The organism is Pseudomonas sp. GW822-FHT02G04 (assembly GCF_058802085.1).
Window position 1 is genome coordinate 337815 of sequence record NZ_JBXANU010000002.1, and the last position, 56270, is coordinate 394084.

Annotated in this window: 52 protein-coding genes and 2 pseudogenes (2 of these 54 cut by a window edge); 31 read left to right on the forward strand and 23 right to left on the reverse strand. The window is 60.4% G+C overall.

What is annotated here, in order from left to right:
* On the reverse strand, window positions 1-177 hold the 5' portion of the coding sequence (locus AC1RO5_RS04075; RefSeq protein WP_019648690.1) for a LysR substrate-binding domain-containing protein. 684 nt of this gene lie to the left of the window's left edge; only the first 177 of its 861 coding nucleotides appear in the window; its start codon is at window positions 175-177; its stop codon lies beyond the left edge, outside the window.
* Between the two features lie 240 nt (window positions 178-417).
* Here AC1RO5_RS04075 and AC1RO5_RS04080 point away from each other — a divergent pair, with 240 nt between their 5' ends.
* From AC1RO5_RS04080 to metC, 9 genes are all read left to right on the forward strand, one after another.
* Window positions 418-1260, forward strand: a complete 843-nt coding sequence (locus AC1RO5_RS04080) for a transporter substrate-binding domain-containing protein (protein WP_493172962.1) — start codon at window positions 418-420, stop codon at window positions 1258-1260.
* Window positions 1261-1325: 65 nt separating this feature from the next.
* The gene (locus tag AC1RO5_RS04085; RefSeq protein ID WP_493172964.1) at window positions 1326-2177 is read left to right on the forward strand and encodes a transporter substrate-binding domain-containing protein; all 852 of its coding nucleotides are present in this window, start codon (window positions 1326-1328) and stop codon (window positions 2175-2177) included.
* Window positions 2174-3598: an FAD-binding oxidoreductase gene (locus AC1RO5_RS04090; RefSeq protein WP_493172966.1), complete on the forward strand. Its 1425-nt coding sequence runs from the start codon at window positions 2174-2176 to the stop codon at window positions 3596-3598. Before AC1RO5_RS04085 ends, AC1RO5_RS04090 begins: the two co-directional genes overlap by 4 nt.
* Complete coding sequence (locus tag AC1RO5_RS04095) at window positions 3595-4806, forward strand: aminotransferase class I/II-fold pyridoxal phosphate-dependent enzyme (RefSeq protein WP_493172968.1); 1212 nt, start codon at window positions 3595-3597, stop codon at window positions 4804-4806. The genes AC1RO5_RS04090 and AC1RO5_RS04095 overlap by 4 nt, the downstream gene beginning before the upstream one ends.
* Window positions 4803-5537, forward strand: coding sequence for an amino acid ABC transporter permease (locus tag AC1RO5_RS04100; protein ID WP_493172970.1), 735 nt, complete (start codon window positions 4803-4805; stop codon window positions 5535-5537). The genes AC1RO5_RS04095 and AC1RO5_RS04100 overlap by 4 nt, the downstream gene beginning before the upstream one ends.
* Window positions 5527-6315 carry an amino acid ABC transporter permease gene (locus tag AC1RO5_RS04105; RefSeq protein WP_493172972.1) on the forward strand — a complete coding sequence of 263 codons (789 nt, stop codon included), beginning with the start codon at window positions 5527-5529 and terminating at the stop codon, window positions 6313-6315. The genes AC1RO5_RS04100 and AC1RO5_RS04105 overlap by 11 nt, the downstream gene beginning before the upstream one ends.
* On the forward strand, window positions 6302-7138 hold the full coding sequence (locus AC1RO5_RS04110; protein ID WP_493172974.1) for an amino acid ABC transporter ATP-binding protein: 837 nt from the start codon (window positions 6302-6304) through the stop codon (window positions 7136-7138). Before AC1RO5_RS04105 ends, AC1RO5_RS04110 begins: the two co-directional genes overlap by 14 nt.
* A gap of 17 nt (window positions 7139-7155) precedes the next feature.
* Window positions 7156-7752, forward strand: coding sequence for a cysteine dioxygenase family protein (locus tag AC1RO5_RS04115; RefSeq protein ID WP_493172976.1), 597 nt, complete (start codon window positions 7156-7158; stop codon window positions 7750-7752).
* Window positions 7753-8013: 261 nt separating this feature from the next.
* Window positions 8014-10773, forward strand: a complete 2760-nt coding sequence (metC, locus tag AC1RO5_RS04120; RefSeq protein ID WP_493172978.1) for a cystathionine beta-lyase — start codon at window positions 8014-8016, stop codon at window positions 10771-10773.
* On the opposite strand, the gene AC1RO5_RS04125 is transcribed toward metC, so the two are convergent.
* Entirely contained in the window at window positions 10770-11960 is a 1191-nt protein-coding gene (locus tag AC1RO5_RS04125) for an MFS transporter (protein ID WP_493172980.1), read from the reverse strand. The genes metC and AC1RO5_RS04125 overlap by 4 nt on opposite strands.
* Before the next feature lie 170 nt (window positions 11961-12130).
* On the opposite strand from AC1RO5_RS04125, the gene AC1RO5_RS04130 reads away from it, so the two are divergent.
* The 5 genes and pseudogenes from AC1RO5_RS04130 (at window position 12131) to AC1RO5_RS04150 (ending at window position 18564) form a co-directional block, all read left to right on the forward strand.
* Window positions 12131-12472, forward strand: a complete 342-nt coding sequence (locus AC1RO5_RS04130; RefSeq protein ID WP_493172982.1) for a hypothetical protein — start codon at window positions 12131-12133, stop codon at window positions 12470-12472.
* 95 nt (window positions 12473-12567) lie between these two features.
* Complete coding sequence (locus AC1RO5_RS04135) at window positions 12568-13824, forward strand: TolC family protein (RefSeq protein WP_413696461.1); 1257 nt, start codon at window positions 12568-12570, stop codon at window positions 13822-13824.
* A pseudogene (locus AC1RO5_RS04140) lies at window positions 13821-15035 on the forward strand (efflux RND transporter periplasmic adaptor subunit); the annotation flags it as partial. The gene AC1RO5_RS04135 and the pseudogene AC1RO5_RS04140, both read left to right, overlap by 4 nt.
* 11 nt (window positions 15036-15046) lie before the next feature.
* Window positions 15047-18205, forward strand: a complete 3159-nt coding sequence (locus AC1RO5_RS04145) for an efflux RND transporter permease subunit (protein ID WP_493172984.1) — start codon at window positions 15047-15049, stop codon at window positions 18203-18205.
* On the forward strand, window positions 18202-18564 hold the full coding sequence (locus AC1RO5_RS04150) for a copper-binding protein (RefSeq protein WP_493172986.1): 363 nt from the start codon (window positions 18202-18204) through the stop codon (window positions 18562-18564). Before AC1RO5_RS04145 ends, AC1RO5_RS04150 begins: the two co-directional genes overlap by 4 nt.
* 52 nt (window positions 18565-18616) lie before the next feature.
* On the opposite strand, the gene AC1RO5_RS04155 is transcribed toward AC1RO5_RS04150, so the two are convergent.
* From AC1RO5_RS04155 to AC1RO5_RS04165, 3 genes are all read right to left on the reverse strand, one after another.
* Window positions 18617-19315 (reverse strand): dienelactone hydrolase family protein, encoded by a 699-nt coding sequence (locus AC1RO5_RS04155; protein ID WP_493172988.1) that lies wholly within the window; start codon window positions 19313-19315, stop codon window positions 18617-18619.
* A gap of 48 nt (window positions 19316-19363) precedes the next feature.
* Complete coding sequence (locus AC1RO5_RS04160) at window positions 19364-19879, reverse strand: HvfX family Cu-binding RiPP maturation protein (protein WP_493172990.1); 516 nt, start codon at window positions 19877-19879, stop codon at window positions 19364-19366.
* A 191-nt stretch (window positions 19880-20070) separates the two neighbouring features.
* Complete coding sequence (locus tag AC1RO5_RS04165) at window positions 20071-20700, reverse strand: ferric reductase-like transmembrane domain-containing protein (RefSeq protein ID WP_493172992.1); 630 nt, start codon at window positions 20698-20700, stop codon at window positions 20071-20073.
* Between the two features lie 228 nt (window positions 20701-20928).
* Here AC1RO5_RS04165 and glsB point away from each other — a divergent pair, with 228 nt between their 5' ends.
* The 3 genes from glsB (at window position 20929) to AC1RO5_RS04180 (ending at window position 23899) form a co-directional block, all read left to right on the forward strand.
* Complete coding sequence (gene glsB / locus AC1RO5_RS04170) at window positions 20929-21837, forward strand: glutaminase B (RefSeq protein ID WP_493172994.1); 909 nt, start codon at window positions 20929-20931, stop codon at window positions 21835-21837.
* An 85-nt stretch (window positions 21838-21922) separates the two neighbouring features.
* The gene (locus tag AC1RO5_RS04175; RefSeq protein WP_493172996.1) at window positions 21923-23425 is read left to right on the forward strand and encodes an aldehyde dehydrogenase family protein; all 1503 of its coding nucleotides are present in this window, start codon (window positions 21923-21925) and stop codon (window positions 23423-23425) included.
* A gap of 123 nt (window positions 23426-23548) precedes the next feature.
* A complete protein-coding gene (locus tag AC1RO5_RS04180) occupies window positions 23549-23899 on the forward strand; it encodes a BON domain-containing protein (protein WP_493172998.1) in 351 nt (116 codons plus the stop codon).
* 118 nt (window positions 23900-24017) lie between these two features.
* Here AC1RO5_RS04180 and AC1RO5_RS04185 read toward each other — a convergent pair whose 3' ends face one another.
* The gene (locus tag AC1RO5_RS04185; RefSeq protein ID WP_493173000.1) at window positions 24018-24677 is read right to left on the reverse strand and encodes a carbonic anhydrase; all 660 of its coding nucleotides are present in this window, start codon (window positions 24675-24677) and stop codon (window positions 24018-24020) included.
* Window positions 24678-24811: 134 nt separating this feature from the next.
* On the reverse strand, window positions 24812-25279 hold the full coding sequence (gene cynS, locus AC1RO5_RS04190; RefSeq protein WP_477811805.1) for a cyanase: 468 nt from the start codon (window positions 25277-25279) through the stop codon (window positions 24812-24814).
* Window positions 25280-25397: 118 nt separating this feature from the next.
* On the opposite strand from cynS, the gene cynR reads away from it, so the two are divergent.
* A complete protein-coding gene (gene cynR, locus AC1RO5_RS04195) occupies window positions 25398-26279 on the forward strand; it encodes a transcriptional regulator CynR (RefSeq protein ID WP_493173002.1) in 882 nt (293 codons plus the stop codon).
* 1 nt (window position 26280) lies between these two features.
* Here cynR and AC1RO5_RS04200 read toward each other — a convergent pair whose 3' ends face one another.
* The 4 genes from AC1RO5_RS04200 to AC1RO5_RS04215 all read right to left on the reverse strand — a co-directional run bounded on the left by AC1RO5_RS04200 (window position 26281) and on the right by AC1RO5_RS04215 (window position 30141).
* Window positions 26281-26583, reverse strand: coding sequence for a hypothetical protein (locus AC1RO5_RS04200; protein ID WP_493173004.1), 303 nt, complete (start codon window positions 26581-26583; stop codon window positions 26281-26283).
* Window positions 26584-26734: 151 nt separating this feature from the next.
* Window positions 26735-27064 (reverse strand): hypothetical protein, encoded by a 330-nt coding sequence (locus AC1RO5_RS04205; protein ID WP_493173005.1) that lies wholly within the window; start codon window positions 27062-27064, stop codon window positions 26735-26737.
* Window positions 27065-27601: 537 nt separating this feature from the next.
* Complete coding sequence (locus tag AC1RO5_RS04210; protein ID WP_493173007.1) at window positions 27602-28129, reverse strand: GNAT family N-acetyltransferase; 528 nt, start codon at window positions 28127-28129, stop codon at window positions 27602-27604.
* Between the two features lie 62 nt (window positions 28130-28191).
* Complete coding sequence (locus tag AC1RO5_RS04215) at window positions 28192-30141, reverse strand: DNA topoisomerase III (protein WP_493173009.1); 1950 nt, start codon at window positions 30139-30141, stop codon at window positions 28192-28194.
* Window positions 30142-30371: 230 nt separating this feature from the next.
* Here AC1RO5_RS04215 and AC1RO5_RS04220 point away from each other — a divergent pair, with 230 nt between their 5' ends.
* The gene (locus AC1RO5_RS04220; protein WP_493173011.1) at window positions 30372-30734 is read left to right on the forward strand and encodes a DUF427 domain-containing protein; all 363 of its coding nucleotides are present in this window, start codon (window positions 30372-30374) and stop codon (window positions 30732-30734) included.
* Between the two features lie 66 nt (window positions 30735-30800).
* On the opposite strand, the pseudogene AC1RO5_RS04225 reads toward AC1RO5_RS04220, so the two are convergent.
* Together AC1RO5_RS04225 and AC1RO5_RS04230 are read right to left on the reverse strand one after the other, a co-directional pair.
* Window positions 30801-32418, reverse strand: a pseudogene (locus AC1RO5_RS04225) (MFS transporter).
* Window positions 32419-32498: 80 nt separating this feature from the next.
* Window positions 32499-34148 (reverse strand): GMC family oxidoreductase, encoded by a 1650-nt coding sequence (locus AC1RO5_RS04230; protein WP_493173013.1) that lies wholly within the window; start codon window positions 34146-34148, stop codon window positions 32499-32501.
* Window positions 34149-34281: 133 nt separating this feature from the next.
* Between AC1RO5_RS04230 and AC1RO5_RS04235 the strand changes: the two genes are divergently transcribed.
* From AC1RO5_RS04235 to AC1RO5_RS04245, 3 genes are all read left to right on the forward strand, one after another.
* Window positions 34282-35166 (forward strand): LysR family transcriptional regulator, encoded by an 885-nt coding sequence (locus AC1RO5_RS04235; protein ID WP_253422244.1) that lies wholly within the window; start codon window positions 34282-34284, stop codon window positions 35164-35166.
* Between the two features lie 92 nt (window positions 35167-35258).
* Window positions 35259-36170 carry a tetratricopeptide repeat protein gene (locus tag AC1RO5_RS04240; protein WP_493173015.1) on the forward strand — a complete coding sequence of 304 codons (912 nt, stop codon included), beginning with the start codon at window positions 35259-35261 and terminating at the stop codon, window positions 36168-36170.
* A gap of 507 nt (window positions 36171-36677) precedes the next feature.
* The gene (locus AC1RO5_RS04245; protein WP_493173017.1) at window positions 36678-37037 is read left to right on the forward strand and encodes a DUF6124 family protein; all 360 of its coding nucleotides are present in this window, start codon (window positions 36678-36680) and stop codon (window positions 37035-37037) included.
* Between the two features lie 159 nt (window positions 37038-37196).
* Here the strand turns inward: AC1RO5_RS04245 and AC1RO5_RS04250 are convergent, their stop codons facing one another.
* From AC1RO5_RS04250 to AC1RO5_RS04260, 3 genes are all read right to left on the reverse strand, one after another.
* A complete protein-coding gene (locus AC1RO5_RS04250) occupies window positions 37197-38294 on the reverse strand; it encodes a DNA alkylation repair protein (RefSeq protein WP_493173019.1) in 1098 nt (365 codons plus the stop codon).
* 145 nt (window positions 38295-38439) lie between these two features.
* Complete coding sequence (locus AC1RO5_RS04255) at window positions 38440-40248, reverse strand: monovalent cation:proton antiporter-2 (CPA2) family protein (RefSeq protein ID WP_493173021.1); 1809 nt, start codon at window positions 40246-40248, stop codon at window positions 38440-38442.
* A 115-nt stretch (window positions 40249-40363) separates the two neighbouring features.
* Window positions 40364-41254, reverse strand: coding sequence for a LysR family transcriptional regulator (locus AC1RO5_RS04260; RefSeq protein ID WP_007895093.1), 891 nt, complete (start codon window positions 41252-41254; stop codon window positions 40364-40366).
* Window positions 41255-41422: 168 nt separating this feature from the next.
* Between AC1RO5_RS04260 and AC1RO5_RS04265 the strand changes: the two genes are divergently transcribed.
* From AC1RO5_RS04265 to AC1RO5_RS04280, 4 genes are all read left to right on the forward strand, one after another.
* The gene (locus tag AC1RO5_RS04265) at window positions 41423-42505 is read left to right on the forward strand and encodes a 4-oxalomesaconate tautomerase (RefSeq protein ID WP_493173023.1); all 1083 of its coding nucleotides are present in this window, start codon (window positions 41423-41425) and stop codon (window positions 42503-42505) included.
* Between the two features lie 47 nt (window positions 42506-42552).
* Entirely contained in the window at window positions 42553-43872 is a 1320-nt protein-coding gene (gene dctA, locus AC1RO5_RS04270) for a C4-dicarboxylate transporter DctA (RefSeq protein ID WP_493173025.1), read from the forward strand.
* A gap of 134 nt (window positions 43873-44006) precedes the next feature.
* Window positions 44007-45311, forward strand: coding sequence for a CitMHS family transporter (locus AC1RO5_RS04275; protein ID WP_493173027.1), 1305 nt, complete (start codon window positions 44007-44009; stop codon window positions 45309-45311).
* 95 nt (window positions 45312-45406) lie between these two features.
* Complete coding sequence (locus AC1RO5_RS04280) at window positions 45407-46660, forward strand: OprD family porin (RefSeq protein ID WP_493173029.1); 1254 nt, start codon at window positions 45407-45409, stop codon at window positions 46658-46660.
* A 19-nt stretch (window positions 46661-46679) separates the two neighbouring features.
* On the opposite strand, the gene AC1RO5_RS04285 is transcribed toward AC1RO5_RS04280, so the two are convergent.
* Window positions 46680-47744, reverse strand: coding sequence for a diguanylate cyclase domain-containing protein (locus tag AC1RO5_RS04285; RefSeq protein WP_493173031.1), 1065 nt, complete (start codon window positions 47742-47744; stop codon window positions 46680-46682).
* Window positions 47745-47909: 165 nt separating this feature from the next.
* Here AC1RO5_RS04285 and AC1RO5_RS04290 point away from each other — a divergent pair, with 165 nt between their 5' ends.
* A complete protein-coding gene (locus AC1RO5_RS04290) occupies window positions 47910-48248 on the forward strand; it encodes an FKBP-type peptidyl-prolyl cis-trans isomerase (protein WP_033064132.1) in 339 nt (112 codons plus the stop codon).
* A gap of 266 nt (window positions 48249-48514) precedes the next feature.
* On the opposite strand, the gene AC1RO5_RS04295 is transcribed toward AC1RO5_RS04290, so the two are convergent.
* Both AC1RO5_RS04295 and AC1RO5_RS04300 read right to left on the reverse strand, forming a co-directional pair.
* A complete protein-coding gene (locus AC1RO5_RS04295; protein ID WP_493173034.1) occupies window positions 48515-48850 on the reverse strand; it encodes a hypothetical protein in 336 nt (111 codons plus the stop codon).
* Window positions 48847-50088 (reverse strand): S-type pyocin domain-containing protein, encoded by a 1242-nt coding sequence (locus tag AC1RO5_RS04300; RefSeq protein WP_493173036.1) that lies wholly within the window; start codon window positions 50086-50088, stop codon window positions 48847-48849. Before AC1RO5_RS04300 ends, AC1RO5_RS04295 begins: the two co-directional genes overlap by 4 nt.
* Window positions 50089-50259: 171 nt before the next feature.
* Here AC1RO5_RS04300 and AC1RO5_RS04305 point away from each other — a divergent pair, with 171 nt between their 5' ends.
* Both AC1RO5_RS04305 and dmeF read left to right on the forward strand, forming a co-directional pair.
* The gene (locus AC1RO5_RS04305) at window positions 50260-50535 is read left to right on the forward strand and encodes a metal/formaldehyde-sensitive transcriptional repressor (protein WP_019648873.1); all 276 of its coding nucleotides are present in this window, start codon (window positions 50260-50262) and stop codon (window positions 50533-50535) included.
* A gap of 11 nt (window positions 50536-50546) precedes the next feature.
* Entirely contained in the window at window positions 50547-51482 is a 936-nt protein-coding gene (dmeF, locus tag AC1RO5_RS04310) for a CDF family Co(II)/Ni(II) efflux transporter DmeF (RefSeq protein WP_493173038.1), read from the forward strand.
* A gap of 8 nt (window positions 51483-51490) precedes the next feature.
* Here the strand turns inward: dmeF and AC1RO5_RS04315 are convergent, their stop codons facing one another.
* Complete coding sequence (locus AC1RO5_RS04315) at window positions 51491-52597, reverse strand: cytochrome P450 (protein ID WP_493173040.1); 1107 nt, start codon at window positions 52595-52597, stop codon at window positions 51491-51493.
* 81 nt (window positions 52598-52678) lie between these two features.
* Here AC1RO5_RS04315 and AC1RO5_RS04320 point away from each other — a divergent pair, with 81 nt between their 5' ends.
* On the forward strand, window positions 52679-53443 hold the full coding sequence (locus AC1RO5_RS04320) for an ArsR/SmtB family transcription factor (RefSeq protein WP_493173042.1): 765 nt from the start codon (window positions 52679-52681) through the stop codon (window positions 53441-53443).
* On the opposite strand, the gene AC1RO5_RS04325 is transcribed toward AC1RO5_RS04320, so the two are convergent.
* Window positions 53440-54048, reverse strand: a complete 609-nt coding sequence (locus AC1RO5_RS04325) for a LysE family translocator (RefSeq protein WP_493173044.1) — start codon at window positions 54046-54048, stop codon at window positions 53440-53442. The two genes, AC1RO5_RS04320 and AC1RO5_RS04325, sit on opposite strands and share 4 nt — an antisense overlap.
* Window positions 54049-54153: 105 nt before the next feature.
* On the opposite strand from AC1RO5_RS04325, the gene AC1RO5_RS04330 reads away from it, so the two are divergent.
* Window positions 54154-55080 (forward strand): LysR substrate-binding domain-containing protein, encoded by a 927-nt coding sequence (locus AC1RO5_RS04330; RefSeq protein WP_493173046.1) that lies wholly within the window; start codon window positions 54154-54156, stop codon window positions 55078-55080.
* Here AC1RO5_RS04330 and AC1RO5_RS04335 read toward each other — a convergent pair.
* Complete coding sequence (locus tag AC1RO5_RS04335; RefSeq protein ID WP_493173048.1) at window positions 55070-55411, reverse strand: hypothetical protein; 342 nt, start codon at window positions 55409-55411, stop codon at window positions 55070-55072. The two genes, AC1RO5_RS04330 and AC1RO5_RS04335, sit on opposite strands and share 11 nt — an antisense overlap.
* A 135-nt stretch (window positions 55412-55546) precedes the next feature.
* On the reverse strand, window positions 55547-56270 hold the 3' portion of the coding sequence (locus tag AC1RO5_RS04340; protein WP_493173050.1) for a branched-chain amino acid aminotransferase. Its footprint extends 296 nt past the window's final position; the window shows 724 of its 1020 coding nt (coding positions 297-1020); its start codon lies beyond the right edge, outside the window; it ends in the stop codon at window positions 55547-55549.

Here is a 56270-nt window from a genome sequence, read left to right on the forward strand (position 1 = left end):
GCGGCCGCGCTTCTCGAACAGATTCACCCCCACTTGTTGTTCCAGGCGTTGCATGTGCTGGGTGACCGACGATTGCGTGCGGGCCAGTTGCGCACCGGCCTCGGCAAAACTGTGGTGATCGACCACGGCAATGAAGGTGCGCAGTAATTCGAGATCGAGGGTAGGTGAGGTCGGCATGGCCATTTCCGGGCTGTTTTTATATCAGGGCTGCAAACATAAACATTACATTTGTTTATGTGTTCTTGGCGATATTTTAGCGTTAATGCGGTAACTACGGGCGTTGTGAGGATTTTCGCTTAGCAGTAATACGGCAAGTTATAACGATATTAGATATTTGAATTTCCGTTACTTCAGGACTGTACCTAGGATGCCGCCTCATCAGGTCGGGGAACGCCGATCATCCATGAGGGGAAATCCATGTTGCTTGAGCGCTCACCTGTAAAACGATGGTTGCCTGTGATGCTGGGCGCCTTGATCTCATTGGCCGCCAGTGCCGGGGCTCAGGCTGATGCCACCCTGGACAAAATCCAGCAACGACATGTGCTGACGGTGGGGGTCGTACTGTCCGGTGGCCCCTTCGGCAGTATCGATCCGGGTACTCAGAAACCGCGGGGCTTGAACGTCGACCTCGCTCAGGAACTGGGCCGGCAGTTGGGCGCCGAGGTGCAACTGGTGCCGGTATTGCCCGCCAACCGCGTGCAGTTTTTGCAGCAGGGCAAAGTTGATGTGCTGATCGCCAACATGGAATGGACCGCCGAGCGCGGTGAGATCCTCGGTTTTGTGCCGACGCCGTTCTACCGTGTCGGCGGTACCGCGGCGCTGCTCAAGGACAGCAAGATCAGCCGTTGGGAAGACCTCAAGGGCCAGCCTGTCTGCACTTCCCAGGGCAGTAGCTACATCAAGCCGCTCACCGAGCTGGGCGTGGAGATCAAGGCGTTCAAGAGCTCGTCGGAGTCCTTGCTCGCGCTGCGTGGCAACAACTGTGTCGCGGCGGTGCATGACGCCACGCTGATCAATCCGTTGATCGCCGACAACGCCGAATGGCAGGGCTATCGCGCGCTGAGTCCGGAGCTCAACCCGGCCCCTTCGGTAATCTGGACCCGACCTGGCGAACGCGATACCCAGGCCCGGCTCGACCCCATCGTCAAGGAACTGCACCGCAGCGGCTGGCTGATCGACGCCCAGACCCGCAACCGCATCACCCCCGCGTCACCGGCCTTGGTGGAGTTGCAGAAACAGTTCCAGTCCAACGGCGCCTGAGCGGTTCACCTCATTGTTTTCAATAGACCGCCGACGGATTCGGCGGTCGTTCAAGGTAGTTGTGCATGAACCGATATTTTTCCGCTAGAAGCCTGGCCACGCTGTGCCTGGCAGGATGCGCAGTGCTCGGCGCCAGCCTCGCTCAGGCCGATGCCACGCTGGACAAGATCGAACAACGCCACGCGATCAGCGTCGGGGTGATGCTCAGTGGTCCGCCGTTCGGCACCCTCGACCCCAAGACCGGCGAACACCTGGGGTACAACGTCGAACTGGCCAGGGGCATCGCCAAGGCGCTGGGTGTCGAGGCCCAGACTGTTTCGGTGCTGGCACCCAACCGGGTGCAGTTCCTGCAGCAGGGCAAGGTCGACATCCTGATCGCCAATATGCAGTTCACCGAAGAACGCGCCGAGATTCTCGATTACGTGCCCACGCCCTATGAAGAAGTCGGTGGCGCCGCGTTGATTCGCAAGGGTGCGGGTATCACCCAGTGGAGCGACTTGAAGGACAAACCGGTGTGCGTGTCCCAGGGCAGCAACTTCATCAAGCCATTACAGGAAACCTACGGCGCGCAGATCAAGGCGTTTCGCAGCCAGTCCGAATCGCTGTTGTCGTTGCGCGGCAATGGCTGCGTGGCGGCGGTGCATGTCAGCCCGACCATGCATACCTTATTGAGCGATGCCGAGTGGGCCGGGTATGAAATTCCGCTGCCGGGTGACTTGATCCCGTCGAACTCGGTGATCTGGATACGCAAGGGCGAGCACGACACCCAGGCGAAGCTGGATGCCATCGTGCGCGACTGGCACCGCAGCGGCTGGCTGATCGAATTGGGCGAACGCACGGGCATGGCACCGTCGCAAGCCTTGCGTGACCGGCACGAGCAATACCGCAACGCGGCACCGCTGGCAGTGCGGTCATGAGTCGACCGTTGTTCGTGGCCTTGCAGCAACTGCTCGGCGCCCGTCATGTGCAGACCAGCGAAGAGGCCGCGCCGTACCTGACCGACAAACAGGGCCGTTACGTGGGGCAGGTGATTGCCGCCGTGCACCCGGCAAGCACCGAAGAAGTTGCGGCGGTGGTGCGCGCGTGCGTGGCCTGCGATACGCCGGTGGTGGTGCAGGGCGGCAACACCGGGCTGATGGGCGGCGCGACTCCGGACGCCAGTGGCCGCGCGGTGTTGTTGCTGCTCGACCGGATGAATCGCGTTCGGGCAGTGGACACCGACAACGACACCCTGACCGTCGAGGCGGGCTGCATTCTGCACACCATTCAGGGCGTCGCCCGCGATGCCGGGCGCCTGTTCCCGCTGAGCCTGGGCGCCGAAGGTAGCTGCACCATTGACGGCAATCTGGGCACCAATGCCGGTGGCACGGCGGTGCTGCGCTATGGCAATACCCGCGAATTGACCCTTGGTCTGGAAGTGGTCACCGCCCAGGGCGACATCTGGAATGGCCTGCGCGGTTTGCGCAAGGACAACACCGGCTACGACTTGCGCGACCTGTTCATCGGCAGCGAAGGCACCCTCGGCATCATCACCGCCGCCACCCTGAAACTGTTCCCGTTGCCCAAGGCCCAGGCCACAGCGCTGTTGGCCTTCGACTCGCTGGCCCAGACGGTGACGTTCCTGTCCCATGCCCGCGCCGGTTTCGGTGCCAGCCTGACCGCGTTCGAACTGCTCAGTGCCGGGTGCCTTGCGTTGCTGCGCGAGCAATTTCCCGAAGGCCCACAACCCTTTTCCGGTGCCCGTCAGCCTTGGTTCGCGTTGTTGGAATTGTCCGATAACCACAGCGAAAGCCATGCCCGCGAAGCGTTTGAACAGGTACTGGGCGAGGCCTACGAGCAGAGCCTGCTGGTCGATGCGCTGATCGCCGAAAGCCTCGCCCAGAGCCAGGCGTTTTGGCTGTTGCGCGAGAACATGAGCGAGGCGCAGAAGCGTGCCGGTCGCAACATGAAGCACGACATCTCGGTGCCGATTTCCCAGGTCGTGGCATTTGTCGCCCATACCGATGCGCTGTTGCAGCGCCATTTCCCTGGTGTGCGGCATTACACCTTCGGCCATCTGGGCGACGGTAACCTGCATTACAACGTCGCCCATCCGCACAACTCAACGGTCGAGGCGCACATGGCCCATTACGCAGCACTCAGCCAACTGGTGCACGACAGCGCCCACGCTCACGGCGGCTCCATTAGCGCCGAGCACGGTGTCGGCCAGCGCAAACGGGACATGCTAGGGCGCTACAAAAGCCCGGTGGAACTCGACCTGATGCGCCGGATCAAGCAAGCGCTGGACCCGAACAATCTGCTGAACCCCGGCAAGGTTTTGAAGGGGAGTCAGTCATGACGCTTCGTCTGTCCAAACGCGTGCAGCGCGTCTCGCTGTCGGCCAATGCCGCCGCCAAATCCCAAGCCACGGCCCTGCGTGATGCCGGTGGCGACATCCTCGACCTGACCACCGGCGAGCCGGATTTTGACACCCCGGAGCACATCAAGCAGGCCGCTTATGCCGCTATCGCCGCCGGTGCCACCAAGTACACGCCGACACCGGGCGTGAAGGCCTTGCGCATCGCGGTGCAACGCAAACTCCAGGAGGAAAACCAGCTGGACTATCCGCTGGAATCGATCGTGATTGCCAACGGTGCCAAACAGATCATCTTCAATGCCTTTGCCGCCACCCTCGACGACGGCGATCAGGTGCTGGTGCCAACGCCGTACTGGCCGTCGTTCCCGGACAGCGTGCGCTTCAACGGCGGCGAGCCGGTGTTTATCGAATGCGGGCTGGCGCAGGGCTGCAAACTGACGGCCGAACAATTGGAGCAACGGATTGGCGAACGGACTCGCTGGCTGATCCTCAACGGCCCCGGCAACCCCAGCGGCGCGGTGTACAGCGCGGCCGAGCTGCGCGCCCTGGCCGAGGTGCTGCGGCGCCATCCCCACATGCTGATTCTGCTGGATGAGCTCTACGAACATATCCGTTTCGACGGTTTGCCTGCCCAGAGCCTGCTCAACGTTGCGCCGGATTTGCAGGCGCGCTGCCTGCTGGTGGGCGGGGTGTCCAAGACCTACGCCATGACCGGTTGGCGCATCGGTTTCGGCGCCGGACCGCAAGCGCTGACCCAGGCCATGACCGTGGTGCAATCGCAATCCACCTCGGGTGCTTCCTCGGTCGGACAAGCCACCGCATTGGCGGCATTCGAAGGTGGACTGGATTTCTTGCGGTCGCAAGTCGCGGCCTATCAACAACGCCGGGATTCACTGGTTAGCGCCTTACGCGAAGTGGACGGTCTTGAAGTGCTCGAACCTCAAGGTGGTTTCTTCGTGTTTGTGCGCTGCGCCGGGTTGTTGGGGCGCTATCGCCCGGACGGTCAACGTCTGCAGAGCGATGCCGACGTCGTCGCGTATTTGCTGGAAGAGGGCGTGGCCGGCGTGGCGGGCAGTGCTTATGGCTTGTCGCCGTGGTTGCGCCTGTCCATTGCCACGGCGACCGACACCGTAGTCGAAGCCGGACGCCGCATCGCTCAAGCCTGCAGGCAATTGCGGGGCGAACCATGAGTCATTTGTTGGAACTATTCGTCCACTGGGCCGCCGGGTTCGGCCTGAACTACGGCTTTTTGCTGGACGCTTATCAGCGCGGAACCCTGGAGCAGGGCGCGCTGACCACGGTGTTGCTGTGCCTCTTTACTATCGTCGGCAGCCTGCTGGCGGGCGTCGGTTTGGCGGCGATGTTGACCTCGGGCAAACCCTGGCTGGCAAAACCTGCACGGGTGTTTGTCGAAGTCACCCGCAACACGCCGACCCTGGTGCAGCTGTATTGCGCGTTCCTGGTGCTGAATATGCTGCTGACTCAGGCCGTCGGCGCGGCCAACCCGCTGACGCCGTTCGCCTGGGTAGTGATCGTGATTTCGCTGCACAAAGGCGCGTTCCATGCCGAAGCCTTGCGCGCCGGGATCGAAGCAGTGCCGGCGGTGACGATGGAGGCGGCCAGTTCGCTGGCATTCAGCAGCCGGCAGTTGTTGTGGAATGTGCAACTGCCGCTGGCCTTGCGGTTTGCCTTGCCGTCGCTGATCAACAACTTGATCGACCTGGTGAAAATGACCGCCGTCGCCTCCGCCATTGCCGTCGGCGATATCACCTACGCGGCGATCATGATCTGGACCCAGAGCGATAACGTGCTGGAGCTGATGATTCTGATCCTGACGTTTTTCGGCCTGCTGAGTTTTACCGTCAATTGTGTGGGGCGCCTGCTCGAAGCGCGCCTGAGGATGCCCGGCTATGGCCATTGAATCGTCCGTCACCGCGCCGTTGGCCTGGCCGCGTCGGCATGGCGGCAAGTTGCTGCTGTTGGTGGGTAGCGTGCTCTGGTTGGTGTATTTCGTGCCGCACAGTCCGGTACTCAAGGCTTTGTTGCAATGGTCGCCGGCCTTGGTCGCCGGGTTTGGCCAGAACATTCTGATCAGTCTGGTGGCGATCGGGCTGGGCTCGTTGCTGGGATTGTTGGTCGGTGCCCTGGCATTGTCGCCGTTGTGGCTGCTGCGCTTGCCGGCGCGGATCTGGGTGCAGATTTTTCGCAATGCGCCGTGGCTGGTGCTGATCTATTTCACCACCTATGTGTTCCCGTTCGAGATCCACATCGGCAGCACTTATGTCTCGTTCCCGGATTGGGTCAAGGTCACGATTGGCCTGGCGTTGCCGGCGAGCGCCAACGTTGCGGAGATCTTCCGTGGCGCCGTCGCCTCGATCCCCAGTACCCAATGGGAAGCGGCGCGATCCCTGGCCTTCACTCGCGGGCAGATTTTTCGTTCGATCATCCTGCCGCAGTGCTTCAAGCGCATGTTGCCGCCGTGGATGAACCTCTACGCGGTGATCACCATGGGCACCGCACTGGCGTCGCTGGTGGGCGTGCATGACGTGATCGACACCGCGCAAATCGCCAGCAACACGGTGAACCTCACCGGCTTCACCGTGGTGATTTACCTGAGCCTGCTGGTCCTGTTTTTTGCTTACTGCTACCCGATTTCCCGACTCACCCAACGCCTGGAGCGACGTTATGCCTTCTACTGAAACCGTCGCCGAGCCTCTGGTCAGCCTGCGCGACCTGCACCTGTCGTTTGGCAGTAACCCGGTGCTCAAGGGCATCGACCTCGACGTGCACCGCGGCCAGGCCGTGTCGATCATCGGCCCGTCCGGCTCCGGCAAGTCGACGATCCTGCGCTGCATCACCGGTTTGTTGCAGCCCCAACGCGGCACCATCCGCGTCGGCAGCACCGAGGTTCACACCCTGGCCCAGGAAACCCAGCGCATCGAGTTACGCAAGCGTGTGGGGTTTGTGTTCCAGCAGTACAACCTGTTCCCGCATTTGTCGGTGCTGGAGAACCTGGTGATCGCCCCGCGCAAAGTGCTGGGGCGCAATCGCGCCGAGGCCGAAAAAGACGCTCGCGCCTTGCTGGCCAAAGTGCGCATGGAGCACAAGGCCGATGCTTATCCGGGGCAACTCTCCGGCGGTCAGCAACAGCGGGTGGCGATTGCCCGGGCGTTGGCCATGCGCCCGGAACTGATTCTGTTCGATGAGGTGACTTCTGCCCTCGACCCGGAAACCGTTGGCGAGGTGCTGACGGTGATTCGCGAGCTGACCGAAGAGGGCATGACCTGCGTGCTGGTAACCCACGAAATGCGCTTCGCCGAAGAGATCAGCGACATCGTCTACTTCACCGAAAACGGCGTGATCGTCGAACACGGCAGTGCCGTGCAGATTTTCCAGCACCCCACCAGCGAGCGGACCCAGGAGTTTTTGCGTCACGCCCTGGGCGATCCGGGACGCCGTCCCCGTGTCGCCAACGATCCGTATCTGTTGAGTAACCTGAGCCGCTACAGCCTGTCCGTCTAATACCGAGGAGTCTGTTCATGAGTACCGATAACCGTGCCGCCGTCATCGAGGATTTCCTCAAGAAAATCCGCGTCATCCATCAGCGTGGCGTCGACCGCGCCGCATTGACTGAGATCGTCGCCTTGCTCGAAACCCTTGCCGAGCGCCGCGATCTGTTCAATTTCGACGTGTTCCCGGCGCCAGTGCCGGGGCAGGGCAGCACCGCGTTTCGCTACCGTCTGAACGACGATGGCGACACGCCGACGCTGTACCTCAACTCATTGTTGCCGGGCAAAAGCACCATCCCTCACAACCACGAAACCTGGGCGATCATCAGCGCCATCGAAGGCCAGGAAATCAACTACGTCTACACCCGTGATGACGAGGGCCGCGAGCCCGGGTTCACCACGTTGCACCTGGCAAAGGAAGTGATCGTGCAACCCGGCACGTCGATCTCGTTTCTCGGTGAAGACCTGCATGGCATCCGTGTCGAAGGCGAGCAACCAACCCTGCATTTCCACCTGTATGGCTTGCCGCTGGAATCGCTCAACGGCCGCTACGGGGTCGAGGCCGACGGGCGCATTCTCAATTACAACGCCTCGCAAATGGCGCCGTCGATCAAGGCCTACGCATGATTGATCTTGCCGGGAAATCGCGGCCAACGAGCGCTCTCCGGCCCTGATACCAGGCATTTAAGCGATAGGCCGAGCAATGAATAACCTGTGGCGAGGGAGCTTGCTCCCGCTGGGCCGCGAAGCGGCCCCAAACAAAGGACTGCTACGCAGTCCGACGGGAGCAAGCTCCCTCGCCACAGGTTCAGTGCCACGCATAACTGACCGGATTTGGTCGCAGGCCCTTCAACAATATTCATTTTTTATTTTTCACACGGGACTCTCATGAGCCAGACCGTAACCCCAGGGCAACTGCAACAATGGCTGTTCGACGGGCAGGAAATTGCCCTGTTTGATATGCGTGAGCATGGCCAATATGGCGAGGCTCACCTGTTTCACGGGGTGAACCTGCCCTACAGTCGCCTGGAACTTGAGGTCCGACGCCTGGCGCCGAACCCTCAAGTGCGGCTGGTGATCTATGACCAGAACGGCGGGGACATCGCGGCGCGTTCTGCTCGGCGTTTGCAGGCGCTGGGGTACAGCCGCGTGCATATTCTCGACGGCGGTGCCGATGCCTGGCAGGCGGCAGGCCTGCAACTGTTCGCGGGTGTACATGTGCCGTCCAAAGCCTTTGGCGAGTTGGTGGAAGAGGCAAGTGATACGCCGCATGTCACCGCCAGGCAGTTAGCCGAATGGCAAGCCCGGGGCGAGCCGCTGGTGGTGCTGGACGGTCGGCCGTTCGACGAATACCGCAAGATGACCATCCCCGGTTCTGTCTGCTGCCCGAATGGCGAACTGGGCTATCGCATACAGGATCTGGTGCCGGACGACAGCACGCCGATCGTGGTCAATTGCGCCGGTCGAACCCGCAGCATTATCGGCGCCCAGACCTTGATCAATCTGGGGTTGAAGAACCCGGTCTACGCCTTGGAAAACGGTACGCAGGGCTGGTACCTGGAAGATTTTCAGCTGGAGCATGGCAGCACCCGCCGCTATGCCGATGAGGTGTCATCGAAGACCTTACCGCAACAACGCCTCGCCGCGGCACAACTGGCCGCACGGGCCGGGGTAAAAACCGTTGCGGCGGCGCAGGTCGAGCAGTGGGCAGGGGAGGCCGCACGCAGTTTGTTTCTGTGCGATGTGCGCACTGCCGAGGAGTTTGTCGCCGGCAGTCTGTCGGGTGCGCAACACACGCCGGGTGGGCAATTGATTCAGTCTACCGACCTGTACATCGGCGTGCGTCAGGCGCGGTTGGTGCTGATCGACAGCGATGGTATACGGGCACCGATCGTTGCCAGTTGGCTTCGGCAGCTGGGGCATGAAGCCTATGTGCTGGAGGGAGGGCTGAGCAGCGGTCTGGCGTTGCCGACGCATGAGACGCCCGCACACGAAGCGTTGTCGGTCATCACGGCACAAGCCTTGGCCGATGAGTTGAAGGATGACGCGGTAGCATTGATTGACCTGCGCCCGAGCATGACCTTCCGCAAAGGTCATATCGCCGGTTCGCGCTGGTCGATCCGTTCGTTGCTGGCAAATGAAGTGGCCGGTGAACAGCGACCTCTGGTGTTGCTGGCCGATGACCCGCAGCTGGCAGCGTTCGCGGCGCTGGAATTGCCCGATGTTCAGCGTGCACAAACCCGGCTGTTGGACGGTGGTGTCGACGCCTGGCGTACGGCGGGGTTTGTGCTGCAAGAGGATGCCAACACGCCGTCCGATCACCAGTGCATCGATTTTCTGTTCTTTACCCATGATCGCCACGCCGGCAACAAGGACGCGGCGCGTCAGTACCTGGCCTGGGAAATCGGCCTGTTGGCGCAAATGAGCGCAGACGAAATCGCCAGCCTCAAACCGCTGCGCGCGCCGTCTCAAGCGACTCGTGATGCGCGGGTGCGTACCCGTCTGGTGCAGGCGGCGCGTACCGAAAAGGGCAGTGGCAGCCGGGGTGTCAACGTGCCGGTCACTCGCCTGAGCACAGTGCTGTTCGACAACCTGGCGCAAATGCGCGATGCCCGTGCTCGCCGTGACCGGGAGCGGGTGCTGAGCTATGGCGCCCGGGGTAATCCGACGGCTTTTGCCTTGGAAGATCTGGTGACGGAACTGGAGGGCGGTTACCGCACCCGACTGTTCGGCACCGGACTGGCGGCGGTCGCGCAGACGTTCCTGGCCTACCTGCGGCCCGGCGATCATGTGCTGATCACCGACGCGGTGTATGCGCCCGTGCGGCGTCTGGCCCGCGAACTGCTTGAGCCGTTCGGTATCCAGGTCAGCTACTTCGCGCCTGACGGCAACGGCCTGCAAGCGCAACTGCAAGCCAACACCAAAATGGTCTACACCGAAGTGCCCGGCTCGCTGCTGTATGAACTCTGCGACCTGCCGGCCATCGCCGCACTGTGCAAACCGCGCGGCATCCTGCTGGCCGTCGATAACACCTCGGGCTCGGGCTACTTGTACCGGCCGCTGACGCTGGGCGCGGATATCTCGATCATGGCGTTGACCAAGTACCTGTGCGGCCACAGCGATGTGGTCATGGGCAGCGTCTGTACCCGGCAAGAAGTCTGGCAGCCGCTGGCGTCCATGAGCGACACCTTTGGCATCGCCGTCAGCCCCGACGACGCCTGGCTGGTGCTGCGCGGCGCCCGAACCCTGGCGCCACGCCTGGAGGTGCACGAACGCCAGGCCCTGGAAATCGCTCATTGGCTACAGGCGCAACCGCAGGTGAAACGGGTTTTCCATCCGGCGCTGACCGATCATCCCCATCATGCACTGTGGCGGCGAGACTTCACGGGCAGCAACGGACTGCTGTCCTTCGAACTGCGCGATGCCGACGCCACGTACGTAGAGCGCTTCATCGATGCGTTGCAGGTGTTTGGTCTGGGCGCGTCCTGGGGCGGCTATGAAAGCCTGATCACCGTCGCCGACACCCAGGATCGCAACAGTGCGGCAGATCGCGCGTTGAACCCGGTGCTGCGGTTGCACATTGGCCTGGAAGATGTCGACGCGTTGATCGAGGATTTGCAACGCGGGTTCGCAGCTGCTGTGGACTAGGGTTTGCGTAAAAGAAGCAACAACAGCGCCGCAGCCGCCAGCACCGCCCCGGCAATGAAGGTGCTGGCGGAACCCGAGGTTTCCCACAGTGCACCGGCCAGTACGCTGGCGATCAACAGGCACACGCCGCTGATCAGATTGAACAGGCCGAATGCCGTGCCCCTGAGATGTTCGGGCGCGGTGTCGGCGATCAGCGTCGCGAGAATGCCCTGGCTGAAACCCATGTGCAGGCCCCACAAGGCCACGCCCGCCAGCATTGTCATGATCGAGCCCGTTTGCGCCAGCAGCAGGTCCGCCAGGATCAGCAACCCCATGCCGACACACAGCAGTTTGGTGCGGCTGATCCGGTCGGACAGCCAGCCGGCCGGGTAGGCGGAAATCGTATAGAACAGTGCCATGACCACCATCACCATTGGTACCCAAGTGGCCGTCAGGCCGGCCTGCTGCGCTTTCAAGACCAGAAAGGCCTCGCTGAAACGGGCCAGCGTGAAGAGCCCGCCGACAATCACCACCCACCAATAGCCACGGGAAAACTCCCGCAGCACCTTCCAGTGGATGGGTGAACGAAAGGCGCGTTCGCCAGCGACAGCGGTCGGTTCTTTTACTCCACCGGCAATCAGCGCCACCGATATCACCGCCGGGATTACCGCAAACCACAACACCAGATGGATCTGCCCGAGCCAGAGCATCAGCACGATCGCCAGAACCGGACCCAGAATCGCCCCCACGGTGTCCATCGACTGGCGCAAGCCGAAGCAGGCGCCACGGATTTCGGCGGGGGCGACATCGGCGACCAGCGCATCGCGCGGCGCGCCACGAATGCCTTTACCGATGCGATCCAGAAAACGCGCGGTGAACACCAGTTCTACCGACTGCGCGAGAGGGAAGAGCGGTTTCGACAACGCCGCCAGACCGTAGCCCATCAACAGCAGGCCTTTACGCCGGCCGATAAAATCGCTGATGGCGCCGGAGAATATCTTGACCAGCATCGCGGTCGCCTCGGCGATGCCCTCGATTACCCCGACGGTCAAGGCGCTGGCACCCAGGGTGGTGACCAGAAACACCGGCAGCAGGCTGTGCACCAGCTCGGAAGACAGGTCCATGAACAGGCTGACAAAGCCCAGGGCCCAGACTGTTCGTGGGATGCGCAGTGGCGTGGATTGGGCGTTGGCGAGGTTTTTGTTCACATCGAGTCCTCATCTGAACACCGGGCGTTGGTGGGTTGGCGCAGCCTGCGTGTGTTTGATTGTGGGCCAAAAGTCTGTCGATGTATCACGAGGCCGAGCTTGCACCGTGCGATATGTTTTTCACCCAGCTGTCATTGTAAGCAACGATTCCTCTGGCTAGACTCCGGTCCATGAAACGTTATTTGCGGTGTTGTCTCATTTTCCTGATGTGCTTTGCGCTTCCGCTGAGTGGAATGGCGGGCATTCAGGCGCCCACGGAACCTTGCCCGATGAAAACCACGGGCATGACGATGATGGGCGACATGGACAAAGACTGCTGCCAGGACATGAGCACCCCGTCCGAGCACGGCAAAGCCTGTAAGCCCGGTCAGGAGTGCAAGACCGGTGGCATGCTGCAAGTCAGCATCGCTAAACCTCCAGTCACCTTGTTCAACCCCGTCGTTACCACGTTTTTTGTAGACGCACTGCCTGTCCAGACCCCGTCCGGGGTATGGCGACCCCCTCGCGCCTGATTCCTGTTCCACGCTGAGCCCCGTTCCGCCTTCGCGGGATGGCGTTGCTGTGCGCCTTTGAAAGCGCGCAGTGGATCATCACAGGAATTGTGAACATGAACTCCATGTGCTTTCGCACAGGGTGGCCGCTGGCGGCTGCCCTGGCGGCAAGCGTGCTGGCCTTGCCGTGCGCTGCTGCCCCATTGACTCTCGACGAAGCCCTGCGGCTGGCTGACGACAACGCGCCGTCCCTCACAGCCCAGGCCGAAAAACTCCAGGCGGCCAGAAGCGCTGCCATTCCTGCCGGCGAGTTGCCCGACCCCAAGCTGGTGCTGGGGGTACAGAATTTTCCGGTGGGCGGTCCCGATCGCGGGACGCTGGATCACGATTTCATGACCATGCAAACGGTCGGTGTGATGCAGGAAATGCCCAATGGTGACAAGCGTCGGGCGCGCACTGAAGTTGCCGAGGCCGCGGTTGAACTGGCCGCTGCGCAAGGGCGTGTCGAACGCCTGAATGTACGGCAGGCCACGGCGCTGGCCTGGATCGGCAGCTATTCGGTGGAGCTGAAACAGACTCTGTTCCAGGCGTTTTACCGCGAGAATCGGTTGTTGGCCGACACCGTTCGTGCACAGATCGCCAGCGGTCGGGCTCAGCCTGCCGATGCGGTGACACCGAAGCAGGAAGCGGCGCAACTGGAAGAGCAACAAGACCAATTACTGCTTCAGCGCGCGCAAGCCCGCGCGGCACTCAAGCGCTGGATTGGTTCTGCCGCCAACGAACAACCGGTCGGAAACTGGCCGCAATGGCCCATCGATACGTCGGGTTACGTCCACAAGCTTGAGCATCACCCCTCATTGGCGGCGTTTGCGCCAATGACCCGTGAGGCGCAGGCCAAAGTTCGTGAGGCCGAGGCTGACAAACGGTCAGACTGGAGTTGGGAGGTCGATTATCAGCGGCGCGGTCGGGAATTTGGCGACATGGTCAGCGTGCAATTCACCTTCGATCTGCCGCTGTTCCCCGACACCCGGCAGAACCCGAAGATCGCGGCAAAGCGTGCTGAGCTGAATCAACTGGAGGCCGAACGCGAAGCCCTGACCCGTGAGCACACCCAGCAACTGGAAGAACAATTGGCCGACTATCAACGGCTCGACCGTGCTGTGCGGCGTTATCAGGAGAGCCTGTTGCCGCTGGCCAAAGAAAAGGTCGAGTTGCTCATGGCCAGTTACCGAGCGGGTAAAGCTGATTTGTCGGCCGTCGTCGCCGCCCGGCGTGAATTGATCGACGCCCGCCTGAAACAGATCGATGTCAACGAACAGAAAGCGCTGACCAGTGCTCGGCTGTATTTCGCGTATGGGGAGGCGGGTCAATGAGCATTCAGCGCTTCAAAGGTGTTCTGTGGGTCGGTGGCGCAATGGCGCTGGGCGGTGTCTGCGGTTACTGGCTTGCCCATACAGCTGAGCCCGTCGTTCAAGGCACCATGACCCAGGACGAGCGCAAGGCCTTGTACTGGTACGACCCGATGTATCCGCAGCAAAAGTTCGACAAGCCCGGCAAGTCGCCTTTCATGGAGATGGAACTGGTGCCGCGCTACGCCGACGCTGCCCAGGACACCGCCGCCGTGCAGGTCGACGCGAGCGTGACGCAGAACCTGGGCGTTCGTCTGGCTACCGTGACCCGTGGCGTTCAGGCTTCCAGCCTCGAAGCGGCAGGCGTGCTGACCTACAACGAACGGGATGTCGCGGTGATCCAGGCACGCACGCCGGGTTTTGTCGAACGGGTGTATGCCCGTGCGCCGGGCGATGTACTCAAGGCCGGTGCGCCATTGGCGGACATTTTGGTGCCTGAATGGGCCGCGGCCCAGGAAGAGTTCCTGGCACTCAAAAACGTGGGCGATGCCGGCCTGTTGGCGGCGGCCCGTCAACGCCTGCGTCTGACCGGAATGCCGGCGGCGTTGATCGCTCAGGTTGAGCGCAGCGGCAAGGTGCAGGCAAACCAGACCATCACCACTCCCACTGCCGGCGTGTTGCAGGAGTTGAACGTACGTGCCGGCATGACCCTGGCTGTCGGCGAGACGCTGGCCAGGGTCAACGGCCTTGATCGTGTGTGGCTGGCGGTGGCCGTGCCGGAGTCGGCAGCCGGGGGAGTCGAGGTCGGCCAGACGGTAGAGGCCAGGCTGGCGACGTTCCCGGACGCAATCCTTCACGGTACGGTCAGTGCGATCCTGCCGCAAACCAGCCCGGACAGCCGAACCGTCAGCGTGCGGGTTGAATTGCCCAATCCTGACGGCCGCTTGCGCCCCGGCCTCACGGTGCAGGTGCGATTGAACCGGTCGACTGAGCAAAGCGTGCTGTGGGTGCCTAGCGAGGCATTGATTCGCACTGGCCGGCGCGTGTTGGTAATGCTTGCCGAAGACGGTGGTCGCTATCGCCCGGTAGAGGTGCGGGCAGGCCAGGAAAACGATGGGCAAACGGCGGTTCTGAACGGTCTGGAGGAGGGGCAGCAGGTGGTGAGTTCAGGTCAGTTCTTGCTCGACTCGGAAGCCAGTCTCAAAGGGCTGACTGTTCAACCCCTGGAACAAACCGGAGCCCAGCCATGATTGCCGCGCTGATTCGCTGGTCCGTGGCCAATCGTTTCCTGGTGCTGCTGGCGACCTTGTTTGTCACGGCCTGGGGCGTCTGGTCAGTCCAAAGTACCCCTATCGATGCACTGCCGGATCTCTCCGATGTTCAAGTGATCATCCGTACACCCTATGCAGGCCAGGCGCCGCAGATTGTCGAGAACCAGGTGACCTATCCCCTGGCAACCACCATGTTGTCGGTACCCGGTGCGAAGACCGTTCGCGGCTATTCCTTTTTCGGTGACAGCTTTGTCTACGTGTTGTTCGAGGATGGAACCGATATGTATTGGGCGCGCTCGCGGGTGCTGGAGTACCTGAGCCAGGTCCAGAGTCGCCTGCCGGCCAGCGCCAAACCGGCATTGGGGCCGGATGCCACTGGGGTTGGCTGGATCTATCAGTACGCCCTGGTGGATCGCAGCGGCGGGCATGACCTCGCGCAACTGCGCGCCCTGCAAGACTGGTTCCTCAAGTTCGAACTCAAGACGCTGCCCAACGTTGCCGAAGTGGCCACCGTGGGCGGGATGGTCAAGCAATATCAGGTTCAGCTCGATCCGCTGAGAATGGCCAGCCTGGGGATCACACAGGCCCAGGTCACCGAGGCGATCGGCAAGGCCAATCAGGAAACCGGCGGAGCTGTGCTGGAGATGGCTGAAACCGAGTTTATCGTGCGCGCTTCGGGCTATCTGAAGACCCTCGATGACTTTCGTGCCATCCCCCTCAAGCTCGGCGTGGGCAGCGTGCCCGTCACCCTCGGCGATGTGGCGACGATTCAACTGGGGCCGGAGATGCGTCGTGGTATCACTGAACTCGACGGCAAAGGCGAGACCGTGGGCGGCGTGGTTATTTTGCGCAGTGGCAAGAATGCCCGCGAAACCATTGCGGCGGTTAAAACGAAGCTTGATGAATTGAAACGCAGCTTGCCGACCGGTGTGGAGATTGTCACCACCTACGACCGCAGCAAGTTGATCGATCGAGCCGTGGAGAACCTCACCCACAAGTTGATCGAGGAGTTCATCGTCGTCGCGCTGGTCTGCGGGATTTTCTTGTGGCATCTACGCTCGGCGCTGGTGGCAATCATCTCGTTGCCGATTGGGGTGCTGATTGCTTTTATCGTCATGCGTCATCAAGGAATAAACGCCAACATCATGTCCCTGGGCGGGATCGCGATTGCCATCGGTGCGATGGTCGATGCCGCTGTGGTGATGATCGAGAACGCCCACAAGAAGATCGAGGCCTGGCACGTCACTCATCCGTCGGAAGAACTCAAAGGTGAGCGTCACTGGCAAGTGATGATCGACGCGGCGGTGGAGGTAGGGCCGGCGCTGTTCTTTTGTCTGTTGATCATCACGCTGTCGTTTATTCCGGTGTTTACTCTGGAGGCTCAGGAAGGGCGTTTGTTCGGGCCCCTGGCGTTCACCAAAACCTACGCCATGGCCGCCGCGGCAGGGCTGTCGGTGACTCTGGTGCCGGTGTTGATGGGCTACTGGATTCGCGGGCGGATCCCTGACGAACGACAGAACCCGCTGAATCGCTGGTTGATCAGGCTCTATCAACCGTTGCTGGACGCTGTGCTGCGCCGACCGAAAATCACCCTGTTGGCTGCGTTGCTGATCTTTGTCAGCGCGTTGTGGCCGATGTCTCGCTTAGGGGGCGAGTTCCTGCCGCCGCTGGATGAAGGTGATCTGCTGTACATGCCCTCGGCGCTGCCGGGATTGTCTGCACAGAAAGCGGCGCAGTTGCTGCAACAGACGGACCGGCTGATCAAAACCGTGCCGGAAGTCGAACACGTTTTCGGCAAGGCCGGTCGTGCCGAAACCGCCACCGACCCGGCACCGCTGGAGATGTTTGAAACCACTATCCAGTTCAAGCCACATGAACAATGGCGCCCAGGAATGACCCAGGAAAAACTGGTGGAAGAACTTGATCGAGTGGTCCGTGTCCCGGGGCTGACCAATATCTGGATTCCGCCGATCCGCAACCGTATCGATATGCTCGCCACCGGTATCAAAAGCCCGATCGGGATCAAGGTTTCCGGTAGCGATCTGGCACAAATCGACATGGCCACACAGGGTGTCGAGCGCGCTGCCAAGGGCGTACCGGGCGTCAGTTCCGCGCTGGCCGAACGTTTGACCGGTGGGCGCTATATCGATGTGGACATTGACCGTAAGGCTGCCGCTCGTTATGGACTCAATATTGCCGATGTGCAATCGATCGTGGCCGGTGCCATTGGCGGTGAAAACGTTGGCGAAACCATCGAGGGGCGCGCGCGCTTTCCGATCAATGTGCGTTATCCCCGCGAGTGGCGTGATTCCCTCGGTGCTCTGGAACAACTGCCGATCTACACGCCGCTGGGAAGCCAGATCACCCTCGGCACGGTGGCCAAGGTCAAGGTGACCGACGGGCCACCGATGCTCAAGAGTGAAAACGCCCGACCTTCCGGCTGGGTGTATATCGACGTGCGTGGGCGGGACATCGCCTCAGTGGTCGCCGACCTGCGTCGGGTGGTCAATGAGCAGGTCAAATTGCAGCCCGGCATGAGCCTTAGCTATTCCGGGCAGTTCGAGTTCCTCGAACGGGCCAACGCGCGACTCAAGCTGGTAGTGCCGGCCACGCTGCTGATCATTTTTGTGCTGCTTTACCTGACGTTCGCGCGTTTCGATGAAGCCTTGCTGATTATGGCAACACTGCCTTTTGCCCTTGCGGGCGGGGCGTGGTTTCTCTATTGGCTCGGTTTCAATCTGTCGGTGGCCACGGGGGTCGGCTTCATTGCGCTGGCCGGTGTGTCTGCCGAGTTTGGCGTGATCATGCTGCTTTATCTGAAGAACGCCTGGGCCGAGCGTGAAGACGCTGGCGATTGCACTGAGCGCGGGCTGGTCGCCGCGATTCGTGAGGGGGCGGTGCAACGCGTCCGACCCAAGGCCATGACGGTGGCGGTGATCATTGCCGGTCTGTTACCGATCCTGCTGGGCGGCGGCACCGGCAGTGAAGTCATGAGCCGCATCGCCGCGCCGATGGTCGGCGGAATGATCACCGCGCCCCTGCTTTCTCTGTTTGTCATCCCGGCAGCGTATCGCTTGATGCGCCGCCGTCAGCTCCAGCTTGAACCCAACCACACTCAAGGAAAAATCCAATGAAACTGACTCTGATCGCAACGGCAAGCACCTTGGTCGCGCTTGCTTTTCCTGCCCATGCAGCGCAGATGCCGGGTATGAACATGGACGATATGAACATGGACGGCACACCGACGAAGCAGCAGGCAGCGCAGGCGCCAGTGGCTAAAGCGACGGGAACGGTCAAAGCCATCGACAATACGAAACACACGCTGACCATTGCTCATGGTGCTGTGCCGGCAGTGCAATGGCCGCCGATGACCATGGGGTTTCGGGCCACAGAGGAGCAACTGGCCTCGGTGAAGGTCGGGGATCAAGTGAACTTCGAATTTCAGCTTGAAGGCGCGACCGCTACGATCACGTCGATTGAAATCGTGAAATAGCGCTCAGCGCTCCCGGCGGTACGAATGCGATTCGGCCGCCGGGCCCTCTGGTTCAAAGGTTCTGGCTGAGAAAGAGCAACGTATTGCCATGCGCCTCGACCGCCGCCCGCTGGTTGTAGCTGTCACGGTGCGAGCAGTTGAAGCCATGCTCGGCCCCCGGATACACCTCGATATCGACGTCGTCGTTGAACTCGAAACGCTCGGCGATTTGCTTCACGGCATCGATGGGGATGTGGCTGTCCTGTTCGCCGAAGTGCATCAGCAGCGGCACCTTGATTTCACCGGCCCGATCCAGCTGGTTCTGAATGCCGCCGCCGTAATAGGCGATCGCCACGTCGACGAAACCGTTGGCCGCGGTGTTGTACGACAGCATGCCACCGAAGCAGAAACCAATGGAGGCGATCCTGCCGTCCAGCCCCGTATGCGTCTTCAGGGTGTCGATGGCCAGTTTGATGTCTGCCTGGGCCTTGGTGGTGTCGGTGGCGATCATCAATTCGACAGCGCGTTTCCAGCCGGCTTCGTCGTAGCCCAGTTCGATACGGTGGCCGTGGCGCCAGAACAGATCCGGCGCGATGACCAGGTAGCCGTCGGCGGCGTATTGTTCGGCGACCGAGCGGATATGTTCGTTGACGCCGAAGATTTCCTGAATCAGCACGATCCCCGGCCCTTTACGGGTATGGGGAATGGCCAGGTAAGCGCCGAAGGTGCCTTCGGGGCTGCTGATTTCGATCCATTGGCTGGTTACGCTCATGATGGCTCCTTTACACAAGTTGGATGGGGGTATCGAGACGCTGGCGTATCAGCGGTGATTGCGCCGCCAGAAGAGTCGAACCAACAACGCGTCCATGCTGAGTTTGCCGGCCCCCGAGAACAACAACGGCATGAGGGCTACGAGGTAGATCAACGGCAGTTTGAAGTTGCCGTGGCCCTTGTTGCTGATGGCATAACCCTGGGCAAGTTCACTCAATGTAGACCAATCGGCCGGCCAGTGGACGGCAGCGGTCGCGACGACCGTGACCACTACCAGAATAATCGCCGAGAGCCGTGTCCCGAGGCCTGCCAGCAGGGTGAGGGCACAGATCAGCTCGGCCCACATCGCCAGTTCCCAGTTCAGCGAGGCGGGAACGTGGTTGAAGGGAAACGGGAAGCGGTCCTGGATGTCGGCGAACCAGTTCTGGCCGTTCCATTTTTCCAGGCCTGACTCGAAAAACTCCCAGGCCAGAAACAGCCGCAGGGTGAGGGGCGCGATCCAGCTGCCGACGCGGTCGAGGTTCAGGTGCAGGCCTTGGATGGCTGATGAAAGGGAAGTGTTCATGGGGTTTGAGCTCCGAGGGATTCATTGTGGGAGCGGACTGTGGCGAGGGGGCTTGCCCCCGTTGGGTTGCGAAGCAGCCCCCAAATCTCGGATGTACCAAAGATCCTGTGAGTGCTACGCACTCAAACGGGGGCAAGCCCCCTCGCCACAAAAGCCCGATCCCACGGGGGATTGGTGGTGGTGTTGAGGTTTTATTCGGTCAATAGCGTGTTTCTGGCGGACCGTTTGTACTTCTGCGCAATCTTTCCCAGCAGCCGAACGACAATCGCCGAAAACATCACGCCAAACGGCAGGACGTACCAGGCGCTGAGGGGTATGCGTTTGAAGTTGGAAAAGGCGAACACCGCCGCGATCACCCACATGCCGCTGGTGTGCAGGGTTTTCCAGGCTTTGGGGCCGATCAGGCGCGCCGTGGTTTTGAATGAGGTCAACGCCATCAACAGAATGAACAGGTAACCGACCGAACCCGGAATATTGCCAACCGTGGTGCGCCCGGGCCAGAACTCGGGGTTCAATTGGCCGTAGCTGTAGATCAGAACGGCGTGGACCAGATGGGAAAACGCGAACGCCAGGCCGATGAAACGTCGTTCGCGCACCAGCGAGCGGCTGAAAGGCGAGGGCACCAGCACCGCCAAGGCAGATGCAGTGAACGCGGCGAGAAACAGCGCAAACGAAGTGCGTGCGGTGGCGCGAATGGCGCTGCGGGTGGCTTCCACCAGATCGGGGTTGAGCAGCAGAATCAGGCCGGTCATCAACAGCACCAGCATGGCCAGCAGGCCAAACAGCGACCAGCCATGGTAACGGGGGACTTGGGTCATCATGACAACACTCCTGAGCAAGGGCCGACCCGGTTTGCCGGTGGTCAGCGGACGACAGAAGTGTTGCAATCAGCTGTATTGGCGATATGTCTGAAAGGCCGCCCGGTGCAAGTTGGTGTATCCCGGACCGCGACAGATACATTCGCGTACAAAACTGTGATTCAGCGCCGCCCAGCGGCGTCTAGCGACAGTGTCCCCGCAATCCCATGGGGCGAGACTTCGGAACCCGGCATGCAAGCGCTGTTGAACGAGATCCTTGACGCAGTCCGACCGTTGATCGGTCAGGGCAAAGTGGCTGACTACATTCCCGCCCTCGGCACGGTACCGGGCAATCAATTGGGCATTGCCGTGTATGGCAATGACGGCGAGTTGTTTTGCGCGGGGGACGCCGACACGCCGTTCTCGGTGCAGAGTATTTCCAAGGTGTTCAGCCTGGTGCAGGCCATCGAACACTCCGGCGAAGCGATTTGGGAACGCCTGGGCCACGAGCCGTCAGGCCAGCCGTTCAACTCGCTGGTGCAGCTGGAGTTCGAGCGCGGCCGCCCACGCAATCCCTTCATCAACGCCGGTGCGCTGGTGATCTGCGACATCAATCAATCGCGCTTTGCTGCGCCGGCATTGTCGATGCGCGATTTTGTCCGGCGCTTGTCCGGCAACCCGAACATCATGGTGGACGGCAAGGTCGCCGAGTCGGAATACCAGCACCGCGCGCGCAACGCGGCCATGGCTTACCTGATGCAGTCGTTCGGCAACTTTCATAACGACGTCGAAGCGGTGCTGCGTAGCTACTTCAGCCATTGCGCGCTGCGCATGAGTTGCGTGGACCTGGCCCGAGCGTTCGGCTTCCTGGCCAACGACGGTTTCTGCAAACACAGCGGCACACAGATCCTCAGCGCCCGCCAGACCCAACAAGTCAACTCGATCATGGCCACCAGCGGGCTGTACGACGAAGCGGGCAACTTTGCCTATCGTGTCGGTCTGCCGGGCAAGAGCGGCGTGGGCGGAGGCATTGTCGCGGTGGTGCCGGGGCAATTCACGGTGTGCGTCTGGTCCCCGGAATTGAACGCTGCCGGCAACTCGCTCGCTGGCATGGCGGCGCTGGAGTTGTTGAGTCAGCGAATCGGCTGGTCGGTGTTCTAGAGCGGTGTAGGCGGGGGGCGATAATGACGCTACGGAAAATTTGCTATACATTTTCCGACCGCCCCCTGCATGGTGAAACCGCTTCATGTCTCTTGCGCTCGAACGTCTAGTCGCTGGCACGCCGATCCCTTTTGCCGGTAATCGTGTCACTGTCGTCAGCCCCGAACTGGCGGCGCGCTTCCAGCCCGGCGACCATCTGCTGGTGGAGCAGGTCAGCGGCGAGTTGTTGCTGATCCCGGTGGTGGATCAGCAAGCGGCAGCGGTCGCCATCGAGCGCGCCGAATCAGCGTTCACCGCGATGTCCAGTGTTTCGGATCACGCCATCAGCGAGTTCTTCGATCGCTTCGCGCAACGCCTGGAAACCCCGGAATGCTGGGCCTTGATTGCGGCCGCCAACCTGGCCGACATCGAGCGGGCCAAGGCGCGCGGTCGTTCCACCACGCGATTGCTGGCGGATGAGCGCATGCGTCGCGACATGATCGCAGGCCTCAGGGCCTGGCGTGATGCACCGGCCACCCGCGGCCAAGTCGTGAGCTGTGTCGAGCACGAGGGCTGGAAAGTCGAGCAGGTGGTTTCGCCGCTGGGCATCGTCGCTTTTGTGTTCGAAGGCCGGCCGAATGTCTTCGCCGACGCCGCCGGTGTATTGCGTACCGGTAACACTGCGGTGCTGCGCATTGGCAGCGACGCGTTGGGCACCGCCCAAGCCATCGTCACCCATGCGTTGAATCCGGCACTGGCCGATGCCGGGTTGCCGAGCGGTGCAGTGTCGCTGGTCGAAAGTGTCAATCACGCCGCCGGCTGGGCAATGTTCGCCGACCGGCGCCTGTCACTGGCCGTGGCCCGTGGTTCGGGGCGTGCGGTTAGCCAGTTGGGCAGCATCGCGCAACAGGCCGGCACCGCCGTCAGCCTGCACGGCACCGGCGGCGCCTGGCTGATCGCGAACCAAGACGCCGATGCCCAGCGCTTCGCCGCCGTGGTGCGCAACTCGCTGGACCGCAAAGTCTGCAACACGCTGAACGTTTGCCTGATCCATCGCGACCGCGCTGCCGAACTGGTGCCGCTGTTTCTCAATGCGCTACAACAGGCCGGCACCGCTCGGGGCCAGGGCAGCAAGTTGCATATCGTCGAGGGTAGCGAGCAGTATTTGCCGAGCGATTGGCGCACCGCGAGCGTCGAGGTGTACCGCGCCGAAGGCTATCAGACCGAAGCACAGGCCGAACCGCTGCCCGAGGACCAATTGGGCCGCGAGTGGGAGTGGGAAGAAACCCCGGAAGTCAGCCTGAAGATCGTCGACGACCTGGATCAGGCCATCGCCTTGTTCAACCGCTACAGCCCGCAATTCACCGTGTCGCTGATCAGTGAAGATGCGCAGGCGCAGGCGCATTTCTACAACGCGGTCAACGCGCCTTTTGTCGGCAACGGGATCACCCGCTGGGTCGACGGACAGTACGCGCTGAACAAGCCGGAACTGGGGCTCTCGAACTGGGAAAGTGGCCGCCTGTTTGCGCGCAGTGCGATTCTCTCGGGCGATGGCGTGTTCACGATCCGCAGCCGCATGACCCAGACGAGCCTGTCAGTCAAACGCTGAGACGCGCAAAACCTGTGGGATCTTCGTCGGCTCTCCGGGCGCAGGCACGCGCTATACTTATTGTGTGTCCGTGCCTGCGCGGGGACGGACAGCGCATCTGATTACGTGTGAGAGGATTGCGCCATGAAACTTCATGACTTCCAACATTACTCCCATGGTCTGGAAACGGTCGTTCACGACACGTGGATTACCACCCGGGTGAAGTCGGCCCTGGCATTGGCCGATACCACCCTTGGCCTGAATGTCCATGTCAAAACCCATGCGGGTGCGGTGGCATTGAGCGGTCGCGTCAATACCCATAGACAGTGCGAGCTGGCTGTTGCTTTGGCCCGCACAGTTCCGGGTGTCGTCAACATCGATGCCAGCGAATTGCTCACTCACGTGTTCACGCCAGGCAGTTTTCCAGAAGCGCCAAACGCTGAAGACACACCTGAACGTCGGCCACAATCGTCAGCCAAGACGGACGACAAATAACAAGGGCGATCGTGTGAGTGGCACCTTCCCGGCCGGGAAACGAGGACGGGCGCAGTAGCGCGCCTGTCCACTTTGTAACGCTGCGCCAAGCCTGGTGCAGCTTGTGCGGTCGACACCTTCAGGCGGCTTCGACCGTTTTGCCGTGCACGGCGCAAGCATCCGGATGTTCGGCCAGCGACACGAAGCTGTGACTGCCGGCATCCAGGGCATCGACCGAGCCGGTTTCGATGTCATAGACCCAGCCATGCAGGTTCAACAGGCCTTTTTCCTGGGCCAGGCGTACGCTCGGGTGGGTCTGGATATTCGCCAGTTGGGCGATCACGTTTTCCCGCACCATCGAACTGACCTTGGCCGCGTCGCTGGCATGAGGGCGGGACTCGTTGATCACCTTGGCCGACTCGGCGTGCTGCAACCAGCCGCTGACGGCGGGCAGGTGATCCATGCATTTGCACTGGGCAATGGCGGTCATGGCGCCACAGTCCGAATGCCCGCAGATCACGATGTCCGTCACGCCCAATACCGCGACCGCATATTCCACCGTAGCTGACACACCTCCTGGATGTGGGCTGTAAGAGGGCACGATATTGCCGGCATTGCGCACCACGAACAGTTCGCCGGGCTCTTGCTGGGTCAGCAGTTCCGGTACCACGCGGCTGTCGGAACAGGTGATGAACAACGTGCCGGGATGCTGGGTGGTGGCCAGGTGTTTGAACAGGTCGGTACGCTGCGGGAACGCTTCTTTCTGGAATTTCAATAAACCTTCGATGAGCGCTTTCATGGCGGACTTCCTTGCAATGAATGAGGGGGTTAATGCCTGTAGGAGCGAGGCTTGCCCGCGAAAGCGGTGTGTCAGACGACATCAATGTTGACTGACACTCCCTCTTCGCGGGCAAGCCTCGCTCCTACAGTGTTTTAGAAAGGACGCAGCGGCAGGAACTTGCCGTCCAGGGTAATCACGGCGCGGGAGCCGCCTTCCGGGTCTTCGACCTTTTTCAGGTCCAGCTTGAAGTTGATTGCGCTGATGATGCCGTCGCCGAATTGCTCGTGAACCAGGGCTTTGAGCGTGGTGCCGTAGATCTGGATCATTTCGTAGAAGCGGTAGATGGTCGGGTCGGTCGGAACACCCGACAGGCTGCCGCGCAGCGGGATGATTTGCAGGCGGGCCACGGTGTCGGCGTCCAGCTCGAGTTTTTCGCCGATCACTCTGGCGGCGGCTTCTGGCAGTGGATGCTGGCCGAGCAGGGCGGCGGTGACGTAGGCCAGACCCAGGCCGGTGCCGTCGGTCAGATCCTGCCAGGACAGATTCTTGCGCGCCTTGGCATCGAGGATCGAAGTGGTCAGGGTCAGACTTGGGTCCTGATAAGCGTGGGACTGTTGCATGGTGTGACTCCTATCGGTTGTGGCTGGAAAGTGGAGCCATCTTCGGTTGATTGATTCATAGCGTCCAAGATCGATATACAATGCTTTGCATAAGTCCTGCCTATAGATGATGAGCCCCATGCTGCTCCGACATTTGCGCTACCTGCTGGCGGTCGCCGACCACGGCGGCTTCACCCGCGCCGCCGAGGCGTTGCACGTCTCCCAACCAACGTTGTCCCAGCAGATCCGGCAGCTGGAGGAAACCCTGGGTGTCAGCCTGTTCGATCGCACCTCGCGCACGGTCAGAGCGACCGACGCGGGGCAGGCCTATATCGAATGCGCCCGGCGGGTGCTGGTGGAACTGGAAGCGGGCAAACGCGCGCTGCATGACGTGAAGGACTTGTCTCGCGGTACCTTGCGACTGGCCATGACGCCAACATTCATGGCGTATCTGGTGGGGCCGTTGGTGCGCGATTACGCGGCGAAGTTTCCGAACATCCATCTGCAGATTTTCGAGTTGTCGATGGATGACATCGAGGCGGGGTTGCTTGATGACTCGCTGGACATTGCCATTGCCTTCACCCCGGTGAGGAGCCCCGACATCGAGTGTGTGCCGGCGTTTGTCGAGACCCTGGGCGTGATGGTCGGGCAGCATCATCCGTTGTACGAACGGCAGAACCCGCTATCACCCAAGGAGATGGCGCAACTGGAATTCGCGTTGCTGACGCCGGACTTCATCACCCGATCCTCGATCGACGGGTATTTTCGGCAACAGCACATCACACCCAAGGTGGCGATCGAGGTGAACTCGGTGAGTACGTTGCTGGAGGTCATTCGCCACACGCCAATGGCCACCATTCTCCCGGGGCCCATCGCCACTGCGGAACGGGTATTGCGCCGGATTGAATTACAGGGCGAAGCACCCCGGCGCGACGCGGCATTGCTGCGTAGGAAGAACAACTATCACAGTGCCGCGTCTGTGGCGTTCGCGAACCTGGTGATGGCCGGCAGCAGCGTGTGAATCAATCATCCACCGACTGGCAGATGCCATTGCCGCCTTTCTTGCTGGTATAGGTCACGGCTACCGTGTCGTCATCCGCGATGCTGATAGAGATCGTCACGTCCGGCCCCTTGGCCTCGAAAAGGCGATCATTGATCATTTTGGTCTGGGCTTCTTTGCTGTTGATCATCACCGGACCATCCTGGTCGGCGTGGACCATGATTTTCCCGGGGCAGTCCACATCGAAGGCGGGAACGCCAGGAACACTGTTTCCATAAGCTGCACTTGCCAATGCCAGTAGCATGAATGTCAGGGGTGTTTTCATCGCAGACCTCCAGCGGATAAACCGATGTCCAGCGCACTGTTAACCATAGCCCTGTTCTTTTGACCCGGTGCAAAGTTAGTGGTGCAGGCGCGACAATAAAAAAAGGCCCCGCTCGATAAAACGAGCGGGGCCTTCTTGTGTTTGGGAGAGATCAGTACAACCGATCAATCACCCGGACTTCATTCTGGTTCTGCAGCGATGCCCACGCCTGTTTCAGCGTTTGCAGCACGTTGCCGATGAAGTCCTTGTCGGCCGCGGCTTTCTTGCCGACATAGCCCTGGCCGCGACGGTACATCTTCAGTCGGGCCAGCAGGTCCTGGTTGTTCTTGTCGAACTCTTCTTCGTGGGCATGGGGCGACAGGCAGTCGATATGGACCTGGCCCGATTTGCTGATCCACAGAATATGGCTGTCATGGCTGTCTTTCTGCGCAGCGAACAAGCGAGCCAGTTCATCGATAGTAGGTTGATTGTTCAGATTCATTGTAAGCCCCTTGACCATTTGGTGATCTTTCAAAGTTGATTCGCTAATACAGGTAGCCCATCGGTTAGTTGATCCCTGGCACCGAAACCAGGACGTCAGCGGTCGACCGTCAATACGACGGGGTCACGCGTCTGTTGCATGTAGTCGTGTTGAATAACTGCTACGCAATAGCGTCACAACGAAGAGAAGCAGCGAAAACCTGGAGGCCACTGCCGACGCTTTCAGGGTCGGCCACAAGCTTCATGAGGATTGATCGCCAGCGTTTCTCGCCCTTGTACTGGACGTTCAGGCCAGGTCAGCTTCTTCAATCTGCCTTGTGGGCAGCGTGTATCCGGGAAAAACAGCTCGGCGGTCAGACGAACTTGCTCAAACGTGTTGCCTGTACTCCCGATCGGGGAGACGTCTGCATCATGCAAGGGCAAATCGGAGGCGTCAACGGTTTTGTAGTGAATATTTTTGTTCACTACATATTGTCGGACAAAGTGGTTTTGGAATTAGAAAGTCAGCGTGGCTAGCGCTTGGAGTCTTTGGCAGCGCTTACCCCGGCCCCGAAGGCTGCGATCTTTCAAAGCGGTAAACGGTGCAGGGATAACCGTCGATCGGCAGCTGATACACGGTGAACTCGCCATTCGTGAGTTCGGGTATCACCCTGGCCCAGAACAGCCGTGCAGGCTGGTTGGTATCGATGTGGAAAATCTGCCATTGACCGGGGAACCGGCTCAAGAGGGCAGAGATGACAAACTTCGCGACACCTTGGCCACGGAAGCGTCGACTGACAAAAAAGTAGCCAATGTTGTACTCGGCGCCGACGATATGGGTTTCGTCATCCACGGTCACGAACCCCGCCAGCTCGCCGTCGACCTTGATCAGAAAGGGCCGGGTAGCCGGGTTGCGCCAGTAGTCCAGTTTGGGCTGGACGTTGAAGAATCCATGCTCCCCGAGCTTCAGCGGCAGCCATTCGCTGAAATCGTACATGTAGAACTGCATCAGGTTTTCGATGGTTTCCAGTTCGTCGCGGTGGGCCGCGTGCAGTTCTATCGAGGGCTGGCTCCTGATTGTTGTCATGGTCGTGCCTTCCGTCTCTTAACTGACATTGAAGAACACTAGACCATTTCGATTCGCAGACCTCAAACCTTGCCCGTCGGTTTCGCCGCGCGCTTGGCGCCGGTCGAAGGCTTGCGTTTGGCGGGTTTGCGCTTGTTTTTCCACGGGGTGGCGCCACGCCCGGCCGGGCTTGCCGGCCCGCTGATGGTCAGGTTCAGGCCGGCGCAGCGTGCCACTTGCTTGCTCATCCATGCGGCTTGTTTGGTGACGAATTCTTCCAGGCTCATTTCACCGCTCTGCACCATGTCCAGCGCCTGTTCCCAGATCGCCGTGGTGCCAGGATCGGCAATCGCGCGCGGTACCGCATCGATCAGGCTGAAAGCCGCCGGCGTCGCGGCCAGGGCCTTGCCGTTCTTGATCAGATAACCGCGATCCAGCAGGCCCTGGATGATCGAGGCGCGTGTGGCTTCGGTGCCGATGCCGGTGGTGTCCTTGAGCTTTTGCTTGAGCAGCGGATCTTCCACCAGTTTGGCGACGTTCTTCATCGCCTTGATCAGATCGCCTTCGGTGAACGGCTTGGGCGGCTGGGTCCAGAGGTCCTTGAGCTTCACGTCGGCCACCGCGCAGTCACGCCCTTCGGCCAATGCCGGCAGTGTTTGCGGTGCCGGTGCTTCGCGGCCCTTGGCAGGCGCGAGAGCTTCGGGCAGCGCGCGCTTCCAGCCGGGCTCGATAATCTGCTTGCCTACGGCGCGCAAGGCTTCACCGGCGCAGTCGAAGTCGGCCTGGGTCCGGTCGTATTCATGGTTGGGCAGGAACTGCGCCAGGTAACGCGCACGAATCAGGGTATAGACCGCCCGTTGCTTGCCCACCAGCCGGTCGAGGTTCTTCGCCGCGGCGGTCGGAATGATGCCGTGGTGCGCGCTGACCTTGGCATCGTTCCAGGCCCGCGAGCGGCGTTGCGGCTCCAGGTAATCGTGCAAGGCGTTCAGCGCCGGGTCGGCTTGCCTGAGCGCGGCAAGGATACCCGGCGCTTCGCTGTGCTGGCTCAGGGGCAGGTAGCCGCAGTCGCTGCGCGGGTAGGTGATGACTTTATGGGTTTCATACAAGGCCTGGGCGATATCGAGGGTTTCCTGAGCGCCGAGCCCGAGTTTTTTCGAGCAGACTTCCTGCAAGGTGCCCAGGTCGAACGGCAGCGGCGCGACTTCGCGCATGCGCTCGGTGCGCAGTTTGATCACCCGAGCGCTCGCCGCGTTGCCAATGGCCGCAGCCGCCTGCTGGGCCAGCGCCTGATTTAGGCAACGATCCTGATCGTCGCAGGCGTCCGATGCCGCACGCCACTGGGCCATGAACGCCGTGCCATCGTGCAGCAGTTGCACGTCGATGGCCCAGTAGGCCACCGGAACGAAATCGGCAATGCTGCGGTCGCGATCCACCACCAGCCGCAAGGTCGGCGTCTGCACCCGACCGACCGGCAACACCCCCTGATAGCCGGACTGACGCCCCAGCAGGGTGAACAGCCGACTCATGTTCATCCCGATCAACCAGTCGGCCCGGGAGCGCCCCAGCGCCGAATGATAGAGGCTGAACGTCTCGGCCCCCGGCTTGAGCGCCGCGAGTGCCTTGCGGATCGACGCATCGTCCAGCGCCGACAACCACAGCCGCCGGATCGGCCCGCGATAACGGCAATGCTCCACCAGCTCCCGGGCGATCATCTCGCCCTCACGGTCGGCATCGGTGGCAATCACCAGTTCACTGGCCTCGCCGAGCAGGCGTTTGACCGCCTTGTACTGGCTGGCCGTGCGCGGCTTAACGGTCATTTTCCATTTTTCGGGAATGATCGGCAGATCCGCCAGCACCCAACGCTTGTAACGCGCGTCGTAGGCATCTGGCGGCGCGGTTTCCAGGAGGTGGCCGATGCACCAGGTCACCGTGACGTCCGTTCCCAGCCAGCAGCCGTCGCCCCGGCGCTTGGCACCAAGTACGGCCGCGATGTCTTTGGCCTGGGAAGGTTTTTCACAGAGGTACAGCCGCATAACCACCATCGTCGATCAGTGTTCGAGAGGTGCACAGAATGGCTGTTGACGAGCGATGGAGCAATCTTTATCTGTATGGATGTACAGCTTAGGCTGTTGCCGTTGATGACAGCGGTCAATCCTGCGACTGAAGCACGCTCCGTTCGGCTGCGAAGTGCTCGCCATGCCGAAACATGGGGTATACCTGATGGGTCACGGATACAGCGCAACAGCAGCAGAGGAACCTATCCATGAAAGCCCCTGGTCCCGCTAAACCCATCACCATCGAGCCCCAACCCGGCTGCGTGGTGGTGAAGTTCCATGGCATTCAAGTGGCGTCGTCCACTCGGGCGCTGGTCATGCATGAGACCAATTATCCTCCGGTGTACTACATCCCGCGGGAGGACATCGCCGATCAGTATTTCGCCCGCACCGACCACACCAGCTACTGCCCGTACAAGGGCGATGCCAGCTATTACAGCCTGCAAATCCCCGGGCATGAAAGTGCCAACGCGGTATGGAGTTATGAGCACCCCAAGGTGTCGGTTGCGCAGATTGGCGGGTATGTGGCGTTCTATCCTGACGAAGTGACTTTTGAGGTGCTCAAGACCTGATGTGCAGAAAACAGTTTGTGGCGAGGGCACTTGCTCCCTCGCCACAAACTAACCTCCTGTTAGCTGTCAGTTTTTATCGAGGTCCACGTTCTTCGTCTCCCGCAAACACACCATCCCCACCACCAGGCTCACCGCGGTAATCACCACCGGGTACCATAGCCCGTAGAAAATATCCCCGGTGTAGACCACCAGAGCAAACGACACCGTCGGCAGAAAGCCACCGAACCAGCCGTTACCGATGTGATAGGGCAGGGACATTGATGTGTAGCGAATACGGGTCGGAAACAGTTCAACCATCAGCGCCGCCAGCGGGCCGTAGCACATGGCGGAGATGATGATCAGCGCGACGATCAACGCCACGATCATCGGTTTATTGATCAGCTGGATGTCGGCTTTAGACGGATACCCGGCCAGGGTTACTGCGCCGCGCAGGGCCGCTTCGTCAAAGCCGTCGAGCTTCACGTCACCGATGCTCACCTGCACGCCGCTGCCGGCCGGTGCTGTTTCGCTGTTGTAGGGCAGGCCCTGTTTCACCAGGAAGGTTTTGACCTTGTGGGCTATCAAATTTCGCCTTGCCCACCGGGTCGAACTGGAAGGTACAGGTGGCCGGGTCAGCCAGCACGGTGATCGGTGCCTGACGGCTGGCCTGGTCGATGGCCGGGTTGGCGTAGTGGGCGATGGACTTGAAGATCGGAAAGTACAGTGCAGTCGCCAGCAGCAGGCCGATCATCAGTACCGGTTTGCGTCCGACCTTGTCCGACAGCCAGCCAAAAAAGATGAAGAACGGCGCGCCAATAATCACGCTGACAATCAGCAGACTGTTGGCCAGGGCCGGGTCCATTTTCAGGAACTGCGTGAGGAAGAACAGCACGTAGAACTGCGCAGCATAGAAGGTCACCGCTTGCCCGGCGTTGATGCTGAACAGGGCAATCAGCACCACTTTAAGGTTTTCCCATTTGCCGAAGGAATCGCGCAGCGGCGATTTGCAGAGTTTGCCTTCTTCTTTCATTTTTACGAACGCAGGCGACTCGTGCAGGCTCAGGCGAATCCAGGTGGAAATGCCCAGCAGCACGATCGAAAACAGAAACGGGATGCGCCAGCCCCAGACTTCGAACTGGTCGCCGGTGAAGTAACGGCAACCGAGCACCACCAGCAGCGACAGCAGCAAGCCGAGGGTGGCGGTGGACTGAATCCAGCTGGTGTGGAAGCCGCGTTTGCCGATCGGTGCGTGTTCGGCGACGTAAGTGGCAGCACCGCCATACTCACCGCCCAGTGCCAGGCCCTGGAGCATGCGCAGCACCACGAGGATGATCGGCGCGGCGATGCCGATGCTCGCGTAGGTCGGCAGCAAACCGACGCAGAAAGTCGCCAGGCCCATGAGGACGATGGTCGCGAGGAACGTGTATTTACGCCCGATCATGTCCCCCAACCGTCCGAACACCAACGCACCGAACGGCCGCACGATGAAGCCGGCGGCGAAGGCCATCAGCGCGAAGATGAACGCCGTGGTGTCGTTGACCCCGGCGAAGAACTGTTTGCTGATGACCGCCGCGAGGGCGCCGTAGAGGAAAAAGTCGTACCACTCGAACACCGTCCCCAGGGACGAGGCGAAGATGACTTTCTGGGTTTCCTGACTGGTGCCCGCGCTGCGGACGGCTTCCAGGGGCTGAACATGTTCTGACATATCGGTATCCCTCACAGTGATTGTTTTTGTTGTTCCACTGTCGGCGCCAGCCTTGTGGGCGGGTGCCGCTATTCCTTTACTCAAGAGACTGCGGTCAGTGCTTTTTCGTCAGGGGCAAAACTCCTTGCGGTTGTTTCGAGGATCAGTTGCGCCGCTTTCTCGGCGATCATCAATGTCGGCGAGCAGGTGTTGCCCGAGGTGATGCGCGGCATGATCGAGGCGTCGGCGATGCGCAGGCCGGGGATGCCATGCACGCGCAGCTCAGCATCGACTACTGCGTCCGCGTCGTTGCCCATCCGGCAGGTGCCCACCGGGTGGAAAATGGTGGTGCCGATCCGGGCGGCGGCTTCGTGCAGTTGTTCTTCGCTCTGCAAGCTGTCGCCGGGCAGGTATTCCACCGGTTTGAACGCTTGCAGGGCGGGAGCTCGAACGATGCGGCGGGTCAGGCGGATCACGTCGGCTGCCACTCGCAAGTCTTCCGGATGGCTCAGGTAATTGGGTTGGATCAGTGGCGCTTCCCGCGGGTCGGCGGAGCGAATGTCTATGCGCCCACGGCTTTGCGGGCGCAGATCGCAGACCGACGCGGTGAAGGCCGGGAAGGCGTGCAGCGGTTCGCCGAAACGCTCCAGCGACAGTGGTTGCACGTGGTATTCGAGGTTCGCCGAGGTCTGCTCCGGTCCCGAACGGGCGAAGGCGCCGAGTTGGCTTGGCGCCATGGACAGCGGACCGCTGCGGTCATACAGATAACGCAGGCCCATGCCCATCTTGCCCCACAGCGTGCCGGCGATCTGGTTCAGGGTGCGGGCGTTTTCCAGTTTGTAGATCAGCCGCAGTTGCAAGTGGTCCTGCAGGTTGCCGCCCACGCCGGGCAGTTCATGGGCAACGCCGATACCGAGTTGTTGCAACAGCGGGCGAGGGCCGATGCCGGAACGCTGGAGGATGCCCGGTGAGCCGACGGAACCGGCACACAGGATGATTTCCTTGCGCGCCTTGAAGGTTTTCGCCTGATCTTGCCAACGGGCGCTGATCGCCGAGGCACGGCCGTTTTCCAGCAGCACGCGGTCGACCTCAACATCGGTCAGCACCGTGAGATTGGCGCGGTGGCGGACCGGTTTGAGAAACGCCTTGGCCGCGTTCCAGCGTACCCCGGCTTTCTGGTTGACCTGGAAATAGCCGCAACCTTCGTTGTCGCCCTGGTTGAAGTCATCGATGCTGGCGATGCCGCTTTGTTCGGCAGCGGAGCGGAAGGCATCGAGAATTGGCCATGACAGACGTTGCCGCTCGATCCGCCATTCGCCGGCGGCGCCGTGAAATTCCGAGTCACCGGCAAAATGGTTTTCGCTTTGTTTGAACAGCGGCAACACGTCTTGCCAGCCCCAGCCGGGATTGCCTTCGGCCGCCCAGCTATCGTAGTCGCCAGCCTGGCCGCGCATGTAGATCATGCCGTTGATCGAGGAACAGCCGCCGAGCACCTTGCCACGCGGGTAGCTCAGGGCGCGGCCTTGCAGACCCGGTTGTGCTTCGGTCTTGAAGCACCAGTCGGTGCGCGGGTTGCCGATGCAGAACAGGTAACCCACGGGGATATGAATCCACGGGTAGTTGTCACGTCCGCCGGCTTCGAGCAGCAATACCCGGTGTTGCGGGTTGGCCGACAGTCGATTGGCCAGCAAACACCCGGCCGGCCCGGCGCCGACCACGATGTAGTCGTATTCATCAAGGGAAGTCTGCATCCCTGACCTCGTATTGTTGTTCTTGTTGTCGGTCATCCTAGTTGTTAGCTTTCGTTAAAAGAATGTTAGTTTTTGCGCAGCTGCTGTGCGTTTTTAAACAGCGTTATTAACGGCATAACGTCAAGGATGGTTCATGTTCGACTGGAATGACCTGCGGTTTTTTCTCGAATTGCAGCGCAGCGGCCGTTTGCTGACCGCCGCCCGCCGCTTGAACACCACCCACGCCACCGTGGCCCGGCACATCGAGGCCATCGAAAAAAGCCTCGGCACCGCACTGTTCGTCCAGCATGCCCAAGGCTACGAATTGACCCCGGCCGGCGAAGCGCTGCTCAAGCACGCCGAGGCCATGGAAAATGTCGCGCTGCTGGCCCAGGAAGAAATCACCCAATCCACCGCGCCGCTGGGCAAGATCCGCGTCGGGGTGACGGAGGGGCTGGGCATCATGTTCCTCGCCAGCCGCATGAACGGGTTGTTCGAACGCTACCCGGGGCTGGAAGTGGAACTGGTGGCGGTGCCGCGCTTCGTCAGCATCCTCAACCGTGAAGCGGAGATCAGCATTCACCTGGAACGCCCGGCCGCCGACATGCTGGTCACCCGCAAACTCACCGACTATCGACTGGCGCTCTACGCCAGCCAGGCCTATCTGGACCGCTCGCCACCCCTGCGCAGCCGCGAAGACCTCGGCCGCCATGCGTGGATCGGCTACGTTGACGACTTGCTGTTCAGCCAGGAACTGATGTTCCTCAACAGCTTCTGCCGCAACCCCCAGGTGGTGTTTCACAGCACCAGCGTGATCGCCCAACAACAGGCCGCACGCTCAGGCCTGGGAATCGCCGTGCTGCCGTGCTACATGGCCAGCGCCGATCCTGAGCTGGTGCCGCTACTGCCGGACGAAAGCATCCAGCGCAGTTATTGGATCAGTACGCGGCGCGAGCTGCACAAATCGGTGCGGCTGCGGGTGTTGTGGGATTACGTGGTGGAGTTGTGTGAGCGCGAGCAGGGTTTGTTATTGGGATAGCTTGGCAACCCAGTTCCTCGCCACAGGTTAAGTGACTCATTTTTTCGTCATGACGGCCGATGAAATTGGGATGATTTCAACGGATGCAATTCATGAACAAGGCTGTTGTTTTACTGGTGCTCACGGCCCTGATTGCAGGATGCCAAGCTACCCCGCCCAGTCCTCAGGACGACTTTCAAACCGGCCTCCGTTGCAGGCTTCTGCTGTTTAAAAAACCTATCACCGCGGAGCAGGTCGAAGACATCCGCGAATCCAGCGAGAACGGCAACCTCCTGTGTAAAGTCGTGCTCGGCTTTCTATACGAAACTGGCCAGGGCGTGCCGCAGGACGTACATAAAGCCAAGACCCTCTATCAGTCCGCGGCCGTCGGGAGCGCAGCAGGCTATGAACAACTGGCTCGCATGGCGGAAGAGGGCAGCGGCCAGGCGCCCAATCTTGTTGAGGCCAGGCAGTTTTATCAGTTGGCCGTCACCAGACCCGGAAATCTGGACAGTGAGGCCAAGTTGGCCCAATTCATGGAGGACGGCAGAGGTGGTCCGCAGGATCTGAAAGGGGCGCTGGCGCATTATCTGAATGCCGCCAGGTACGTCGACGATGCTCCATGGCAAGGCGTACAGCGGCTACGCGATAAGGGCCTGGTTCTGTCGGTCGAACAGGTAAAGCACTACAACGGAATATGGGGCGATAGCCTCGATAGAAGCCTCAAAAGCACGGCGGTGGACGTTCAGCAAGCACTGGCGAAGCAGTTCAAGTCAGGCGCTGCCGGCAAACAGGTCACGCTACGACTGGTAGGCAACCCTGGTTCGGTTGTGCCTCAAATCTCAGTGCTGGAAAGCTCGGGCGATAGGTCTATCGACCAAGCGGTGCTGAAGGCTATGAGCGATTACCGGTTCCTCGACGAGCCGATATTGCCAGCAGGTCAGAAGACTTGGCAGGTGAATTTCATCGTCGAGACGGAGTGTTATGAAAGGCTCCCGCGAACCCAGCCAAGCTGTTCGCAATAACAAGTAGGGTCGCGTGAGGGCGGAGCAGGGTGGTTAGCGCCTGGCGTGAGCGCAAAAAAGTGAGAGAGAAGGCTTTTGGGTTGGGTGGGAAGGGCACAGATTGCAATTCCTGGCCCAACCCACCAACAGCTCGCTCACAGCCCATTTAAACAAGAAAAATCGCGATCGTTTAAATGAAGCTTGCCGTTACCATCCAAAGGCTACGACGCCTTGCGCCACCCCCTACACGTAAGACAGAATCCGCCGGCTTGTGCGCCTTGGGCCTGCTCGGTAACTTGATTCCCGTCACTGCCCATCAGTGATCGGGTTTAGTCGCCCGGGGTTATAAGCAAGGTGCACAAGCTCTTGTCAGTCAGGCATTCCCATGCCTGCACTTGATGGTGGTTGTGCGCAGGGCGCCTTCGGGCGCGCCGGCTTTGCTAGCTTCCCCGGTCGACTAACCTGCGTACAGCTGCCTCCCTCTCGTTTAGTCGCAGGAGGGTGGCACCCAATCAGAGAAGCCAGCTTATGTTCAAGGTTACGCCCAATCCGCCGGACGCCGATCCGGTCTCCCCGTACGAACCCGATTCAAAGAAGCTCAACGAGGCCGCCGAGCGGGCTCTGAACTTCCACTTCCCGTCGAATGCCGACATCAAAGCCACCCCGCGAACACGTAGCACCCTGTTTTCCGTGGCCCCAGAAGCCACGGCCGAAACCCTGGCGGTTTTTTTGGTCGAGACGCTGGCCTCGGTCGATGTGATGGTGCATCAGTTGGTGGATCATCTGGAAGGTGAGTCGCGCTACGCCCTGCTGGGCATTTCAAACAGCATCATGGTGGCGGAGATCACCGCGAGCCGGGTTCTGGATCACATTAATACGCCTGAGTAGGTGTGGGCTGCTGTGGTGAGTGAGTTACTGACGCAGGGTTGTGCAGTGATTCTTTTTTGGGGGCCGCTTCGCGCCCCAGCGGGAGCAAGCTCCCTCGCCACAGATTGTTTATCGGATCTGCTGCAAGACGCCAATCCCCCGTAGATACCGTCTTTTACTTCAGGCGAGGATTTCGAACGCCGTGCTGGCCAGCCGTTCTCCGTTGACCAGAATGTGCACAGCGTGCAGGCCAAGGTAATGCTTTCGGGTGGTGAGTTCTTTAATGTGCTGACTACGCGCAATGGACTCGCTAGCCTTGCCGGGCAGCGTCAGGGCCTTGAGCTTGAACACCTTCGCCGAGGTGCTGCCGTTGGCTTTGACGTAATCGATGGCGTAGTCGATCACCAGTCGCTGACTGTCCGCAGCCATGGATTTCACCGCGAAGGACAGGGTGATTTTTTCACCCAGGCGAATCACCGCCGGCTCGACCTTCACGTCTATGATTTCAACCTCAGGTTTACCGCCCGCGCCAATGATCGCCAGCGCTCGTGGGTTGCCCTGTTTGATCAAACTGCGCAGAGCGTGCCTGGCGATCCACGCCGTGTGTTTGTTGTCCAGCGACCAGCCTTCGATCAGGTCCAGCACCCACTCGGGATGATCCTTGGTGATGTCGTTGAGGTGGTTGGCCACGGATTTGCGCACGTACAGGCTGTCGTCGGTCTTGAGGTTGTCGAGGATCGCGGCCGCCAGTGTCGGGTCGGCCTGGACCGGTTCCAGGCGAAACGACCATGGCAGGCGCGGTCGGCTGCCTTCGCTGGCCAGACGCCGGACGTGTTCGTTGTCATCCAGCGACCAGTCGCGCATCAGCGCCAACGAGCGCTCGATATCACGGCGCAGAAAGTGCCGGATCGCAAATTCCGATGAGCCGAAGGTGGTGAAGTATTTGAGCGCGTCCATCGACAGATCGAACGCGTGAGCGCCGTAGGTCGCGACATAGTGCGGCAGAAACATACTGACGAAGGCGCTGTTCAGACGCGGGGCGAGGGCGCGCAGGACGTCGAGGGATTCTTCATAACCGAGCGGCAACACTGCGTGCAGGCACTCACTGACGCGGGCCATGCGTTGCATGACGGAGAGGTCCGCCAGACCGGTTTTGGCCAGCTTCAGGAAGGCCTTGGCATCGAACCCGGGATAGACCGCCGTCATTTCGGTGGCGATGTGCGCGAGGCGTTCAGCGTTGAAGATTTCCTTCAGGGCGGGGGCGGGTTGCTCAGACATTGTGGATTCCTTGGTTGTTGTTATTTATCCAATGCACCGCGTTATCGTTCTTCGCGGGCAAGCCTCGCTCCTACGGGGGAGTGTGTTTGCCGCAACAAACTCCGTAGGAACGAGGCTTGCCCGCGAAGAGGCCCTCACAATCACCTCAAACCTTACCCGCTTGCTCTTCCAGCTGATCCGACTCAAACAACTTCGCCAGTTCCGCCCGTGCTTCCTGTGCGGTTTGCATCACCTTGGCCGCATCGTCATACACCGCGTGCTGAGCCTCCAGTACCTGTTCATCGTGATGGGTAAAGCGCTTGATCCGTGCATCCGCCTGGGCTTGTGTCAGCCCCAGTCCAACCAGGGTGCGCCGGGTCATTTCCAGGCTGGAGTAATAGGTTTCCCGTACCGCCTGCGCCCCGACATCCACCAACCGGTGCACATGCTGACGGTTACGGGCGCGGGCGATGATTTTGATGTGCGGATAAAGCTTGTGCACCACCTCGGCCGTCTTGATGTTGGTTTCCGGATCATCGGTGGCGATCACGAAGAACTCCGCTTGCTCGACCTTGGCCGCGCTGAGGATTTCCGGGCGCATCGGGTCGCCGTAGAACACCGGCACGCCGCCGAAGCTGCGGGACAATTCGATGGTTTCCACCGATGTGTCGAGGGCGATGAATTTGATGTTCTGCGCCCGCAGAATCCGCGCCACGATCTGTCCCATACGGCCCATGCCGGCAATGACCACGCGGGGCGTGTCGGCGTCGATTTCACGGAATTTCTGCGGCACCTCCACCGGTTGCACCTTGGGTTTGACCAGTCGTGCGCAGGCCAGTAGCAACAGCGGCGTCAGCGCCATCGACAGGGTGATGGTCAGCACCAGCAAGTCGTACAGGCGCGGCTCGAACAAACCCTGATCCCGGCCGATCTTGAACACCACAAAGGCAAACTCACCACCGGCCGCCAGCACAATCCCCAAACGAATCGCATTGACCTTGCCCAACCCCCCGGCCAGTCGACCGACGACAAACAGCAGCGGCAGCTTGATCGCGATCAGAAGCACGGTCAGCCCCAGCACCACGACCGGCGCACTGAGCAGCAGACTCAAATTGGCGCCCATGCCGACGCTGATGAAAAACAGCCCCAGCAGCAGACCCTTGAACGGTTCGATCTGCGCTTCCAGTTCGTGACGGTATTCGGAATCCGCCAGCAGCAAACCGGCGAGGAACGCGCCGAGTGCCATGGACACGCCGACCAGGTCCATCAGCCACGCCGTGCCGATCACCACCAGCAACGCGGTGGCAGTGGACACCTCCGGCAGACCGGTCTTGGCCACCACGCGAAACACCGGGCGCAACAGATAACGCCCGCCAATCACCACCACCGCGATGCTGCCCAGCACCCGCAAACCATGGTTCAAATCTTCGGCGGCACTGCTGGTGTGATCACCGCCGGCCAGCAACGGCACCATCGCGATCAGCGGGATCGCGGCAATGTCCTGGAACAGCAAAATCGCGAACGCCAACCGCCCATGGGGGCTGGTCAGTTCCTTGCGCTCGGCCAGGCTTTGCAAGCCAAACGCGGTGGACGACAACGCCAGGCCCAGGCCCAGCACAATGGCGCTGTTCAGGGATTGGCCGAACACGAACAACGCCAGCACGCCAATCACCGAACCGGTCAACAGCACCTGCGCCAGGCCCACGCCGAACACCGATTTGCGCATCACCCACAAGCGTCGTGGCGACAGCTCAAGGCCAATGATGAACAGCAGCAACACCACTCCGAGTTCGGAGATGTGGCTGACGCTTTGCGGGTTGCCGATCAAGCCCAAAACCGACGGACCGATGATCACCCCGGCAAACAGATAGCCGAGCACCGCCCCCAGTTGCAGGCGCTTGGCCAAGGGGACGGTGAGCACCGCCGCGAATAAAAAAACGACAGCGGCTTGTAACAGGTTGCCTTCGTGGGGCATGGGGAACTCCTGGGTGGGGCAGGCGAGAGCGGCACTCGCCCGATTTTCAGCGGGGCGTAGGATAAAGGCTGGCGTCCGTTCAGTCAGCAACGAGGTGGCTGAACGAGCTCAGGGCTCAGTGGGGCCATTGTTCAAGCAGGATTGAAACGAACTTCTCCGCCGCCGGCGATAACGATGCGCCTCGACGGTACACCAGGCCGAGTGTCCGGTTCACGACGGGGTCAGTCAGCGGGATGCTCACCAATGTCGGGTGATCCGCCGCCGGCATCGCGAGGCTTGGCATGGCGGAAACCCCTAGCCCGGCTTCGACCATGCCCAGCGAGGTAGACAAATGCTGCACTTCATAAAACCACTGCGGACGCCAGCTCAGGCCTGACAGGGCGTGGTCCAGCAACATGCGGTTGCCGCTCAGGCGCCCGACGCCGATCAACCGGTAATCGCTCAGTTCTGACCAGGTCACGGACGTCCGCTGGGCCAGTTCATGGTCACGACGGCAGGCCAGAACGAAGGGTTCGTTGACCAGCGAAACGAATTCGATGTCCGGGTGCTGGCCGCTCATCATGTTGATGCCGAAGTCGGCTTCCCCTCGCAACACTGCTTCGAGCCCTTCATTGGCACTGAGGTCGAGCAAACGGATGCGGATTTTCGGGTAGCGCTCGTTATAAAGACGAATCACCGACGGCAGGAAGTAAAACGCAGCGGTTGGAATGCAGGCCAGGGTCACCTGACCGATTTGCCGTTCGGCCAGTTCACGGATGTTCAGGATCGAATCGTCGAAGTCATCGAGCAATCGACGAGCCTTGGGCAGGAAGTCGCGGCCGACGCTGGTCAGGCTGACCTTGCGCGTGGTGCGATCGAGCAACGTCGTCCCCAACCCCTCCTCAAGTTTTTTTATCCGTCGGCTCAAGGCAGGTTGCGACAGGTGCAGTGCATCGGCAGCTTCGTGAAAACTCCCCAGTTCGGCGATTTTCACGAAAGATCGGATGTCCTGGAGCTCATATTCCATGTTTTATCTCGTCGGGGGAGGGCGTTGGACCGCGTTCTGAACGTTAAAACGTTCTTTTGTAAAACGCAATAATTGCTCCGATCTTTGCATTGGAAACACAATTACTTCCCTGTCACTCTTGTTTGCAAGACATCAATTACCCCGATTGATTAACAAGAGTTAGTGGCCATGCAACGAATTCCTTGTGTGCTGATGCGCGGTGGTACCTCAAAGGGACCGGTATTTCTCGCCTGGGATCTGCCGGTTTCGATTGAAGAGCGTGATGAGTTGTTGCTCTCGGTGATGGGCTCCGGTCACGAACTGGAGATCGATGGCATCGGCGGCGGCAGCCCGCAGACCAGCAAGGTCGCCATCGTCAGCCCTTCGTTACATCCCGATGCCGATGTTGATTACCTGTTCGTTCAGGTCATGGTGTCCCAACGTCGGGTGGATACCGCCCCGAACTGCGGCAACATGCTCTGCGCGGTCGGGCCGTTTGCCATCGAGCAGGGCCTGGTCAAGGCGGTCGGTGAGCTGACCCGCGTGCGGATTCGCAATCTCAATACCGGCACCTTCGTTACCTCTGACGTGCAGACACCAAACGGTAAGGTCAGCTATGAAGGTGACACCGCCATCGATGGCGTGCCAGGCAGCGCGGCACCTGTTCAACTGACATTCCTCGACGCCGCGGGCAGCAAGACCGGCAAGTTGTTTCCAACCGGCAGCACCCAGGACCGGTTCGACGACATTCCTGTGACTTGCATCGACATGGCCATGCCGATGCTGATCATCGAGGCGCGTCACTTGGGCAAACGCGGCGATGAAACTCCGGCCGAGCTGGACGCCGACAAAGACTTTATGCGCCGTCTCGAAGCTCTGCGGCTGCGGGCCGGTATGGCCATGGGCCTGGGCGACGTCAGCGACAAGGTCATCCCCAAGCCTGTGCTGGTTGCACCGGCCAAGGCCGGTGGCACGTTGCAGGTTCGCTACTTCATGCCGCACAACTGCCACCGTGCGCTGGCCATTACCGGTTCCATCGGTCTGGCCACCGCGTGTGTCACCGAAGGCAGCGTTGTGGCACACATGCTCGGTCATACCGGTGGGCCGCGTCTGCAACAGGTGCGGATCGAGCACCCGAGCGGCGGTATCGACGTCGTGTTGTCCTACACCGGTAAAAACGGTGAGACAATCCGCGCCTCCGTTGTTCGTACCGCCCGAAGACTGTTTTCCGGCTTTGTTTATGCCCCGGTTTCCCAACGGCTCGCCGGGTAGTGTTCCCGCGCAGTCACTGTCGTTTTTGCATCAGAACAATTCTAAAAATGGGTGATGCCATGAAAGTTGTTAAATCGCTCTACTTCCAGATTCTCTGCGCCGTGCTGTTGGGCGTCGTGGTCGGACACTTCTGGGCTCAGCAGGCCATTGCCCTCAAGCCGTTGGGTGATGCCTTCATCAAGCTGATCAAAATGATGATTGCGCCGGTCGTGTTCTGCACCATCGTCACCGGTATCGCCGGGATGAGCGACAAACGCTCCCTTGGCCGCTTGCTGAGCAAGACCATGCTGCTGTTTCTCGGGCTGACGGTGATCAGCCTGTTCATCGGCCTGGTCGCGGTCTATGTGTTCAAGCCGGGCGCGGGCATGAACATCGATCCGAGCCATTTGAGTACGGCGGGCCTGTCTCAATACACCGAGTCTGCGGCGAAGCTTGGGGTGGTCGAGTTTTTCATGCACATCATCCCTGACACCTTTATAGGTGCGTTCAGTAAAGGTGAAGTGCTGCCGGTGCTGTTTATCGCGGTGCTGTGTGGTTTCGCCCTGTCTTCCCTGGGCGAGCGTGGTAAGCCGGTGCTCGATGTACTGGAAGCGGCATCGCAGATGGTCTTCAAGATTTTTTCCTACCTGATGCGTTTTGCGCCGATCGGTGCCTTCGGGGCACTGGCGTTCACCGTCGGACAGTACGGCATCACCTCGCTGGGTTCGCTGGCAAAGTTAATCATGACCCTGTACATCGCCTGCGCCTTCTTCGTCTTTGTGGTGCTGGGGAGCATTTGCCGCGCCCACGGCTTCAGCCTGTGGAAGCTGCTGCGTTACCTGCGCGAAGAGTTCCTGGTGGTGTTGGGAACGTCCTCCACTGAGCCGGTCATGCCACGCATGCTGGAGAAACTCCAGGCCCTGGGTTGCAGCAAGGGTGTAGTGGGGCTGGTGCTGCCGACGGGGTACTCGTTCAACCTCGATGGCACGGCGATCTACCTGTCTCTGGCGGCAATTTTCATTGCCCAGGCCTGCAATATCGACCTGACCATGACCCAAACCTTGACCATGCTGGCGATCATGCTGCTGTCGTCCAAGGGCGCGGCAGGGGTGACTGGCAGCGGTTTCGTGGCACTGGCTTCCACGCTCACGGTGATCCATGACATTCCGCTGGCAGGCCTGGCGCTGTTGATCGGGATCGACCGTTTCATGTCCGAGGCGCGAGCCCTGACCAGCCTGGCGAGTAACGCCGTGGCGACTGTGGTGATCTCTATCTCCGAGAGCGCCTGCGACCGTCAGGTCCTGCTCGATACCCTGGACGGTAAAACACCGGTTGTCCCGGGTGTGGATCAAACCTGGGACCGCGTCGGGACCACCACGCACATTTAGTCCTGCGTAAGCGCTGCAAAAACCAACCTTTTTACTACCTGCTGCCGGGCGTCGCCGATCGCGTCGCCTGGCGGGCTCGGGGTCGTTCGCCTGCGCGTCGGCCACGCATTCCATAACAACAAGAGAGTTGCCCTATGCTCGCCTTACTCGGCTTGGCCATGGTGGTTGTGTTCACCTTCCTGATCATGACCAAACGTCTGTCACCGATCGTTGCGTTGACCATTGTTCCGATCGTCTTTGCGGTCATCGGCGGTTTTGGTGGAACCACCGGCAAAATGATGCTCGACGGTCTGAAAATGGTCGCACCGTCGGCAGCGCTGCTGCTGTTCGCCATTCTGTTTTTCGGTTTGATGATCGACTCGGGGCTGTTCGATCCGCTGATCCGCAAGATTCTCAAGCGGGTCAACGGTGACCCGATGAAAATCGCGGTCGGCACTGCGCTGCTGTCGCTGACTGTCGCCCTGGACGGTGACGGCACGACCACTTACATGATCACCTGCGCGGCGATGCTGCCGTTGTACAAGCGCATCGGCATGAACCCGATGATTCTGGCGACCATTTCCATGCTATCGCTGAGCATCATGAGCGGCATGACCCCTTGGGGCGGCCCGGCGACCCGGGCGATTGCCGCGCTGGGGCTGGATGCCGGGGCGTACTTCATTCCATTGTTGCCGACCATGGTCGGTGGCGCCGCGTGGGTGGTGTTCACCGCGTTCCTGCTGGGCCGCACTGAGCGTAAACGCATTGGCAATACCCAACTGCAGAGCGGTGGCGGTGATTGCTACATCAAAGCGATTCTTGAAGATACGCCGCACAAGCGTCCGAAACTGGCCTACGTCAACTTGTTGCTGGTGACTGCGGTGATGGTAGCGCTGGTGATGGGGGTCATGCACTCGGCGATCCTGTTTCTGATCGGCTTCGTGTTGGCGTTGCTGATCAACTACCCGCAGCTGGATATTCAGAAGGAGCGCATTCTCGCCCACTCCGGCAATGCCATGACCGTGGTGCTGCTGGTGTTCGCCGCGGGCATCTTCGCCGGGATTTTCTCGGGCACCAAAATGGTCGACGCCCTGGCGCAAACCCTGGTGGACTGGATTCCACCGTCCTGGGGACATCTGTTCCCGTTGGTGGTGGCGATCACCAGCATGCCGTTGACCTTCGTGCTGTCCAACGATGCCTATTACTTCGGCGTGGTGCCGATTCTCGCCAACGCGGCGGCGGCCTACGGGATTGATCCGGTGGAAATCGCCCGAGCGTCGATTCTTGGCCAACCGGTGCATCTGATGAGCCCGCTGGTGGCTTCGACCCTGTTGCTGGTGGGGATGGTGGATCGTGACATCGGCGACTTCCAGCGCGCCACCGTCAAATGGGCGGTGCTCACCTCTCTGGTGGTCACCGCGCTGGCTCTGCTGACGGGTGCCTTGACGCTGTTCTCCTGATTCACCCCTGACTCGCCGCTGATAGAACTCCACGCTCCCCATGGCGGGCGCGGGGCCATGTGCATCCTTAAAAACAACAATATGAGTAGTTCGATATGACCCATTTTATGACTCGCGGGGCTTTTCTTCCTCTTCTGGGCGTGTTGCCGATGGCCACTGCCGGTGCGAGTGATTTCATCGACGACAGCAAGTTGAAGCTGCAACTGCGCAACGTCTATTTCAACGAAAACTTTCGCGATGAACATGGTTTGAGCGCGCGCTCTGCCAGATCCGCCAAAAGTGAGCGCACTGAGTGGGCCCAGGGTTTCCTGCTGGATTTCCAATCGGGTTTCACCCCCGGCACTATCGGTTTCGGGGGCGACGCATTGGGGCTGCTGGGTGTCAAACTTGATTCCGGGCGTGGCCGCAGTGGCACCGGTTTGCTGCCGGTACACGATGACGGTCGCGCCGCCGATGAGTTTGCCAGTGCCGGGGCTGCGGCCAAGGTCAAACTGGCCAAGACCACCCTCAAATACGGCACCCTGCTGCCCAAGACTCCGGTACTGATCTACAACGATGCGCGTTTGCTGCCGCAGATCTATGAGGGAGGACAAGTCACCAGCACCGACATCGAAAACCTGACCCTGACGGGCGGTCATCTGGACCGATTCAAACTGCGCGATTCGACCGACAGCGTGTCGATCGTTCCTGACGGTTATTCAGGCGACAAAGGTGGCGATTTCACCTACGCCGGTGGTGATTACAAACTCGGCAAGAACACCCGTCTGAGCTACTTCTACGGTGAACTGGAAAATTTCTATCGCCAGAGCTTTGCCGGCATCCAGCACGATCTGCCATTGGGTCCCGGGGTGTTGACCGGAGACTTGCGTTATTTCAACAGCAATGACGCGGGCCGTGCCTACGCCTCGAAAATCGATAACGACATGCTCAGCGGTCAGCTGTCCTACGCGGTGGCGGGGCACACCTTTGGTGGCGGTTATCAACAACTCAGCGGTGACGCCGGGCTGCCGTACGTCAGCGGTGCGACGGTGTACTCGTTCAGCAACGTCGGCATCGGCAAGTTCATCGAAGAGGACGAGAAGACCTGGATGCTCAGTTACGGTTACGACTTTACACCGGTGGGCGTGCCCGGGCTGACGTTCATGACCCGTTACCTCGAAGGCAACGATGGCAAGTCCGACACCAACATCAAGGAGTCCGAACGCGACACAGAACTGGCCTATGTGGTTCAGAGCGGCACGTTCAAGGGGCTAGGCGTGAAGCTACGCAATTATGTCTACCGTTCGGACTTCGCGCGTGGACGTGACAGCAATCGGATCTATTTCACCTACGACATTGCTCTCTGGTAGACGCGCCGGGGCGCCTGCGTCAGACCCGGCTCACCGTTTGACCGCCCAACCGATACTGATTATTCCCACTGCGCTTGGCCTCATACATCGCCAGGTCAGCAATATGAATCAACCGGTCCATGCTCGGCGCATGGTCCGGGAACACTGCCACGCCAAGGCTGCTGCCGATGTGGCGCTGGTCGTTGCCGATGGTCACCGGCGGTGCGAGTTCGATGAAGATTTTCTGGCAGATGCTGCGGGCTTCGTCTTGCAGGCTGTTGCCTTGGGGAAGGCCTTGGAGGATGACCACGAATTCGTCGCCGCCGATTCGGGCGACGGTGTCGGTTGAGCGCAGGATTCTCTTCAGGCGTGTCGCGGTGGTGATCAGCACGCGGTCGCCGGCCGCATGGCCATAGTGGTCGTTGATCGCCTTGAACCCATTGAGGTCGACAAACACCAGTGCCACCCGCGTGGTGCTGAGGCGGGCCTGTTCCAGGGCATCGGACAGGCGTTCTTCGAGCACCAGGCGATTGGGCAGGCCGGTCAACGGGTCGTAATGGGCCAGGTGTTGCAGGTAACTGGCGGAGGCTTTTTCTTCGGTGATGTCGCGTACCACACCCATCATCTTGATCGTTGCGTCATGCTCATTCTTGACCACATTGCCGGTTTCCCGCAGCCAGCGGATGCTGCCGTCCGGCCAGACCACGCGGTATTCCTCGTCGTGGTTTTCGCCGGTTTCAAGGCAACGCAGTTCACCGGCGCGGACCTTGACCCGGTCGTCCGGATGTACGCATGAGCAGAACAGTGAGTAGGAGGGCGTCACCTCGCTGATCTTGAACCCGAACATGCCGTAGATCGCATCCGACCAATAGAGCTTGTCGGTATCAACCTCCCAGTCCCAGGTGCCGATGCGGGCGAAGTATTGGCTGCGTTTGAAGCGTTCGGCGTCGCCTTCCTGGTGGATGCTTTGTCCCTCGGTGAGGCTGTCGATCAGCGCACGGCACTCGGTCAACTGCTTTTGCAGCGAACGATCGCGCCAGATCAGCGCGACGATCAGGGCAAGGGTAAGTGAGCCGATGGTGACGTCGGTCCAGAGCTGACTCATCGAGGAATTGCGCTCATGGCGTATCGAACCGTGGGGGAGGTGGTGGGTATATTAGTTCACGACCACTGCCGGATACAGAGCGAAACGGTTGCCAATAGCCTGCATTTCTGGGAAAACGGCGCCCATCAAGCCCGTTCGGGCAAGCGCACGGATAGAGTGAATGTAATGAATGATGAATTGCAGGTAATCGACCTTGAGGTGGGCGACGGCAAAGCCGCCGTCAAAGGCGCGCTGATCACCACCCAATATCGCGGTTGGCTGGAAGACGGCACTGAATTCGATTCCTCCTACAGCCGGGGTAAACCTTTCCAGTGTGTGATTGGCACGGGGCGGGTGATCAAGGGCTGGGACCAGGGAATCATGGGCATGCAGGTCGGCGGCAAACGCAAGCTGTTGGTGCCGGCGCACCTGGGCTATGGCGAGCGCTCGATGGGGGCGATTACGCCGAATTCGAATCTGATTTTCGAGATTGAATTGCTGGAAGTGCTGACGCGGGATGATTGATTGGCGTGTGAATTGAAATGATTAACCCCGCTGTCTCTGAGAGGAGAGAGCGGGGTTTTTGCTATCTGTGGCGAGGGAGCTTGTTGTGGCGAGGGGGCTTGCCCCCGTTGGGTTGCGTAGCGACCCTGAAACCTGTGCATGCGGTGTCTCAGGTAATCTCCGGTCGCCAGTTTTGCGGCTGCTGCGCACCCGAGCGGGAGCAAGCTCCCTCGCCACAGTTCAGTGTTCGGTTCGCGGAAAAAATGATCTTTTGCCTAAACGGCAAGTCAGGTGAACGCCTCAATATCATCAAGGGTGTCCGCCACAATCCCTTCCAGGGAGGGAAATTTCTCCTTCACCTTCTCAAGGGCCGGGCGTACAGCACCCAAGTCCAGACCACCCTGTCTGCGGGCTATGTGGCCGAGCGCGGTGATGGCAGATGCTGCAATCGATTCGGACTCACTCTCGAGGTACTTCAGGCAGGTGTTCTGAGCCCAGGTCTTGTCTTGTTCATTCAGGCCAATAGAAATCAATGCGGCGACAACGCTGGTTTCTACGTTGCTAGCTAGTAGTCTCGTCGCTTCCTCGTGGCTCATTGTTGGATCTTGGTAGAGAAGGCTCACTTTTTAACTCCCTGAATGTTGCCTTTGTGATCGGTTTTTCCTGCCTTGATCAGAGCATTTTTCATATCTTGATGGAGTTTATCCCATGGTCTGACATGTCCATGGTAAACGTCCCCTCCGGTACGATCGAAGACAACGATCTCTTTTGTGTCCGGGTCGACACCGATTCGACGTGGTGAGGTAGGTTTTACCTGTACTGAATTATCCAGTGCCTCCTGTCCGTTAACAGGCCCCTTACTTTTTACCGGTGTGTCAGTCTTGCCATGGTAACTGGCTGCGTCGAACTCCAGGGTCAAAACGATATAGAGAGGTTTAATGCCGGAGTCGGCCGGAAATACAAGAATGAAGTCCTTGTACTCAGGCGGATAAATCGGGTTGACGATGATGTTATCTGCCTGTTCGGTAGGCGGATAAATCCAGATCTGAGGCGCTTGTGGCGCCGCCTCTAACGGGGGAATCCCTGAGGCGCTGGATGGGTCAACAGTTGGCGTCCAGATCAGGGTTATCCCATCGCCAAAGTCAGCCGCTTGTTGAGAGCCCTGACTCTTGAACCGGACTACAGGAATCATTTCCCAGTCGCGGCGCTTCTGGGTGTTGTACCCATAACCCTTCAAGGTGCCATCAGCTTGTTGCTCGACATGCAGTCGAACCCGTGTGCGGCCTTCCTTGAGCGATTTGAGCTGTTCTTCTGTGTACAGGGAGCTGTCGCCCAAGCTCGACGGCCACAGCATTGCAACCATTCCGACCAATGCGCCAGCAGCAACACCAGCCGTCACGACACCTGCACCACCAGCCGCACCCGTCCCGGTGCCAGCAGTGCCAACTCCGCCCAGGAGTAGCGTTCCCAGTGCAGCAGGTAACGCGCCGCCACTGATTTTTTTGAGCGGGATGTTTCCCGCTACATCCCTTTCGCGGCCACCCAGCAGGGAAAATTTTCCGTAGTCGGTCAGTTTCTCGACAGGGACGAACCCTGCTGGGCTGTCGTGGTTGATTACGCCGTCGGGGAGGTTGCAGCTTTTGGCGAACACGCAACCCATGGAGCTGGATTGACCCAGCTGTTGAGGCTGCCTGATAAAACGGTCTTCATATGCCTGCTGTCGGGCCAACATGTCGTCATAGGATTTTTGCCTGGCGTCGCGCTCTGCCAGTTCAGCGGCGGTCATGTAGCGGCTGGTGATGTGGTGCCCGTCGCCTGACGGTGGGTTTTGAACCCAAGGTATGTCTGTTTTTCGAGCCATGAGCGTCCTTGTTTCATCTTTTGAAAGCGATGTGGACGCTATATCAACGGGCATTGGATAGATGTAGGACGGGTCTGAAACTCTGGCCGTTGTTTTTGATCGCTCCCTGACTTGCCAGCCCCGGCAATATCGGTAACCATGCCCACCTAAATAGGGGTAGGGGGTATAGGTATGTCGCACATCCACGAACACAAAGACGATCTGCTCAACCGCGTCCGGCGTATTGCCGGTCAGGTCCAGGCGGTGGAGCGGGCGCTGGAGTCCGACGCCGAGTGCGCCAAAACCCTGCACCTGGTCGCGGCAATCCGCGGTGCGGTCAACGGTTTGATGGACCAGTTCATCGACGCCCATGCCCGTGAACATGTGGCGCGTCCCGGCCTCAGCGACGAAGCGCGCGCCGAAGGCGTGGAAGACTTGTTGCAAGCCATCCGCCGTTACTCGAAATAGAGGCCCGCCCCATGACACTGACACCTCAAGCTTCGCGCTTTACCCACGACCATCTGTTTCTGGGCGCCGCCCACGATGAAAATGCGCGCCGCACGTTGTGGGTGGTGGCGCTGACGTTCGTGATGATGATTGGCGAGATTGCCGCCGGTTATATCACCGGCTCCATGGCGTTACTGGCGGACGGTTTTCATATGGCGACCCACGCCGGGGCCTTGGGCATTGCCGCGGCGGCCTACAGTTTTGCCAGACGGCACGCCAACAATTCGCGCTTCAGCTTCGGTACCGGCAAGGTCGGGGACCTGGCGGGTTTTGCTTCAGCCGTGGTGTTGGGGCTGGTGTCACTGGGCATCGCCGGCGAATCTATTGTGAGGCTGTTTCAACCAACCACCGTGGCTTTCACCGAAGCGACGATAATTGCTGTGGTGGGGCTGGCGGTGAATGTCGCCAGTGTGTTGCTGCTGGCGGGCAATCATGGGCATCACGGCCATGATCATCACGATCACAGCCATGACCACGGCCATCATCACCATCACGACAACAACCTGCGCTCGGCGTATCTCCATGTGCTGGCCGATGCGCTGACCTCGGTACTGGCCATTGCGGCGTTGTTGGCCGGGCGCTACCTGGGCTGGGTCTGGCTGGATCCGGTGATCGGCATTGTCGGCGCGCTCGTGATCGCGAAATGGGCTTTTGGCTTGATGCGCGACAGCGCCGCGGTGTTGCTCGATACCACTGATGAGCACGTCGCCGCCGAAATTCGTGAGCTGCTCGAGTCGACGGACGATGTACGCATCAGCGACCTTCACGTCTGGCAAGTCGGGCCCCAGGCGCGGGCGGCGATTGTCAGTGTCGTGGCCGCGGCGAGCGTCAGTGCCGACGCCATCCGCGAACGGCTGGCACCGGTTCATGAGTTGTCTCACTTGACGGTCGAATATCGCAACGCTTGAGGTGTCTTTCAGGCAAAGAGCGGAATGCGCCCGTTAAGGGAAGGGCGGTAGTGCCAGGTCAACCGGCCCAAAGCAGGTTTGATCGCCAGGATCTCAACCAGCGTCGCGCGGGCGATGCTCAAGGCCAGCACCTGCCCCGGGCATTGATGACGGCCGGCGCCGAAGGTGAAGCTGCGGCGGTTTGGGCGCTCGAGCAGGAACGTATCGGGATCGTCATTAAGCTGCGGATCACGATTGGCCGAGGCCAGCAGCACCAGAATGACGTCGCCGGGGTTCAGGCTCACGCCGTCGATTTCGCAGGGCGCTGCGACGAAGCGGCGGGTGTTTTGCACCGAAGGATCGAAGCGCTGCACTTCGGCGATCAGGTCGTTGACTTGAGTTGGGTCGAGCTGCGGGTTTCGATTCAACGCCAGTAGCGCATTGCCGATCAGCCCGGCGGTGGCTTCACAGGTCTGGGAGAACAGGCCGATCAGGTTGGCGATCAAGGTTTCCGGGTCGGCCGATGCAACAGCGAAGCGCTGCCGGATACCGGCGAGCAGGGCGCTTCGATTGTTCGGGTCAGCCAGAAGCTCGATGCAATATCCCTTCAGCTGTTCTGCCGCAACATGGGCGGTGTCCAGTTGTGCCTGATTGCTGAGGGGCGACAGGCAGGCGACGAAGTCTGCGGTCAGCTCGCTGATGGCCCGGCCCTGAGCCGGAGAAAAGCCCAGCAACGCTGCCACCACGCAGACCGGCCCGCGAAACATCGCCGTGTACAACCCATCGGCGCCAGGGGTAATCAACCGAGCGGCTACCCGTTCGTTGACCTCGTTCACATCAATCAGCGCCAGCCCTGGCTCAATCGCCGTCCTCGGGCAACGCTGCCGCTCGCCCTCATTCATTCGCATCAACTGACCGAACACTTTACCGGCGATGCCCTGAGCAATCGCCTTGGGCACCGGCTCATGCGCCGGCCGTACGTGGCAATCCGGATGCGCCAGCACGGCGGCGACAGTTCGGGCGCTGCTGGCCACCCACAGTTTCAGTCCCTGATGAAAAACCAATCCACCCTCGGCACGCAGTTGCGCGTAATAGGGGTAAGGGTCGGCGTGAGTCGCAGCGATGATCGGGTCCATGGGTCGCAGCCTTATCGATGGTTGAAAAGTGTTGCTACTATCTCCAGTCCGAAAGGGCCTTGATTCGTCCGGGAGCGAAATATGAACGCAGAACAACACGACGTCGGCGTCTCTCAAGTGGCCGCAGCGATTGCAGAGCCTGCCCGGACGAAAATCCTCTGCTCGCTGATGGACGGCCACGCCCGTACCAGCACCGAGCTGGCGGCGGTTGCCGAAGTCAGCGCCTCGACTGCCAGCGCGCACTTGGCAAAACTCAAGGAGTTGGCGCTGGTGCGTTTGCACGTTCAGGGTCGCCACCGCTATTACAGCCTCGCGGACAAGCGCGTGGCCCAGGCACTCGAAGCACTGATGGTGATCGGCCAGAACGCCGCGCCGACGTTCAACCCGCGCACCCCGGACCGCCTGCAATTCGCCCGTACCTGTTACGACCACATGGCCGGCACGTTGGCGGTGGTGCTGCATGACCGGATGATCGACGCGGGATGGTTGCTGCAAACCGATGAGCAGGCTTATCGATTGAGCGACAGCGGTGAAGCGTTGTTCGAAGGATTGGGCATCGACATCAAAGACCTCGGCACCTTGCGCCGCCGCTTCGCCTGCCCGTGCCTGGACTGGAGCATGCGCCGGCCGCACCTGGGCGGCGCCTTGGGCGCGGCGTTGTTGCAAACGGCGATCAAACGCCAATGGGTGACGCAGGATCTGGACAGTCGGGCGTTGGCGTTGACGGTAGTGGGGCGCAAGGAACTCAGTCGCCGGTTCGCCGTTGAACTGCCGGTTCAGGGAACGACAGCGCCAGTCCCGTCCACCGAGAACAGGCGCCGCGCGATCGCCAGTCCTGCGACTTAGCGACTGGTCGAGGCCATGAGTACGCCAAAACCGGCGAAGGTCACGCCCGAGACTTTCGCGGCCAGCCAGGAACCCTTCGAACTCGACAACCAGCCCTTGGCGGCATTGGCGAGCAAGGCATAGCTGCCATGCACCAGGATCACCAGTACGCCGTAGGAGGCGACCAGCTTGATGAATTGGCTGTAGAAGTGCGCCGAAGTGTCGATGAATTGCGGGAACACCGCCAGAAAGAAAAACACCGCCTTGGGGTTCAACAGCTGCATCGAAGCCGCTTCAAGGAAGCGATAACCCGGGCTTGAAGGCCGCGTTTCAAGCAGCGTGCTGAAACGATCCGAGCGCCAGCTTTTGTAGCCCAGGTACAACAAATAGGCGGCCCCTGCGTATTTCAACGCGGTAAAGGCATTCGCGGAGGTGCTGAGTATCAGGCCAACACTGGTGGCGCTGATGGCAGCGACCACAAACGCCCCCGACGCGATCCCCAGAATGCCCGGCACGGCGCCCCTCCAACCGTGGCGCACCGTGTTGGACAGGGTCAGGACCACACCAGGCCCCGGGCTCAAAATGGTCAGGGTGGCGAAGAGTACAAAGAGTCCGTAACTGTTCATGGCTTGCTCCGTCAGGTGGCATTGGCTGCGTGCTGGCAGATTGGCGTGGCGAGGAGGGTGTGACAAACGCTTTAATTACAGCGCATAGGTGACTAAATTAGACACATGATGAATCAACTACCGCCTCTTAATGCTGTTCGCGCCTTCGCCGTTGCTGCTCGTCATCAGAGCTTCAGCCTGGCGGCCGAAGAGCTGCATGTCAGCCACAGTGCCGTCAGCCGGCACATCAAATTGCTCGAGGAGTACCTGGGTGTGCTGCTGTTCGAGCGGCGTATCCGTCAATCGGTGCTCACGCCAGCCGGACAGCGCTTCTATGAGCAGGTCAGCGCCGGGCTGTCGCAGATCGCCAACGCTGCCGCTGCGCTCAAGCAACATGCCTCGCTGCCTACTGTGAAGATCAATGTGCGTCCGTCCTTTGCCATGCTCTGGCTGACGCCCAGACTGGCGGATTTCGTTGCGCAGTACCCCGGCATCAAGCCGCAGGTGATCACCCAGACCCAGGCACCCGATCAGGCACGCGACGGGTTCGATATCGTCATTCGCCGTGGTCGTGACGATTGGGCACCGGCGATTGAGGCGCGAGCACTCTTCGAAGATGAACTGTTACTGGTCGCGGCACCATCGCTGATCGAGCGCCTGCCACTTGAAGACCTCACGTCCCTGAGTCGGCATACGTTGCTGACCGCCAAGGCCCGCCGCGAAGACTGGCACAATTGGGCCATGCACTTTGGTCAAGGCCAGTCAGCCACTCAGCTAACCCGGCAGTTCGATCACATGCACCTGGTGCTTGAGGCCGCAGTCGACGGACAGGGCATTGCCCTGTGCCCAACCTCTTTGTTGGGCAGCCATATCTCGAGCGGACGCCTGATCTGCCCGCTGCCCGAGTTGCGCATGCCGTTGCCGCGTTATTACTACGGTGTTGCGCCGGACGTGACGGCGCACACGCGGATCTTTGTGGAGTGGTTGTTTGCCCGGATTGCTCAGGATGAGCTGAGTTGGCAAACACCTCGTGCCGTGACCGCTACGCCCTGAAATCCCAGACAATCTCCACCACCCGCACCGCCAGCACCAGGTAAACCAGACCCAGGATGATCTGGAACGCCGTGTGATACGGCAACCTGGACAGCCGGCGTATTCCGTCGCTGACATTGAGCAACATCAGCAGCGCTGATGTTGCAATCAACCCCCAGCCGGCGAGGCTTGAAGCGAACAATCCCATGAACACGTGATGGCCGCCGTGCAACGCGTTGGTGCCCGCCGCGAACAGCAGGGCGCACACCAGCAGGTTCTTGATGTTGTCGAACACTTGCGAGGTGAAGTCGGTGTCCAGCAAGGCCAGATACTTTCGCCAGAATTTACCCATGGTTTCGGTGGCACCTGTTGATGGTGGTTGCACGTGGCAAGTCTAGTGACGTTTTGCGCGAAACGCGGACGAAAAAAAGCCCGGTCTTCAATGTGATGGCCGGGCTTTTGTGTTCAAACGGACAGTCGCCTCAGATCAAACCTTGACGATCCAGCCCGCTGGCGCCTCGATGTCGCCGGTCTGTACACCGGTCAGCTCTTTGTAGAGCTTCTGGGTGACCGGGCCGACTTCGGTTTCGCTGTGGAACACATGCAGCTTGTCGTTGTAGCTGATGCCACCGATCGGGGTGATCACCGCGGCAGTACCGCAAGCACCGGCTTCCTTGAAGTCTGTCAGCTTGTCGATGAACACGTCACCTTCAACCACTTCCAGGCCCAGACGGGTCTTGGCCAGTTCGATCAACGACAGACGGGTGATGCCCGGCAACACCGAAGGGGAATTCGGGGTGACGAACTTGTTGTCGTGGGTGATCCCGAAGAAGTTGGCCGAGCCGACTTCTTCGATTTTGGTGTGGGTCAGCGGATCCAGGTAGATGCAGTCGGCGAAGTGCGCCTTCTTGGCCTGGGAGCCAGGCATCAGGCTGGCGGCGTAGTTGCCACCGACCTTGGCCGCGCCGGTGCCTTGTGGGGCTGCACGGTCGTAGCTGGAGATCAGGAAGTTGTGCGGGGTCAGGCCGCCCTTGAAGTAGGCGCCGACCGGGATGCAGAAGATCGAGAAGATGAACTCGGGTGCGGTACGCACGCCGATGTTGTCACCCACGCCGATCACGAACGGGCGCAGGTACAGCGCGCCGCCGGTGCCGTAAGGCGGGATGAAACGCTCGTTGGCGCGCACCACGTCCTTGCACGCTTCGATGAAC

Bases quoted from the DNA above. Each gene is read 5' to 3' on its own strand.
- AC1RO5_RS04145 (WP_493172984.1), top strand. From the start codon at position 15,047: ATGATTGCCGCGCTGATTCGCTGGTCCGTGGCCAATCGTTTCCTGGTG.
- AC1RO5_RS04165 (WP_493172992.1), bottom strand. From the start codon at position 20,700: ATGATGACCCAAGTCCCCCGTTACCATGGCTGGTCGCTGTTTGGCCTG.
- AC1RO5_RS04180 (WP_493172998.1), top strand. From the start codon at position 23,549: ATGAAACTTCATGACTTCCAACATTACTCCCATGGTCTGGAAACGGTC.
- AC1RO5_RS04085 (WP_493172964.1), top strand. From the start codon at position 1,326: ATGAACCGATATTTTTCCGCTAGAAGCCTGGCCACGCTGTGCCTGGCA.
- AC1RO5_RS04320 (WP_493173042.1), top strand. From the start codon at position 52,679: ATGAACGCAGAACAACACGACGTCGGCGTCTCTCAAGTGGCCGCAGCG.
- AC1RO5_RS04275 (WP_493173027.1), top strand. From the start codon at position 44,007: ATGCTCGCCTTACTCGGCTTGGCCATGGTGGTTGTGTTCACCTTCCTG.
- cynR (WP_493173002.1), top strand. From the start codon at position 25,398: ATGCTGCTCCGACATTTGCGCTACCTGCTGGCGGTCGCCGACCACGGC.
- AC1RO5_RS04285 (WP_493173031.1), bottom strand. From the start codon at position 47,744: ATGAGTCAGCTCTGGACCGACGTCACCATCGGCTCACTTACCCTTGCC.
- AC1RO5_RS04110 (WP_493172974.1), top strand. From the start codon at position 6,302: ATGCCTTCTACTGAAACCGTCGCCGAGCCTCTGGTCAGCCTGCGCGAC.
- AC1RO5_RS04300 (WP_493173036.1), bottom strand. From the start codon at position 50,088: ATGGCTCGAAAAACAGACATACCTTGGGTTCAAAACCCACCGTCAGGC.
- AC1RO5_RS04240 (WP_493173015.1), top strand. From the start codon at position 35,259: ATGAACAAGGCTGTTGTTTTACTGGTGCTCACGGCCCTGATTGCAGGA.
- AC1RO5_RS04255 (WP_493173021.1), bottom strand. From the start codon at position 40,248: ATGCCCCACGAAGGCAACCTGTTACAAGCCGCTGTCGTTTTTTTATTC.
- AC1RO5_RS04245 (WP_493173017.1), top strand. From the start codon at position 36,678: ATGTTCAAGGTTACGCCCAATCCGCCGGACGCCGATCCGGTCTCCCCG.
- AC1RO5_RS04130 (WP_493172982.1), top strand. From the start codon at position 12,131: ATGAAACGTTATTTGCGGTGTTGTCTCATTTTCCTGATGTGCTTTGCG.
- cynS (WP_477811805.1), bottom strand. From the start codon at position 25,279: ATGCAACAGTCCCACGCTTATCAGGACCCAAGTCTGACCCTGACCACT.
- AC1RO5_RS04265 (WP_493173023.1), top strand. From the start codon at position 41,423: ATGCAACGAATTCCTTGTGTGCTGATGCGCGGTGGTACCTCAAAGGGA.
- AC1RO5_RS04080 (WP_493172962.1), top strand. From the start codon at position 418: ATGTTGCTTGAGCGCTCACCTGTAAAACGATGGTTGCCTGTGATGCTG.
- dctA (WP_493173025.1), top strand. From the start codon at position 42,553: ATGGGTGATGCCATGAAAGTTGTTAAATCGCTCTACTTCCAGATTCTC.
- AC1RO5_RS04100 (WP_493172970.1), top strand. From the start codon at position 4,803: ATGAGTCATTTGTTGGAACTATTCGTCCACTGGGCCGCCGGGTTCGGC.
- AC1RO5_RS04200 (WP_493173004.1), bottom strand. From the start codon at position 26,583: ATGAAAACACCCCTGACATTCATGCTACTGGCATTGGCAAGTGCAGCT.
- AC1RO5_RS04115 (WP_493172976.1), top strand. From the start codon at position 7,156: ATGAGTACCGATAACCGTGCCGCCGTCATCGAGGATTTCCTCAAGAAA.
- AC1RO5_RS04095 (WP_493172968.1), top strand. From the start codon at position 3,595: ATGACGCTTCGTCTGTCCAAACGCGTGCAGCGCGTCTCGCTGTCGGCC.
- dmeF (WP_493173038.1), top strand. From the start codon at position 50,547: ATGACACTGACACCTCAAGCTTCGCGCTTTACCCACGACCATCTGTTT.
- AC1RO5_RS04330 (WP_493173046.1), top strand. From the start codon at position 54,154: ATGATGAATCAACTACCGCCTCTTAATGCTGTTCGCGCCTTCGCCGTT.
- AC1RO5_RS04215 (WP_493173009.1), bottom strand. From the start codon at position 30,141: ATGCGGCTGTACCTCTGTGAAAAACCTTCCCAGGCCAAAGACATCGCG.
- AC1RO5_RS04315 (WP_493173040.1), bottom strand. From the start codon at position 52,597: ATGGACCCGATCATCGCTGCGACTCACGCCGACCCTTACCCCTATTAC.
- AC1RO5_RS04205 (WP_493173005.1), bottom strand. From the start codon at position 27,064: ATGAATCTGAACAATCAACCTACTATCGATGAACTGGCTCGCTTGTTC.
- AC1RO5_RS04175 (WP_493172996.1), top strand. From the start codon at position 21,923: ATGTCTCTTGCGCTCGAACGTCTAGTCGCTGGCACGCCGATCCCTTTT.
- AC1RO5_RS04250 (WP_493173019.1), bottom strand. From the start codon at position 38,294: ATGTCTGAGCAACCCGCCCCCGCCCTGAAGGAAATCTTCAACGCTGAA.
- AC1RO5_RS04325 (WP_493173044.1), bottom strand. From the start codon at position 54,048: ATGAACAGTTACGGACTCTTTGTACTCTTCGCCACCCTGACCATTTTG.
- AC1RO5_RS04210 (WP_493173007.1), bottom strand. From the start codon at position 28,129: ATGACAACAATCAGGAGCCAGCCCTCGATAGAACTGCACGCGGCCCAC.
- AC1RO5_RS04230 (WP_493173013.1), bottom strand. From the start codon at position 34,148: ATGCAGACTTCCCTTGATGAATACGACTACATCGTGGTCGGCGCCGGG.
- AC1RO5_RS04090 (WP_493172966.1), top strand. From the start codon at position 2,174: ATGAGTCGACCGTTGTTCGTGGCCTTGCAGCAACTGCTCGGCGCCCGT.
- AC1RO5_RS04155 (WP_493172988.1), bottom strand. From the start codon at position 19,315: ATGAGCGTAACCAGCCAATGGATCGAAATCAGCAGCCCCGAAGGCACC.
- AC1RO5_RS04220 (WP_493173011.1), top strand. From the start codon at position 30,372: ATGAAAGCCCCTGGTCCCGCTAAACCCATCACCATCGAGCCCCAACCC.
- AC1RO5_RS04160 (WP_493172990.1), bottom strand. From the start codon at position 19,879: ATGAACACTTCCCTTTCATCAGCCATCCAAGGCCTGCACCTGAACCTC.
- AC1RO5_RS04290 (WP_033064132.1), top strand. From the start codon at position 47,910: ATGAATGATGAATTGCAGGTAATCGACCTTGAGGTGGGCGACGGCAAA.
- AC1RO5_RS04335 (WP_493173048.1), bottom strand. From the start codon at position 55,411: ATGGGTAAATTCTGGCGAAAGTATCTGGCCTTGCTGGACACCGACTTC.
- AC1RO5_RS04135 (WP_413696461.1), top strand. From the start codon at position 12,568: ATGAACTCCATGTGCTTTCGCACAGGGTGGCCGCTGGCGGCTGCCCTG.
- glsB (WP_493172994.1), top strand. From the start codon at position 20,929: ATGCAAGCGCTGTTGAACGAGATCCTTGACGCAGTCCGACCGTTGATC.
- metC (WP_493172978.1), top strand. From the start codon at position 8,014: ATGAGCCAGACCGTAACCCCAGGGCAACTGCAACAATGGCTGTTCGAC.
- AC1RO5_RS04185 (WP_493173000.1), bottom strand. From the start codon at position 24,677: ATGAAAGCGCTCATCGAAGGTTTATTGAAATTCCAGAAAGAAGCGTTC.
- AC1RO5_RS04235 (WP_253422244.1), top strand. From the start codon at position 34,282: ATGTTCGACTGGAATGACCTGCGGTTTTTTCTCGAATTGCAGCGCAGC.
- AC1RO5_RS04150 (WP_493172986.1), top strand. From the start codon at position 18,202: ATGAAACTGACTCTGATCGCAACGGCAAGCACCTTGGTCGCGCTTGCT.
- AC1RO5_RS04305 (WP_019648873.1), top strand. From the start codon at position 50,260: ATGTCGCACATCCACGAACACAAAGACGATCTGCTCAACCGCGTCCGG.
- AC1RO5_RS04105 (WP_493172972.1), top strand. From the start codon at position 5,527: ATGGCCATTGAATCGTCCGTCACCGCGCCGTTGGCCTGGCCGCGTCGG.
- AC1RO5_RS04260 (WP_007895093.1), bottom strand. From the start codon at position 41,254: ATGGAATATGAGCTCCAGGACATCCGATCTTTCGTGAAAATCGCCGAA.
- AC1RO5_RS04280 (WP_493173029.1), top strand. From the start codon at position 45,407: ATGACCCATTTTATGACTCGCGGGGCTTTTCTTCCTCTTCTGGGCGTG.